Genomic DNA, 41,620 nt, shown 5'->3' with positions numbered 1-41,620 from the left:
CACCCCCCTACACCAAAAAACACCCCCCGTAAAAGCATAACCCCCCGAACCCCGCCCGCTTCCTGTGGTTCTAGCTGGGATCGAACCAGCGACCCCTCGCGTGTGAAGCGAGTGCTCTCCCGCTGAGCTATAGAACCGGGGTCTCGCCGCCGAAGCGGCTGTCCGGCTCGGGGTTTCCCGTGTCGGAGTGAGCTAACACTAGCGCGTTACCCCGCCTGTTTGCCAAATCGACGCCCGGGGTGGCGGGGAGGTCAGCGTTCGGGGAGGGGTGGGGTGGGGGCGAAGGTGACGGGGAGGGCGAGGAGGGCGCGGTGGAAGGGGCCTGGGCGCCAGGACAATTCGGCGGCGGGGACGGCGAGGTGGAGTTCGGGGAGGGCGTCGAGGAGTTGGTCGACGGCTTCCTGGGCGATGAGGTAGGCGAGGGAGCTGGCGGGGCAGGCGTGGGGGCCGACGCCCCACGCGAGATGGGAGCGGTTGCCGGAGAACCCGGCGCCGCGGATGGTGGGGTCGGTGTTGCAGGCGGCCATGGAGATGACGACCGGCTGATGGGGTGGGAGCCAGGTGTCGTCGATGAGGACCTGCTGGGGCGGGAAGCTGATGCAGAAGTTGGCCATCGGCGGGTCGTTGAAGAGGACCTCGTCGAGGGCATCGCGGGTGGACAGGCTGCCGCCGAGGGCGCTGCCGCGGAAGCGATCGTCGAGGAGCAGCAGGACCAGCGTGTTGACGATCAGGTTCTGTTGCGGCTCGATGCCCGCGCCGTAGAGGGTGGCCAGCTGGTGCACCATCTCGGTGTCGGTGAGGCCGGTGGGGTGGTGCAACATGCGGGTGGTGACGTCGTGGGCGGGGTGGGCGCGTTTGTGCTGGGCCAGCCGCAGCAGGGCGTCGATGAGCAGTTTGTTGCCGCGTTCGGCGCCGACGCCTTCGAAGATGGCGCGCATCCCCTCGGCCGCCTGGGCCGCGATCTCGACCGGGCACCCGAGCAGGGTGTTGAGCACCTGGAAAGCCAGCGGAAAAGCGTAGTCGCGCACCAGATCCGCCGATCCGGCCGCGCAGAACGAGTTGATCAGCGACACCGCGACCCGCTCGACGGTGCCCTGCAACCCGTACTGGTCGATGCCGGCGAGCCCGGCGGTATTGGTCTGCCGATAGCGCGCGTGCTCGGATCCCGCGTTGCGCAACGCATTCGGCCGCCACTGCATCATCGGCAGCACCGGGCAGTCCGCGGGCACGCCCGCCTGCCAGACCCGCGGATCGGCGGGGAACCGCTCGGGATCGTTGAGAATCCTTACCGCCGTGCGATATCCGACCACGAGGGTGGCCGGCACCCCCGGCGCGAGCTCCACCGGAACCAAAGACCCGTACTGTTCGCGCATCTCGCGATAGACCCGGTGCGGGTCGGCGGCGAACTCGGGGGTGTACATCGGTACGCGCGTACCGACTTGCTCTGACATCGAACCCACTTCACATGGTGCGCGACACTCCACCGCCGCCGAACAGCGCACATCCCGGATGCGGAAGATCAACACTACCGACGCGGCCGCGTCGGTGCGCGCCGTTTCGACGACCCCGCGCTCAGAGACCGATTTCGCGAAAGTGATTGACAGCGGCGAGCCGCAGGAGCAGGCTCTACGAGGCGCAATTGTTGCTCGACAATTGCTGCGATATCCCGGCTGTCGGCGTTCCCGCCCGGTTGGTGAACGCCGGTCGACAGCGCTCGGAGATTCGGCGGACGCGGACGCGTCCCTTTTCCTTCAGTTCGGACCCGAGACCTACCAATTCGGAGGTTGGAATGTCTAGCAAGCACGGCCGAAAACCCAGCCAGATCGCCGACAAAGCCAAGAAGGGCATGAAGGGCCAGGCGCAGCGCATGGAATCCGACATGGACCAGATGGCCGACGACGCCCGGCGCGACATGGACCGCCTGGGCGCCGGCATCAAACGGGAAGCCCAGCAGGCACGGTCGGACGCACAGGGCCTGGACAAGGAGATGAAGCGCAAGCTCCAGCATCGCTGACCCGGTGACGCGAATGGCCGGTCCACCTGGCGGACCGGCCATTTCGCCTGTCGGCGGGACCCCGATCGTGGATCATGAGTGCGACTGGCATTCGAACTGCCCGTCCAGTCTGTGGGGAGTCCGCGATGACGGCCGTCGGCGATCGGGAATTGTGGTGTCCGCTGGAGAGCTCCGTGCATCCGATGCTGACGCGGATCGAAGCCGACAGCTTGGCCTGGCTCGACGCGCACCACGTGATGCCGCCGCACCGGCGAGCCGAATTCCGTTCGGGCGCACCGGCCGCGCTGGGGTCCTACACCTATCCCCGGGGAACCCGCGAGGGCACCCAGCTGGCGACCGACTTCATCACCTGGCTGTTCGCGTTCGACGATCTGTACTGCGACGCGAACCGAATCGGCAGTGACCCGGTCGAATTCAGCGCGATCATCGGCGACCTCGTCCACGTGCTGGAATCCCCCGCGGACAACCCCGCACTGCCGGTCGCGCGAGCACTGCGCGACCTGAACGGCCGGGTCGCGGCGATGGGCTCCCCGGTCCAGCGCCGCCGCTGGGCGGACGACACCGAGAAGTACCTGCTCACCAAACTCTGGGAGGCGGGGCGGCGACAGGCCGGATCCCTGCCGCCGCTGACCTCCTACGTCCACCTGCGCAGGCTGGGCGGAGCGAATGTCGCGTGCCTCATGCTGACCGATATCAGCCTGGGCCGCGAGGTCCCCGCGGAGGTCATGTGTGGCGACCGGATGACCGAGCTGGTGAAGGCGGCCGCCGATCTCGCCGACCTCGACAACGATCTGCTGTCCTATGCCCGGGAAAGCGGTCCCGGCGAGGAGTTTCCGATCAACGGGATCACCGCGGCGGCCTTGCACGGCACGCCTGACATCGCGGCCGCGACCAGCCGCGTGCTGGAGTTCCGGAATTCCCGGATGCGGACTCTGGTGGCCGAGTCGGAAGGATTCGCGCAATTCCCGGACACGCCGGCCGCCGACTTCAGTCGTGGCGTCTGCGACTGGGTCAGCGGGCACATCGCCTGGATCATGAAGTCCGGTCGGTATTCTCGGCTTCCATTCGCCGTTCAGGAGTAGCCGGGACCGCCGAGTCGACGCGCATCCGCAGCCCGCGGGGCTGCAAGGTCGCCGACAGTGCCGGTCGAGCATCGGTCCCGGGCAGGGCACGCAGTCGCCAGCGGGCGGTGATGGTCGCCAGGGCAAGCGTCATCTCGGTCACGGCGAAGTCCTCCCCGATGCATTTGCGCGCACCGCCCGCGAAGGCCAGGAAACCGGCACGGGCCGTGGACCTTCCGGTGGTCGCCCACCGATCCGGATCGAACAGCTCGGGATCGGGGTACTGGTCGGCCCGGTGCTGAATGGTGAAGGCGCTGTACAACACCGTGGTACCCGCCGGCAGCGCGTGACCGCCGAGTTCGGTGTCCTCCCCCACCGTGCGGGTCACGAACCAGACCGGCGGACGCAACCGCAGGGTTTCGGTGATGATCCGGCCGGTCACCGGCAGCTGGGGTAGGTCGTCATAGCCGGCGGACCGTCCGGCCAGCACCGAATCGACTTCCGCCCGTTGCTGTTCCGCGATCGCGGGATGCGCGTCGAGCAGACTCAACGCCCACGCGAGCGCGGTCGCCGTGGTTTCGGTGCCCGCCACGAAGAAGGTGATGACCTGATCGCTGATCTCGAGGTCGCTGAGCCCGCCCCCGTCCTCGTCCTGCGCGGCGATCAACGCCGAGAGCAGATCCCCCTGATCGTCCCCCGCCCGCCGACCCGCGGTGATGATCCCGGCCAGCGCCGCACGCAGGTCGGTGATCGCGCGTTCGTAGGCCCGGTTGCCCGGGGTCGACAACTTCAGCAGCGGAGCCGGTATGAGCGTGCGCGCCATCAGCATCCGCACGACGTAGTCGACGTCCCGCAGCATCTGCCGCAGGACCGGTTGCGGGACCGCATGGGTGAACAGCGTCGCCGCCGTCACCGCCGAGGTCATCGCGTGGAGTTCGGCTTTCATGTCGAGCTCCTGACCGTCGTCCCAGGATTCGACGATCTCTCCGATGCACCGGCTCATCACCGCCGCGTACTCGGCGGTCCGGCTCGGATGAAAGGCGGGCTGCACCAGTCGCCGGTGTCGGCGGTGCAGAGAGTGCGGGCAGGTGACCAACCCGTCGCCGAGGACCTCACGGACCCGATCCAGCAGCGGTCCGCCCTTGTCGAAGACCCGGTCCCGCCGCAACAGCTCCTGGGTCAGCCCCGGATCACAGACGGCCACCGCGTCGACCGGGCCGAGCCCGATCCGCACGAGATCCCCGTGCGCGGGTAGCGAACTCAGAAATCCGAGCGGGTCCCGCAGCAGCGAAACCACATGGCCCAGCAGCGGCAGTCGATTCGGAACGGCGGCGATCCCCGACGGGAATGTCATGGCGACTCCCAGGATTGGCGGAGGCACTCCCGAAAGGCGATTCTACGCTGGGGATTTGCGCCCTACCCCGGAATCCGCCGAACGCCGGGGCGCTCGGGTCAGAGGCGAAGTCGCGCGATCACCGCACGATGATCGGTGTCCGGAATCGTGAGCGAGGACAGGGCGACCGCGTGTCCCTGCGCGATGAGAATGCGGTCGATGCCGATCACCGGCCCCCACCAGCGGTCGGTCGGCCAGGTCGGGAGGGCGCCGACCCCGAGGAGTTCGGCGGAGTCGGCGTAGCGGCCGCTCACCAGGTTTCGGAACGCGACGTGGTCGTAGGTGGAGTTGAAGTCGCCGCCGACCACGGCCTGGCCGGTCGTCTCGTCGAGGATGGTCCGGATGCGGCCGAGTTCGTGCGCCCACACCCCGGCGTTCAAGGTCGGCGGAATCGGATGCAGCGCGAACACCGTCACCGGTCCGCGGCCGGGGTGAATCATGGTGGCACGCAGATTGTTCAGCCAGAAGCCGTCGAATTTGACGCCGTCCTCCAAGGGGTAGCGGCTGAAGATGCCGGTGCCCTGGCCGCTGCCGGAGGGCGCGGCGAACCGGTGCGGCAGCAGGTCGGCCAGCCCGGCGGCGTCGAGCTTGCTCAGGAGTTCCGGAGTCAGTTCTTCGACGGTCAGTACCTCGACCTCGCGCTCACGCACGGCCCGCACCACCGCCTCGGCCGAGCCGCCGCCGAACAGCAGATTCGACTGCATCATCACCAGATCCGTACCGGGCGGGGCACTCCCGTCCGGCCACAGCATCGGCGCGTGCGACCACAGCGCGGTGGCCGAGACCAGCACGGCCACCGCGGCGCTCACCCACCGCCGGGCCAGTCCGAGCACCACGACCGCGACCAGCGCGCCGACCATCAGGTACGACGCGAACGACGTCGCCAGCACGGCCGGTTCCCACGCGCGTGAGTTGTAGTGCAGCCCGATTCCGGCCACGCCCACGGCGAGCAGCAGCCATCCGAGCACCGTCAGCACCCACCGGAGCAGGCCGCGGCGGCGTGCGATCGGCTCGACGGCAGCCTGCTGCTGCCCCAACGCGTTGACCATTCAGTCCTCCCCTATTCGCCGATCACGCTACGCGATGCCGGTCCGATCCACGAAAACCGCCCCTATTTACGACAATAAAGATTGTTGCCGGATACTCGCCGAGTTCGATCGAATGGCGTCTAACTCTTGATGAAATTAACTTTCCACCGTAAATATCTAATTGCAGTTAACGATCTGCCAGAACTGGCCCCTGACCGGCCATCGATACCAAACCGTTATTTCGAATACCAGCCGCCACATGATGCGAACAGGTTACATTTCAAACCCCTGAAGTTGCGGCACACCCCACCGGGAACGCGCTGTTGCTTCACTATTTCGGGAGTTAGTTATGAGAACGACCGCCTCCACACTGCTTCGCGCCGGTATTGTTTCTCCGGTGGCTCTGGCCACTGTTTTCTGTTTGGCCGCGCCCGCGAATGCGGCGCCCGTCACCGTGAACTGGAGTTGCCAGGGCACGATCTTCGGCATCGGCCAGACCTCGAGCATGACCACCACCGTCACCGGCACCGCGCCGGGCTCGGCGGCGTCGGGTTCGGCCGTGGCCATCACCCTCACCCCGGGCTCCTCCACGGTCCCCAGTTCGGCCTCGGGCTTCTCCGTGACGAACATCAGCAACCTGAAGATGACCTTCCCGACCCCGGCTAACTCGACGCTGGTCTCGGCCACCGCCTCCGGCGGCACCGTGGCCGGCACCGTGGCCACCTCGGGCGGGAATGTCGTGCTGACCGTGCCGGGTCCGATCGCGGGCGGCACCAGCTTCACCCCGCCGGCGGTGACCATCAATGTCACGGCCGGGAGCCCGGGCACCCCGATCACCAGCAAGTACGCGGGGACCAGTTTCGCCAACCCGGGCATGACCATGACGACCAAGGTGGCGTTCATCGGCAACGTGGCGACGTCGTGCTACCCGAACCCGTCCCCGACGCTGACCACCACGACCGTCAGCTGAGTCCGTGAAAATGCCTGGACCGGGCTGTTTCCGCCAGCCCGGTTCAGGTTCCGCCCATCGGATGGGGGTCTCTGTATTGTCCACCGAACCCGCTCGGATGGCAGTGGAGCTCCGAAAAGCCTTGGAGCTCTACCACGGAACGGTCGAGGATCTGGCGCGTGAACTGCTCCGGCTGCTGGGGGTGAACGAGACCGACCGGCGCGCACTGGAAATCGTCCTAGTCGGCGGACGGTCGACGACACCGGGCATGCTGGCCGAACGGCTCGGCCTGACCGCCGCGGGCGCCACCGTCCTGCTCAACCGGCTGGAGAAGCAGGGCTATGTCACGCGCTCACTGCACCCCACCGATCGCCGCCGCGTGATCGTGGTGGCCACCGATCTGACCGCGCGCCGCGTGCGCGAGCTCATCCGCCCGCTGGCCGAGGAGAGCTTCAAGATGATGCTGAACTGGTACGACCTCGACGAGCTCGAACTGATCGCGGGATTCCTGGGCCGGGTCGGCGAACTGCAGCGTGTGCACCGGGAACGGCTGCGCGATATGGATCCCTACCCGCGGTGATGGCGCATGGCCGCGACGACCTCGTCCGGTGAGGCCGGCATCGTCTGCGTGGAGAACACCGCCGGACTGAAGCCGAGACCCTGATTCAGCCGCCCGAGCACGCGGATCAGCAGTGAGGAGCGGGCCAGGAAGGCCGCCGGATCCCGCAGCGCCACATCGACGAACCGCTGCCCGCCGATGTTCGACACCTGCACCCGATCGACGTCGGCCCAGTCGACCGACCCCAGCCTGCGATGCGTGAACCCCCGATCGGTGATGACCAGCTCCGGCTTGCGCCGCGGCAATTGCAGCACCAGCAGCAGCCAGCAGGAGCCGAAGAACGCGAACGCCATCGCGCCCACCACCATCGAGCTCGCCTCGGTGGTCAGCATGAGCACGCACCCCACCAGGACGAAGAATCCCGCCCCCGCCGCCAGCAGCAGCGTGCGCAGTATCGACGACTTGTAAACCGTTGCCGTCTCCAGCTTTCCGCCCTGCCCGTCGGATTCAGTCACCGCACTCCACCTGACTACCCATCACCGTTACGGCGTCAGTATGCGTCACCGGCGTCACCAGGAGAAACCGACCGCGCACCCGCCGTGTCGAATCAGTTCCTCTGGTACCCGAGCAGTCCGCCGAGGCATCCGGAAGGCCCGGTCAGCATGCCGATGGTCATGCGGTAATCACCACCGGTGAGCTTGCAGAGCAGCATCGCCGTGCCCAGATCGAGTCCGGCGGACCCGGTGCCGAACCCGGTCTGCACGAGTGTGGCCGACCCCGAATCGGCGACCGGCGCGCCCGTCGGCTCCGCCGCGGACGCGGTCGCCGCCAGACCGGACAACAGGATTCCACCGGAGAAGCCCATCGCCACAGCCGATCTCACCAGGGTGTGCGTCATATCGACCCATCTTTCGTCGCGAAAACTCGTGAGCCGCAACGTTAGTCGTCGATCCACCAGGTGAAACGCCCATATTTCCAGGGCCATGGGCAGGTCTCCGAGACTCACGTCACACTCCCCTGACAGCACCGCGCCCGTCAGATACTTTCCCAAGGAAATAACATACGAGGCATAGCGAAATTCCGGCGAGCGACACGGCCCGCCACGTGAGGAGTGAACGATAGTGCGCGACAGCGTGATCGAGGACGCCCTTTTGGCGACGGCGGCCATCTCGACCGACCCCGGATCGACAACGCGCAGCCACACCGCCCCGCCACCGGCCGCCACCGAGGCCGTCATCGCGGACCCCGACGTCCGCGTGCTCGCGCTGACCACCGTCCCCAATGCCCGCGACGCGGGCGGCTACCGCGCGGTCGACGGCCGGACCGTGCGCACCGGCCTGGTCTTCCGCACGGGCAACCTGTCCAAGGCCACCGACGCCGACCTGGCCGAACTCGCCGCGGCCGGCGTGGTTTCGGTCCACGATCTGCGCACGAGCTACGAGCAGGACCTCATCGGCGTCGACCGGGTTCCGGCGGGAACGACCGAACACCACGACGACATCCTCGGCCAGGCCCCGCCGGAGGTGCTCACCTCCGCCCTGACCACGGGCGTGGACCTCTACCGCGCCTTCATCACCGCCCCCGGCGCCAGTCGGGCTCTCGCGAACGTGCTGCGCGACATCGCCTACAACCCGGGCGGCGTGCTGTTCCACTGCACCGCGGGCAAGGACCGCACCGGCTGGACCTCGGCCGTGCTGCTCACCCTCCTGGGCGTGGACAAGGACACGGTCTACTACGACTACCTGCTGTCGAACTACTACCGCGACGCCAAGGACGGCGACGTGGTCAACGGCGTCTCGGCCGCGGCGCTGGCCGCCGCTTTCGGTCAGACGAACGAGAGCTACGGCAGCTTCGAGGAGTACATCCGCCGGGGGCTGCGCCTCACCGACGCCGACATCGCCGCCCTGCAGGCCAAGATGCTCGCGGACCAGGCGTGAGCGCGTACCGCGGCGTGTCGATGTAGGGCCCGCGTGGTTCCGCGACGGCATCGGTACCGGCGGAACCACGCGGAAACAACTGCCGCAGGCACACGGTTTGACAGCAGTTGCTCGATTCGGGTGGCGATGTTAAGCGGTCAGAACCGCCTATGACCATGGGTTATTTTGAATACGAGGCGTAGCGTATTCTAAAACCGCCCGAAATGGAACCCGTTCCAGTAGCGTCCCCTCCCGTATTCGGCCGCATCGGGTTAGCGGTGCGCCGTCGGTTCCCCACGCGCACCTGCTTCACTCGGCAGCAGTCCGGGGATCGGCCAATGCTTGGCCGAGGTCGACGAGGAAGTTCGTCAGTACGTAGATCGCGCCGAGTGTCAGGGTGATCCCGGCGATGGTGGTGTAGTCGCCGATCTTGATGGCTTGCGCGGCGTAGAGGCCGATGCCCGGCCAGGCGAAGACCAGTTCCAGCAGGATGTCGACGCCGAACATGGCGGCGACCTGCATGCCCGCGATCGAGAGTGTCGAGTTCACCGAGTTGCGCAGCGCGTGTTTGACGACGACGCGTAGCTCGGTCAGGCCTTTGACCCGGGCTGTGCGCACGAAATCCGAGCGCAGGGTGTGCTGCAGGCTGCTGCGGAGCGCCCGGCCGATGGCGACCGCGGGCGCCAGGGACAAGCACACGACGGGCAGGATCAGATGCTCGACGGCATCGAGGAATACGCTCGGCCGCCCCGCGAACAGCGAGTCGATGAGCAAGAACCCGGTGGGCCCGTCGGGTGCGTCACTGTAGGAGCTGCGTCCGCGCGCGGGCAGAACCCCGAATTCCTTGTAGAACAACAGAATTCCGAGCAACGCGGAAAGGAATACCGGCACCGATGAGCCGCCGATCAGCACCAACCGTAGGGCTCCCGACCCGGGCCATCGCAGTGCGGTCGCCGCTCCGAGCAGCACGCCGAGCCCGACGGACAGCGCAAACCCGCAGAGGATCAGTTCCGCTGTGGCGGGCAAGAAGTCGGCGATATCCGAGCTGACCGGTCGGCGGGTCACCGCGGACTGCCCGAAGTCGCCGGTGGCCGCCTTCTCGACATAGTCGACGTACTGCACGGGCAACGGCCGATCGAGACCGAGATCGTGGTGTTCTCGCTCGACGACCTCCGCGGAGGCCCGTTCACCGACGAAGGCCCGAGCCTCGTCAACGGGCGAGATCTGCCGTAGTACGAACACCACCGCAACGAGCGTGAGCAGCACGAGGACGGTCGAACTGCCGCGCCGGACAAAGACTTTGAGCATTCGAAGTACTCCCTTGCGGTGGCAGAACCGGGTGATACCGGTCAGCGATCGGTGAGGCGGTCGCGGAGTACGTCACCCGTGAGGTTCGCGACTATCGCGAGCACGAAGACCCCGAGCGCGGGCATGATCGGCACCCACCAGGACTCGAGAAGGTAGGGCAGTCCCCGCGCACACATCGCGCCCAGCTCGGGAGCCGGCGCGGGAGCACCGAGCCCGACGAAGGACAGGCCGGACAGCGCCAGGATCAGGGCGCCGACGTCGAGACTGGCGGCGATGATGGTCGGTGGCCATGCGCCGGGTAGCAGGTGCAGCCGGCCGAGCCGACATCGGCCCGCACCGGACATTCGCGCGGCGTCGAAATGCGGCAGCGATCGGAGCCTGGTCACCTCACCGCGGACCACCCGTGCGTACAGCGGCCACCAGACGAGTGCCATCGCCGACAGGGTGTGGATATACGACGGCCCGATCGCGGCTACGACCGCGATCGCGAGCAACGACGCGGGCAGGGCGATGAAGATGTCGGTGATACGCATCAGGATTCGGTCCACGACCCCACCAACGGTTCCGGCGACGAACCCCACGGCGCCGCCGAGGACAATTCCGGACCCAATCACGCAGAGGGCACCCCACCAGCTGGCGCGCATGCCGATCAGGACGCGGCTCAGGATGTCGCGCCCGACTTCATCGGTACCGAGCCAATGCGACGCATCCGGCGGGGATGTCGGGCGCCCGACCGGGAGACCGGGGTCGTAGGGAGCAATCAACGACGCGCCGAGCATGACGACGATCAGCGTCGCCAGCACACACACAGTGATCACATCACCCGGTTTCGAGCGCCGGCGCGCCGCTACTGGCACCGGCACTGATTCACCGCTGCTGACGGAGGGTGCCGGCGGCGCAACGTCCGACTCGTCCGCCGCCGCGCTGCCCTGCTGTTCCGGAACGCTCCCGCAATCCGGCACCGCGGCCACCAACGCCTTGGTGTACGGGTGCGAGGGTGCCCGGGTCACCGTCTCGGCGGCACCGATCTCGACGATCTCCCCGCGAAACATCACGGCGACGCGGTCGGCGACGAAACGCGCCGCGGCCAGATCGTGGGTGACGAAGATGACGGTCAGCCCGAACTCGCGCCGCAGGCTCAGAATCATGTTCAACATCGACGCGGCCAGCGGCGCATCCAACGCGGAAGTCGGCTCGTCACACAGCAATACGGCCGGAACGACTATCGTCGCCCGCGCGAACGCGACGCGCTGGCGCTGCCCGGTCGACAAGCTGTCGGCGCGGAGGTCGGCGACCTCCGCCGGTAGCCCCACCCGTTCGAGCGCCGCGACCACCTGGGCCCGGCGCTCTGCCGGGCTCACCGTGCGCGGCAGCCGTTCACCGACCTGTCGACCGACCGTCAGCCACGGTGTCAGCGAAGCGCTGACATCCTGGAAGATCATCTGCGTCGCTCCCCCGGACAACTCGATGACACCACTGTCGGGCCTTTCCAACCCCGCGACCATCCGCAGTAGTGTCGATTTGCCCGTCCCGGACTCACCTACCACCGCGACTGCCTCGCCTGCTTCTACCTGCAGGTTGAGGTTGCGCAGCACCGGCAGCACCGCCCCCTTGACCAAGCCGTTGCGCAGCCGGAATTCCTTGCCGACTTCGTGGCAACGCACCGCGGGTCGCGAGCGGGGCGGGTTAACCAACGGCGGGAATGCGGGGGTCGGCCCACGTGCCCGGGTCCGGTCGATCTCGGCCTGGCGGAGGCACGCCGCGCGACCTGAGTGGGTGGCAGCCGGTGCCAGGGAGATCAGCGACTCCTCACAGTCGTCCGTGCGATGCGAGCACCGCGGAGCGAACGGACAACCCGGCGGCGGATGACGGGGATCAGGTGGCATTCCGGTCAGCACCGGTATGCGTCGGTCCAGCGGCAGGCTGAGGTCGAGACGCGAACCCAGGAGACCGATCGTGTAGGGGTGAGCGGGAGTCGCCAGGACATCCGCCATGGCGCCGACCTCGACGAGGCGCCCGCCGTACATGACCGCGACCCGGTCGGCGACCTCCGCGGCGACGCCGATGTCGTGGGTGATCAGCAACACCGAGCAACCGAGCTCTGCCCGCAAATCGGAGAGCAATGCCAGAATCTGCGCCTGCACAGTGACATCCAGAGCGGACGTCGGTTCGTCGGCGATGATCAGGTGTGGCTGCGCGGCGATCGCGATCGCGATCATGACCCGCTGCCGCAATCCCGCGGACAGCTCATGCGGGTACGACCGCAGCCTGCTGCCTGCCTGCGGGACTCCGACCAGGTCCAGCAGCCGGGTCGCGTCCGCAGTGGAGCCGGCGACTTCGCGCACCTGGTCACCGATTCGCATCGTCGGATTCAGCGACGTCATCGGGTTCTGGAACACCGCACCCAGGTGGGTACGTCGAATCCGGCGCCGCTCGGCGGGCGAGGCGGAAATCATGTCGACGCCACGCACTTCGGCCCGACCGGTGACGACCGCGGGCGGATCGCCCACCGACAGCCCGAGCAGGCTCATCCCCAATACGCTTTTGCCGGAACCGGACTCCCCCACCAGCGCAAGGATCTCTCCGGCGGCTATCTCGATGCTGACGCCCCGCACGGCATGGACCGCGACGCCGCGCCGGTGGAACGTCACCCGGAGGTCGCTCACACGGGCACGGGGCGTCACTGCGGCCCCACCCTCCGGATCAGGTTGATGGGCACCATTCCCGGGCCCAGCAATATGTGCACTATCTGGCCGATGCCGGCGTTGGTCACGATCACGTCGTTGATGTCGCAGAGGTTGAGGACCCACGCCTGCTCCATCACGATCCGAGCGCCCTCGACCCAATGCCGTTCGGCGTCCGCTTTGCTGACGGATCGTTTCCCGGCATCCATCACGGCATCGAGGGCGGTGTTCGAATAGTTGAACCAGTTGACCGGAGTTACGCCGGTGCGGAAGAAGATTCGCAGTGTGGTGTCGGCATTGAGCGCGTCGCCGCCGGACCCGTGGAGCAGCAGGTGCGGCTGCCGCTCGACCGGGGTCGAATGCAGTGCGAAAACCTGCGAGGTCGGCAGGGCCCGCACCGTGGCAGCCAGTCCCAGCGCCGCCAGCTGCGTCTGGAGGAGTTCGGCGACCCGGGCGTCGGTGGCGCCACCCGCCTCGTCGTAGGCGAGGTCGATCTGCTTGTCGCCGTCCGGCAGTTTCGCGATCAGCGCCTTCAGCTTTGATACGTCGTGGTCGGGTGCGTCGGGGGCAGCGCCGTCGGGCAGCACTCCGGCCGGGTAGAACTGGGTGGATCGTGCGGCTGTCGACCCGTAGGCCGGATCGATGAGCGCGGGAACGTTCACCGCCGAGCGCATCGCCCGACGGAACTCGACATCGGCGAACACGCCCCGCTTCCAGTTCAGGAAGATCGACGACTTGAACGCCGTCGGATGTTCCACCACAGTCAATGTCGAGTTCGTCTTCATCGCCTCGACCGCGGCGATCGGCAGGCCCTTGGTGATGATGTCCAGCTGCCCCTGCTCGAGCAACAGGCGTTGCGTCGTGATGTCCGGGATGATCTCGATACGCAGTGCCGTGAATTCCGGTTTGGTTCCCCAGTAGCCGTCGTACGCGGTCAGTGTGTAGTGGCTGCTCGGTACGAACTCCGTGACTCGGTAGGGCCCGGTTCCCGCATCGTGATTACTCAACCAGCCCTGGGCCCGATCACCGTTCACGGTGTTGGCCTGCACCGCGGCCGGGCTGACCGCCTTGAGTCCCCACGGGCAGGCGAGGTAGTCCAGGAACGGCTCCACCGGATACGCGAGCTCGATCACGAGTGTGGTGTCGTCGGGCGCGGACATCGAGGCCACGTCGGCGATCAGGTAGGCCGGCGCTTGGTTGATCGCGGTGCGCCGTTCATAACTCGCGATGATCGTCGCGGCTGTCATGGGCGTGCCGTCGTGGTAGGTGACACCGGGTCGCAGCTTGAACGTGTAGGTGCGGCCGTCGTCGGTGATCGTCCACGACTCGGCCAGGGCGGGACCAATTTCGGGCGAATCTGGTCTGTATGCGACCAGACCTTCGTAGACATTCAGGGTGACCTCGAGACCCTCGCCCTCGTAGAAGATGTCCGGGTCGGGCACTTGCATATCGGCCAGGAATCCGAACCGGAGAGTATCGCCGACCGTTCGGGCGCCACGGGATCCGCCCGCACATGCCGACAGCAGTGGCGAGGCTCCAAGGGCTCCCGTGACGACAACGAGGGCAGTGCCCTTCAGGAATGTCCGACGGTCCGCAGTCATGCTCATGTCGCCACGCGCCTTTTCACAGTCGTCGTTCACTCGCGAAGCAGGCCACCCGACACATGATCGGAATCCCCAGTGTCGCACAGTAATCCGCCCCGGCGTGCCGAAATCGCCAGTGGCGCAACCGAATTTCCGGACCGGCGGTCCATGGGTCTTGACACGACGCGAACGCCCCATTGATCAGCGACTATTGACAGCGCCGCTGTGGTGATGCGATGTTGATTACAGCGGAGGTCCGCATCATCAATATCGGCAACGGTCCGATATATTTTCGCTTGGCTATCATCGTCCGATAGGGGTGACGACGTGAGCAAAAAAGAAACCGACGATGCGGTACCTAACATCGGAGGGGGTCACGACTATTCCGACTACACGCTTATCGAGAGCCCTGACGACAATTTCGACGACAATTTCCAGCCACAGGTCTGCGATCTGGCGGATCTGAATGGCGACCCAGCGGCACGAGATCACTTCATCAACCTGCTGGGTACGGCCATGGAAGACGTCGGGATCGCGATTCTGATCAACCACGGTATCGGCGCCGAAGAGCTTCAGACCACCGATACACACGCACTGAACATTTTCACAACGATACCCGAGCAGCAGAAGATGCGGTTCGTCTCGCCGGACTGCGCCTATGGTGATCCCTATTACCTGGGGTACGTTCCACTCCAGGAGAGCATGCCTTCGCTGCCGCATGCGGTAGAAGCATGGGAATTCGACAGATCCGCCTTCAGAATTTCCGGAGAAGATACGGACAGGGCACTCGACCGTTGGCCGGACCAGAAATTCGAAGCCGAATTCAGAAAATTCTGGCAGGCATGCGAGGAATTGACCCCGCGGCTCGGCCGAGCGCTGCTCCGATATCTGGATGTCGATCCTTCGCGCTATGACGAGAAGATCTTCCCCACGTACGACGTGCTGCGGATCAATCACTACCCTCCCATCAGCCCAGCTGCCGGGAGCCTTGCCTCGCCCGCTCGCGTTCTCGCGCACGAGGACTACGGATTCATCAACCTGATGCTGGGCAGTCCGGTCGAAGGGCTGCAGGTGTATCACCCGCGCAGCAAGGCTTGGTGCAGGATCCACACCCCAGCCGATGCTCTTGTTGCACTCAGTGGTGAATGGCTGCGGTTCGTCAGTAGCGATCGCTTCCGCGCCTGCACCCACCGCGTCAGCGTGCCACGCGCCCCTGCCCAGCGGTCCGTTCCCCGAGTCACCGTGCTCTATACGCTGCATCCGTTCGAAGCGTCGACCGTCGAAGTGCTGCCGGAGCTCCAGCAAAAATATCAGCCGATCAGTGGCCGAGATTTCATGACCGGGGTAGCCGACCGACTATCCGAAAGATGCAAATTGTTGACAGATCAGCTCTGAGAGGTCGTGACTATGTTCTATCTCCCTCGGTCCGACATCGCTTCTCTGTTCGACCGGGCTCGGTACCGCGCCTTTCAATTCGAGCGAGAAGACGAACACATCGTGAGCGACGAGATCGAACCGATGCGTCGCTATCAGGCCGGCTTGGTGCCGCTGGACCCGGACGACTACCCAACCCTATGGAAGGAATGGGAGGATCTGAGCGACGCGACCACCGCCAGAGGAGTCGCTATGCAGCGTGTCCGGGTAGTCACCGAACCGTTGACCGAATACATCCGCTTTCTCCACGCGGTAACCGGGCGCAACCAGGCACACGGTGAGGATATTCGCTGGCTCCCTCGGCATTGGTTGACGCCGGAGGAATACCCCGCAGACGAGTGGTGCCTGATCGACGATGACACGCTTGCCTGGACATTGTTCGACGAGGACGATTTCGTGGGCTATGGCCTCACGGAGGATCCGGTCGAAGTCGCGCGCGCAATCGCCGTGCGGGATGCACTGTGGGCGAAGGCGGTCCCACACACCGACTACATTCCGGGTGCGTGATCCGCTGTCACCACAACCCCCGAGCCAGCTCCAGCACGCCCTCGGCTCGACGCCTGAACGATCGCGGCGGTAGCGACCGGTACACCCGCAGATACGCCTCGACCATCCGGTCCGGGTGCCCTTCTCCGGCGATCGAGGCCAGCGCGCCCGCGACGATCCGTTCCCGGATCCGCGCATCGCCGAGCTCGCGCAAACAACGGGGAATATCGGAGAATGCCTCGCCCCGACGGTATTTCAGCCCGTTCACCCCATCGGTGACCATGCCGAAGCCGGGACTGTCGGGCACGATCACCGGACAGCCCGCGGCCATCGCCTCGATCATCACCATCGGATGCCCTTCCGACCGCGAGGTCGACAGGAGCGCGCCGCCACCGGCGGCCACATTCCGATACCACTGCACCAGATCAGCTTTCGAACACAGGCCGGGCCGGTAGTCCACCCGCCCGGCCAGCCAATCGTCGAGCCCCAGTGTCTCCGCATTGTCCTCGGTGTCGATGATCACGACCTCGAAACCCGCCAGCACACCTGCCGCCACCAGATACAACAGCCCGTGGATGCCTTTGGACGGCCAGTCGGTATCCACCGCGCGACCCACCCACAACAGCTGCGGACGCGGACCCGCGCGCGCCGGCCCCGGCGTGCACACCGCCACGTCCGGGGCATTCGCGATCACCCGCGGCGAAGTCGCTGTGCGCGTGATCAACCCCGCCGCCGCCTCCGCCGACACCGCTGTGTACCCGTCGAACCGCACCTCGGTCACATCGGTCGGGGTGCTGACGTGCGCGGTCACCACCGTCCTCGCGAACAGCGCCGCCCATCGCAGCAGCGACGCGAGACCAGGCCAGCTCGGGCACGCCGAGGTCGCGTGCACCACCGTGAAATCTCCCCGCGCGAGCCGTGCCGCCACCGGCGCCGGCGACCCGATCCACACGCCCAACGCACACAGCGACCCGACGCGGCCAGGGCCGCCCTGCGGCGCATACACCCCACACCGCACGCCGCGCTGCTCCAACCCCCGGATCAGCACCTCCAGCACCGCTTCCACCCCGCCGTCGATGACCGTCACAACGAAGAGAACCCGGTCCTCGCCGGCTCGGCGCGCATCAGACCTCATGCCGGATGATCTCCGCCGGAAGGGGATTCAGCCGAGTCCCAGAGCACCGGACAAATCTTGGGATCGCTGTAGTCGACGTCCCCGTTCGGCAGCCTCCCACACATCTGATCGTTGACATGTGAGTGCAGCTCCCCGGCTTCGTCGTACACCCGTTGGTATCGGTTCGCGCTGTCCTGCATGTGCACGATCAATCCCACTCTCGCCAGGTCGCTCGAATTCGAGCCGCTGCCGTGGATTGTCATGCTGCTGTGAAAACTCACCTGCCCTTTGCGCAACAACAGCGGCACGCGACGAACCGGCATGCCGATGCTCTCGAGCATAGAGTCGACCTTTTCCGGATCGTCACCGAGAAAGAATGTGTCGTTATAGCGAACCGCACGGGTTTGCTCGGTATCCGGCCAGTTGTGGCTCCCGTCGATCATCACCACCGGGCCCATGGACTCGTCACAGTCCTGCAGCGCGATCCATGCGGTCAACATATTGGTGGACGTGCACGTGTGCCAATGCACACGGTCGGCGTGCCATTCGAGGGTGACTTCCGTGTGCGGGGGCTTGTATATCAAGCTGCTCAGCCAGAGCCTTATCTGACTGGTTCGCGCCAGCCGTGCCGCGATGGCTCCGATCAACGGCTGCAGCATGAAGCTGCCGAGCCGGTCGCTGGTCAGTGCGACATGATCGTTGAATCGGATCTGATGAGCCGAGCCCTCGATCCAGTCGTCCATGTCGTCGAGCGTGATGGGCAAGGTCCGGTCGCGTTTGCCGCTGTGGTGGATCGCCAGCGCGGCCGACGCGGCGTCCACTTCTTCGTCGGTGAACAGCCGCGGCGTGACGAACCAGCCATGCTGCTGGTAGAACTCGACATCGTCGTCGGAGGGTAGCAACTCTTGTTCAGCCGATGACAACTCGAACATAATGGCTCCTTCTCGCAAATATCAACTACGACAACGTCGATTGCGCGTCCCACAGCACGGGACAAATCGTGGGGTCGCTGTAGTCGACGTCACCGCTCGGCAGCTTGCGGCACATCCGATCATTGGCGGCCGAGTAAATTTCTCCGGATTGGTCGTAGACCCGCTGATAGCGATTCAGATGATCCTGCATATCTATGGTTGCCCCGATTCTGGCCCGGTTGCTCAGATTGGGTCCGCTGCCATGGACGGTCAGGCAGTTGTGAAAGCTGACCTGTCCCTTGCGCAACAAGAGGGGTACGCGTCGAAGTGGCATGCCGGTGCGCTCGAGCCGGTCCTGCAACATCGTCGGATCGCTGCCGAAAAATGTTCGACCGAATCTGACCGCACGGACGTCCTCGGTGTCCGGCCAGCGATGGCTACCATCGATCATCACCACCGGCCCCATGGACTCGTCGCAGTCCTGCAGCGCGATCCACGCAGTCAACATCTTGGTGGACGTACAGCTGCGCCAGTAGGCGCGGTCTGTGTGCCATCCAATGGTGGTGTCGCCGTCGGCGGTTTGAGGTTGCTTGTGCACAATACTGCTCTGCCACAACCTGATCTGGCTCGTTTGCGCCAACCGCGCGGCAACGGCCGCGACTATCGGCCGCAGCATGAAATCACGGAGCCGGCGATTCGTCAGCGCGACGTAGTCGTTGAACCGGATCTGGTGGACCGCACCCGGGGCCCAGTCGTAGAGCTCGTCGATCTCGCCCGGCAGAGCGTAGTCACGTTCACGTCGGTGATGCGCCTCCAAGGCAGTCAGCGCAGCGTCGATCGCTTCCTCACTGAACAATTTCGGGGCGACGAACCAGCCGTGTTGCTCATAGAACTCGACATCGTCATCGGACGGCAGCAAATCTTGCTCGGTCTTTGTCAACCCGGACACCGGATACCTCTCTTCCACATCGAAATCCGCCTCGCGTCATTCCCGCAGACGATGTCGACCGGCCCGGCGGTCGATAAGGCGCAGATGCAGCCCTCCCGGCACCAATGAGACCGAAAGGGGCGGGCGGATGCGCAAACCGGGGATGGTCTGCAACCGCCAGCGACTCGCGATCGTCACCAAGGCCAGCACGACCTCGGTCATCCCGAAGGCTTCCCCGATGCACTTTCTCGCCCCACCGCCGAAGGGCAGCAGGGCGCCGGGAGACGACGTGGCACGTTCGGGCAGCCAGCGGTCGGGATCGAAACGATCGGGTTCGTCGTAGAGGTCGGGCCGCCGATGGATGAGATATGGGCTCAGGGCAACGGTGCTGCCGGCCGACAGATCGTATGGGCCGAGCCGGACCCCGGCGGTCACTGTGCGCGTGAAGAACCACGCGGGAGGATAGAGCCGCAAGGTCTCGGTGACGATCCTGCTCGCTACCTCCAGCTGCTCCAGATCGCTGTGATCGGGCGCTCTTCCCGACAGCACAGTATCGATCTCGGCGTGCAACTCCGCTTCGATATCGGGGTGCTGCGCAAGCAGATACAGCACCCACGCCAGAGCCGAGGACGTGGTCTCCGTTCCCGCGACGAAGAACGTCACGACCGCGTCGCTGACGTCGTCGTCGGTCGTGCCGGGCGTGTCACTGTCGCGGTCGTGGACCGCCAGGAGCGCCGACAGGAGATCCCCGCTGTCGACGCCGGTCGCGCGGCGGTCGGCGATGATGCCGTTCATCGTGTTCCGTAACCGGAGATTGGCGTGGTTGTACCGCCGGGTGCCGGGAATCGGCAGCCGGCTGATCGCGTCGGGCAGCAGCGTCCGTTGAAAGGTGCCTTCGAAGGTGGCGGTGAGATCGCTGACCACTTCCCGCAGGCCCGTCGGCGACAGGGTGCTGGAAAACATTGTGGCGCCGAAGACCCGGGAGGTGATCGTGAACATCTCGGGACAGACGTCGAGGACCTGACCAGATTGCCAACCGTCGACGACCGAGGCTATCTGTGCGGTCATCGTGTGCGCGTAGCCCGCGAGACGTTTCGAATGAAAGGCGGGCTGGGCCAGGCGGCGCTTGTGCCGATGCTTGCTGTGCGTGCACGTGGCGACGCTTTCGCCCAGCCACTCCCGTTCTCGTTCCAGGAACAGACCACCTTTGTCGAAGGTCCGGTCATCGATCAGAACCTTGCGAGTCAACCCGGGATCACAGATCACGACAGCGGCTTTCGGACCGAGTCGGATCTTCACGAGATCACCGTGTTCGGGCAGCTGAGCCAGAAAGGTGAACGGCTGCTTCAAGAACGGCAGCAGATGGCCGATCAAGGGCCGGGAGCCGGGCGCGGTCGGAATCTCGCAGGACAGGTCTGTCATGAGACGCTACGTTTCTCTGCATCGATCCTGAATCCACCACTGCTGACGGCCCCGACCTGGCGGAGCCAACCGAACCAATCCTCGAGGCCCCAGGACCGAACGACGAGTCCGTCTGCGATCTCATGGAATTCATGGATCCGGATCCGAACCGCTCGTCCGGTCGCGGGCACACCGAGCCATTCGCCCGCGTGTACCCCGCGCATCTCCCCGCGGACCGCGACCATCCCGTTGCCGTCCGCCCCGCGTCCGTCGACGATCGTCTGCACGACGATCGTGAACTGCGAGAAGGCGTGATTGACCGCGGCAACGAGACTTTCGATGTCGTCGCGTCCGGACGCCGGCCCGGGTGAGTTGTCGCCCCAGTCGGGGGCCATGACCTCATCCAACAGACCGACATCGCCGCTCAAACCACGATAGAAAGTCTTGATCAAGTCGTCGACCGATCGCGTCACCAGCCAGCTCCTTCCGCCGCTATTGCTTCTCGTGTGTCGCGGCCAAGAGCTTGTTGACGTACTCGAGTGCGAGCCGTGGCGTCCGGAGAATCTCGACGGTCTCGTTCGGTAGCAGCGTCGGTATGCGAACTTTCCATTCCCGTTGGATTCGTTCGGCCAATTCGATCGTGCCCAGCGAGTCCAGACCGAGTTCGCAGAAGGGCTCATCGAGCGCCTTCTCGGTGAGTTCCGTTTCGACGCCTTCACACGCCCGGTACAGTCGACCCAGGTCATCGAGGGCGAACTCTCTCATCAGTGCTCCTTATCAGCAGCCCACCAGCGCCTGCACCAGGTTGGGATGACGAATCAGCCGGTAGTTTCATGGCAGGTACACGCCGGGCCACGGTCGAGGTGTGCGAGGTGTAGAAGTTGGCGCGCTGCGACCTGGATCGCGCACATCGCAACGTGGTGGTAGGTGCCGAAGAAGCCGCTCAAAAGGATACTGGCCGAGCGATTCTCGACCTCATGCCACCAGCGATCGGGAACGTAGAGTACGTCGCCGGCCTCGAGCTCGACGTCGTACAGAGTTTCTTCATGATGTGCCGTCGTGGCGGCTATCTCGCCCAACGGCAAAGCCGACAGGCGCGCCCATGGATCATACTTTTCCGACAACGCATCGGCCGCTTCGACGAAACCTGGTGGCGCAATACGGAAACGCTTGTTCCCCCGGATCAGTACGGCAATGTTCTCCAGCAGGTCGTAGTGCGCGCCGGTACGCGCCCCCGCGGGACCCACCCAGACTCCCGGAGGCGGGGAGAACGCCCGCCGCGGGAAGAGGCTCGTGCGAGGGAACAGGTCGTCCTGAAGCTGCGGGAACCTCCGCAGCAGGTTGAATTCCTTGAGATACAGGGATTCCTCGCCGGGATCATCGTCAGCCAGGAGCGCCATGTAGGCCCCCAGCGTCGACCGGGTGAAATGTGTTGCGGCACTTTCGCGATCCCCTCGAACCAGTTCGATGGACATCCCCGGCCGCAGTCTTCCGATGAAGTCGAAATCCCACCGATGCACGGCCGGCCAGTCGGCGGCCAGCCCCGGAAACACTGCTGGTTCCTTCTTTGCGATGTACTCATGCACCGGTGCGGTCGCAGGTCGTAGCTGCGGCATGTTTCCCTCCTCCCTTCGGTAGTTGCCCGCAACTCGATCAGAGCCGCCGGTGGATAACGGCCCCGTAGTCCAGGGACTGGGGGTGGGGAAAATAGTTGGGCTTGACCGAGACGATCCTCGTGAAGCCGTTCAAGTAGTAGTAGCGCAGCTGCCGGTCCAGCGGCGTTCCATCGTCGTTCGTGGCCCGTACGTACGCCGTGGGCGACCCGTCCGGATTGGCCTTGATCCATTCGCGCAATCCAGGGACGGTCGACCCGCCGTACAGGTTCCGATAACCCATTACGGCCAGCTGCGGCAAGAAGGAACGAAACAGCGCTACGGCCGCGCTCGAGCTGGTGCTGGTCAGACTCACGCCGAACAGGCAATCGGTACTACCGGGCGGGGGCAGTGGCGCGTAGGCACAGGCCCGCCAGTTCTCCGCTGCGCGAATGGTCTCCGGCGTGACGGGCCGAGCGAACATGGACGCGAGCAGTCGGGTCCCGTCCCGGTCGAACGCTCCCGCGGCCAGTTGGGGTAGCCGATCGATTCTGTCGAACAATTCCTCAGCGGTGGCGGCCTGTTCGTGGTCCCACTTGGCGCGCTCCATCTCCACTACTCGGTCCAGATCGGATAACCGGAGGTTTCGAACCTCGATATCGTTTCCGCCTCCGGTGACGGCGACGCGATGTGCGTTCTCGCCTGCTGGCATGTGTCTTCCCTTCGAAGGCATTTCCACGGCTACGGGAGGTCGACGAGCCGGGAACCGTGATCGAGCATCTTGTTGATGTGGATGGCGAGTCGAGTCGGGGTGGGGTGATCCAGGATGCCTGCGACCGTGAGCTGGACGCCCGTAGCGCTGCTGAGCCGAGTGCGGAGCTCCACATTGGACAGCGAGTCGAACCCGGCGTCTCGGAAGGTCCGATCCGCTGCGAGGGCGTCGGGATCTTGATGCCCCAGTACGAGAGCGGCGTGGGCACGAATCAAAGCTGTCAGCGCTTTGAGCCGTTCGCTGGGTGACACACCCGTCAGTTCCGGTCGCGGGAGGTCTTGCGCGAGACGGTCGCCGACAGGTGCAGGTGTGAATTCCCGTGGCAGTTCGGCCAATACCGCGGCCGGCGGCGTACCGGGTTCGACGGGTGCCAGCGCCATCGCGGCGAGCAGCGGCTCGTCCAGCTCCAGGGCCATGTCGAAAGCCGCAAGGGCACTGGCCGTGTCGAGTGGGGCAATCCCGTGCCGGGCCAGGCGTGCCCGGTCGATGTCGTCGAGATGCGCAGTGAGCGTGCTGGATTGCTGCCACAGCCCCCACGCGATCGATGTTGCGGGCAGTCCGATGCTGTGCCGGTGATAGGCCAGCGCATCGAGGAAAGCATTCGCTGCCGCGTAGTTCGCCTGTCCCGGCGTGCCGACCAGGTTGGCGATCGACGAGTACATCACGAAAGCGCGCAGGTTGATGTCCGCGGTGAGCTCATGGAGATGTCGAGCGGCGATCGCTTTGGACGACAGAACGCCGTGAAGCCGTTCGGGAGTCAGGTCGGTGAACAGGCAATCATCCAAGATTCCGGCGGCATGAACGACCGCGCCGAGTGGGTGCCGGGGCGGGATCCGTCGGATCACGGACGACAGCGCCGCGCGGTCCGACACATCGCAGACCGCCAGGACGACCTCAGCCCCCATTTCGCGAAGTTCACCTGCCAGTTTCCTGGCTTCGGGCGCCTGGTCGCCCTGGCGGCTGAGGAGGACCAGATGGCGGCAACCGTGGGCGGTAACGAGATGACGCGCGAGCAATCGTCCCAGACTGCCGGTACCGCCGGTGATCAGAACGGTCTCGCCGGGCACCAGCGCAGCGGGCTGAGTCAGGACGAGCTTGCCTGTGCTGTGCCCCTGACTGAGGTGTCGCAGCGCTTCCCGCGCATGACCGATGTTCCAGGTCTGGACGGGCAACGGGCTCAAAAACCCGTCGGCAAACAGGAATTGGAGCTGGCCGAGGATGACTTCGACCCGAGACATCGGAAGAACCGCGATATTGACGCTGCCGTAGGTGATGTCGGGGTACCCGACGGTTGCGGTGGCAGGGTCTCTGAGGTCGGTCCTTCCCATCTCCAGATAGGTTCCGCCGGGCCGCAGGAGCCGTAGCGAAACATCCACCGCGTCGCCGGCCAGGCTGCCGAGGACGATATCGAAACCGGTGGCGCCGGTGACCTCGTTGAACTGCTGTTCGAACCCGAGGGTCCGGGAGTCGGCGATGCGTTCGGGCGGGATCCCCAGCGCTTCGACGGCACGCTGCTTGGGCAGGCTTGCGGTCGCGTAGATCTCCGCGCCGAGCATGGTCGCGATCTGGACAGCTGCCATACCCACTCCCCCGGCCGCCGAGTGGATCAGAACTCGCATACCCGGTTTCAGCTCGGCGAGCTCGACGAGCGCGTGGTAGGCCGTGAGGAAGACAATGGGCACGCCGGCGGCCTGGGCGTGGCTCCAGTGCGCGGGCACGGCGAGGAGGGCACGTCGGTCGACAACGACGAACGGACCGTAAGCCCCCGGCCTCGCGCCCGCATGCAGCACGACCGCGGCGACCCGTGCGCCGAGTTCGACATCGCCGACCTGCGCGCCGACCTCCACGACCTCACCGGCCACCTCGAAACCGAGTGCGGCTTCGTCGAGGATCCCGAGCGCGACGAGGGGGTCACGGAAGTTCATGCCGGTGGCCAGTACGCGGATCCGCACCTGACCCGACTCGAGCGGCAGCGCGAGGTCGGGCGCCGGGGCGGTCACGACACCGTCCAAGGTCTGGTCCCGGCCTGGCACCAGCCGCCAGGATTGCTCGATGGCCGGCGGGCGAAGCAGATCGTCGACTGCCGGAACGAGTCGTGGGACGAACGCTCGCCCCCCGCGCAGAGCGATCTGCGGATGGTCGGTGGCGATCGCGGCGATCATCGATTGGTGATCGATGGTGCCGGTGTCGAGGTCGATCAACTGCAGCCGGCCAGGATTCTCGCTCAGGACCGAGCGCATCATGCCCGCGCAGGCTGCGCCGATCGCGTCCGGAATACCCTCCGCGAAGCTCGCGCTGCAGGCGCGCCGAGTGACGCAGACAACCAGCGATTCGTCGAGCAGACTCTCGGACAGCAGCGCCTGCGCATCGGCCATTGCCCGCGAAAGGCGTTCGCGTAGTGCACCTTCGGCTGGCAACTCGGTCACCTGACTCGCGGAACGAAGATCGAGCAGAACGACTTCCGGGACGCATTGTCCGTTGCGGAGCGCCAGGGACAACAAGGAAGCATCGGGGTGAGCATCCGCACCCGGAAGGTCGCCGTGCGAGCCGACAACCGCCCATCGTGCACTGTCAGCGGTTCGGCCGGTGCCCAGATCCACCGGCCGCCAATGGAACCGGAACGCGTGTCGGGCGCCGGTGGCGAGCATGCTGCGCAATCCACGTTTCGTCACCGGACGCAGATGCAGATCGTGGAAGTCCGCGACCGGATTTCCCTCGCGATCGGCGATCCGCACACGGTAGCGGTCCGGTCCGACCGGGCTTATCGTGGCGCGCAGATGGTCGGCGCTACGGGACAGTATGCGCGCGGATCCGATGGAGTACGGCAATAAGGTGCTCTGCTCGGATCCGCTCAGCAATAGCGCATGCAGGATCGAATCGATCAGAGCGGGATGAACAGCGAAGCCCTCGATGTGCTGTCGCGGTGGCAGCTGGACTTCGACGTACAGCGTGGCGTCTCGGCTCCAGGCGGCAGTCAGGTTCTGGAAGGCGGAACCGTAGTCGTAGCCCCGGTCTCGTAGCGCGCGATAGCATCCGTCGACGGACAGGCGACGACTGCCTCGAGGAGGCCAAACCTGTTCCTGTCTATCGTCTTCGGGCTCTGCGGTGACTGGGCCGAGGGTTGTGGTCGCCTCGGCATGGCAACGCCATTGCCCTTTGTCCCCGCGATCGCGGGAGTGCAGGGTCATCCGTCGGCTGCCGTCCTTTTCCACCGGGCCGCACATCACCTGGATGTCGACGACGGCATCGGACAGCAACAGAGGCGAGCTCAGGACCAGGCCCTGCACGCCGGTCCCACCGACCCGCGCAGCACACCAGGTGAGAACTTCGACCGTCACGGTGGCCGGCACGATGACCCGGTCGAATACCTTGTGGTCCGCCAGCCACGAGTCTTCGCTCACATCGAGGTGGCCGACACACACCGTGCTGCCGTCGAAAAGGTCGGTGCTGGTGGTGATCAGCGGATGGTCCGCACTGTCGAAGGATCCCTCTCGCATACTCCGCGCGGTCTTGGTCGCCGGTAGCCAGTAGGACCGCCGTTGCAGCGAATACGTGGGCAGGTCGACCTCGCGGGCGCCGGAATACAGTGCCGCCCAATCCACCTCGGCACCCTGTGCGTGCGCGTCGGCAACGGCGGCGAGAAAGTCCGCGCTGCCGCCGCGCCCGCGGGCGAGTGTGCCGGTGACCCCCACGTCGATGTCCACCGCGGCGGCGATTTCGGCGATGGCGCCGGCCAGCACAGGATGCGGAGATACCTCGATGAACTGCCGATATCCCGCAGTCAGCGCGCGACGTATCGCCTCGTCGAAATGCACTGTCCGGCGGAGGTTCTCGAACCAGTACGAAGCATCCAACGTGGTCGGATCGACGATCTCGCCGGTGGTGGCGGAGATGATGGACAGCCGGGCCGGACGCGGCACGATTCCCGCGAGATCGGTGTGTATCCGATCGCGCAGCACCTCCATGTGTTCGCTGTGCGACGCGTAATCCACCGGCAGCAGCCGGCCCTCGGCACCGCTGTGTTCGCAGTGCCGCAGAAACTCCGTCATCGCTTCGGCATCGCCGGCGATCACCGTGGCCGACGGCCCATTGACTACCGCCACTTCGAGCCGGTCGTTCCACTGGCACAGTAGTTCTCGCGCGCGTTCGGCGGGCAGCGTCAACGATGCCATGGCGCCTGGCCTGTCGACCGCCCGTAGCGCGGCGCTGCGCAGCGCCACCACGCGGGCGGCCTCGTCGAGTGTGAAGGCTCCGGCGATATGAGCTGCGGCGATCTCGCCTTGACTGTGTCCGATGACGGCGGTGGGAGTGATTCCGACGCTCTGCCACAATTCGGCCAGCGACACATACATCGCGAACAGGAGCGGCTGGATCACCTCGGCCCGCTCGAGCGGCGCACTCTGTTCTCCGCGCAACACTTCCAGGACGTCGAAGGTCACGTAGGGCCGCAGCGCCTCGGCGCAGCGCGCCATCGAGCGAGCGAAAACGGGCGATTCGGTCAGCAGCCGGTTACCCATCCCGACCCATTGCGACCCTTGTCCGGGAAAGACGAAAACGGGGCCCGGCCCGTGCCTCACCTTCCCCACGGCGACGCCGAGCGGGGCCGGTGCCGAGGCGAAGGCGTCCAGCTTCGCCACCAGTTCCGCTGTGCCGCCGCCGGTGACAACAGCCCGGTACGCCAGGGCGCTGCGCGTAGTGCCCAGCGACCAGCTGAGATCCACCTCCGAGAGATCCTCATGGCTGCGCAGGTGCGCGGCCAGCGCCGCGGCCTGCGCGACGAGAGCGGACGGCGACGCCGCGTACAGCGGCAACATCGGAATCTGCTGCCGCAGCGGCGAAATCTCGCGCCGGCGCGTGGGCCGGCTCCCGACAGCGGCGGGCTCGGGAGCGTCTTCGAGGATCACGTGGGCGTTGGTGCCGGTGATCCCGTAGGACAGGACCCCGGCGCGGCGCGGTTCGCCCGTTCGCGGCCAGGGACGAGGCTGATCCAGCAGCCGCATTCCCCCCGAAGTCCAGTCCACACCCGCAATGGGGTTCTCCACATGCAGTGTGGCGGGCAACCTTTCGTGCTGGAGCGCCAGCACCATCTTGATGACACCCGCGAGGCCGGCCGCGGCGAGTGTGTGGCCGATATTCGATTTGACCGAACCTACCCACAGCGGATCGTCCGCGAAGTGGTGCTGCGCGTAACTGGTTTGCAGAGTCGCGGCCTCGGTGGCGTCACCGAGTGGAGTTCCGGGGCCGTGTGCTTCGATCGCGTCGATGTGCTGGGGAAGCAGACCGGCGTCGCGGAGGGCCGCATCGATCACGGCTTGCTGGGCCCGCCCGTTCGGCGCCTGCAGCGTGGAACTGGCTCCGTCCTCGTTGACGGCGCTGCCGCGGATCACCGCCAGCACAGGCTTTCCCAGCAGCTGGGCCCGCTCCAGCGGCATCATGATCAATGATGCGACCCCCTCGGCCGGAGCGAATCCGTTCCCGTCCGCGGAGAATCCGCGGGAGTAGCCATCCACCGACAGGACTCGGTGTCGCGAATATCGCGCCAGCATCGACGGATCGCAGATCGCGGTCGCACTGCCGACGATCGTCACATCACACTCACCGGATCGCAGGGCTCGAACCGCCAGGTGCAAGGCGACCAGACCTGACGAGCACGCCGTATCCACTGTGATGGCAGGGCCGTTGAGGCCCAGGGCATAGGCGATTCGGCCCGAGGTCGCACTCAGCATCGTCCCCATCAACAGATGCCGCTCCAGGCCCGGGATGCTCGAGCCCGCCAAGCCGTAATAGCTGTCGGTCGCACCGACATAGACTCCCGAGCGCCCAGCGCTCAGCGACCGTGGGCTCATCCGCGCACGTTCCAGCGCAAGCCAAGAACTCTCCAGCAGCATCCGTTGCTGCGGATCCATCGTCGTGGCTTCCCGCGGCCCGATCCCGAACAGACTGGCATCGAAGTCGCCGATGTTCCGCAGGAAGCCACCGCGCTGGATATAGGTGGACCCCTCGATGGACGGGTCCTCGTTGTACACCCGACCGAGGTCCCAGCCACGTTCGGTGGGAAGACCGTAGGAGACATGTCGGCCTTCGGAAAGAACCGTCCAATACCCCTCCGGATCGTCGGCGCCGGGAAAACGGCAGTCCATGCCTACGATCGCGATCAATTCACCCGGCCTGAGATCTCCGCGGCTCATCATGGCACCATTCATTCATCGCGTCTGCACACGAATTCGAATCAGAATGTCAGGAAATTTCGTACGCGGAACGCAGCTAGTCGTCGTAGTCCACGTATTTTCCGGCCAGCTTCGCCATGAAGTCCTTGGCGCCGATGGGGCTGTACTTCGGCGTGCGTCCGGGCCAGACCTCGAGCACCGAAGATTCCCGGGGTAGCACGAGGTAGGGAACAGAGATCCGGGATATCGCCCGGTGTCCCGGATCTCGCGGCGCGCACACCCGATGCGAACACGAACGGAAGCGATCGTTGCTGACCATTTGGAGCCAGTCGCCGCTGTTCAAGATCATGGACCCGGGCGGCGCCGTGACCCGGCTCCAGGTCTTGCGCTGCGGGTGAAAGACTTGCAACCCTTCGATCGGATTGGTCGGCAGCAAGGTGATCAGCCCGTAGTCTTCGTGGGTCATGAAGCGACCCGTGATCTCGGTGTCGTTCGCGGGATAGTGGTTGATCCGCAGTACACCGTACGGTGGCGAGAGTTCCTCATCGTAGATCGAAGGATCGATGTCCAGATACCTGAGCAGAGCCTGCACGAGCGGCAGCGTCATCTCCTCGCACGCCTGCCAATACGGCCGCAGCGCGGTTTCGAACTTCTCATCCGGCCAGAAGGTCAGGGCCTTGGCGTCATCCTCGCCGGGCAGGCGGAAGGAATCGCGAAAGAACTCCCATGCTTCCACGGCATTCGGCCGTGTCGGCGTCCACGCCTGGACGGCGAAATACCCACGACGGAACGCTCCGCCGTACACGTAATCTGTTGCGGCGAATTTCAGCTTCCGTTCCTCGGGCACCGAATTGAACAGTTCCAGCGCGGACGCATCGGTGAACTTCAGCGAATCGTTATCGATTCCATGGTTGATCAATATCGCGAGCCCGGTATCCTCCATGGCCCGGCCGAGGATGTCGATGAAGCGTTTCTGCGCGGCCGCGTCACCCGCCAGGTCGGACATATCGCAGATCGGCGGTTCGAAAGCGTCGTCGAACACGTCGTCGAGGCTTTCCTCGAGTGAGTAATCGAGATCTTTGTTCACCACTCCGAACTTGGCGAGCGCCTGTTTGGAATCGCTGTTACTCATATTGTCACCTCTATGAATGAGAAGAATCCCCCGAAGCAAAGACCGGCGACCTCAGCGATCCAGATACCTGGCCGCCAGCCTCATCATGAAATCTCGGCCGCTGATCGGCTGGTACTTCGGATCGAAACCCGGCAGCACCTCCACGATCGACGTTTCGCGTGGGTGCACGACATAGGGGATGGTGAGGCGGGGCACGGCCCGCTGAGCGCGGTCGCGGGGAACGCTGACGCGATGGGTGCAGGAATGGAAGTGGTCGTTACTGATCATTTTCAGCCAGTCGCCACTGTTCATGACGAAGGACCCGGCCGGCGCGTCAACCCTGCTCCACGCCTTGTGCCGCGGGTGGTAGAGCTGCAGCCCCTCTACCGGAGTAGCCGGCAGCAGAGTGATCAGACCATAGTCTTCGTGCGCGAGGACCCGGCTCGTCTTTCCGGAATCTGCCGCGGCATCGTCGATCGGCGGGTAGTGATTGAACCTCAGCACGCTGTTCGGCGGCGAAAGCTCTTCGTCGTACAGCGCAGGGTCGACACCCAGGTAGCGGAACATCGCGTGCACGAGCGGAAGCACCAGCCGCTCACAGGCCTGCCAATAGGGTCGCAGCGCGACTTCGAATCGCTCATCCGGCCAGAAGGTGACCGCCTTTTCCGCATCTTCTCCCGGAATACGGAAGGCCGCTTTGTCGAGTTCCCACGCCTCCACCGAATTCGGCAGCGAATCCGTACTCTGCTGGAGCGGGATATACCCCATCTGCAGCGGCTCGCCGAACGTGAGGTCCGTCGCGACGAACTTCAGCTTTTCTTCGGGGGGCGTCAACGTGAACATCTCCAGCGCCGCATCGGCAGCCGTCGGCAGAACCGTTTCCGCTCCGTGGTTTATCAGAATGGCGAGTCCGACGTCCGCCATGGCCGCACCGAGCTGATCGATGAAACGACCTTGTGCCGCCGCGTCGCCGTCGAGGTCCGACATGTCGCAGACCTGTGGCTCGAAATCATCGTCGAATACATCATCGGGACCTTCGACAATCGAATACTCAAGATTATCTAGATCATTTTCCACAACTGCGAATTCCGCATGCGCCGTATCGGCACTATTTGCACCCACGCTAGGCCCCCTACAGGGATTTGGATCAGATGCTCAGCAGTTATCCGCTCGATGACCCGAAAAGCTCGAGCAACATCGTAGGATGAAATACCGCGTAGTCCAAGGTTGACCTAACCCAGGTTCGGTGTCAACAGTCACAGTGAAAGTTCCAAGAAGCCGGTAATTTGCCATGCGAATGGTTATATTGCAGCAATCCGACCGGACTGTAGGCGCGGGACATTTCACCGGCGCCAGGAATTGCACGGCATGCACCGTCCCCTTCCCATAGGCGATCACGACGGTGCACCACCGCCCATCCTACGGCCAAATGCGCTGCGATAGTTCACATTCGGCATTATCGATGCGTTGGCCAGAGTCGATGTGCGCCACCACACCCGGCCGCGCAGAATGAGCAACTCGGCTCGGCCGGCATCCCATTCTCGATCACATCAGTCACAGTGCTATCCTTCTGCCTCAGAAGTCACACTGCTGAACGTGCAGTCCTGTCTCTGTATTGACCACAGTCAGGGGAAACGTTGTGACCGCCGGCAAAGTTGGAGGCGCATCGGTGTCGATGCGCGTCGGTGCGCTGGTGCTGGCAGCCGGTGTCGCCGGGCTCGTCTTACATGCTGTTCTCATCCCCTTCACCGCGCCCTCCCGCCTCGGGCTGATCAACAACGGGATGGACCTGGTGGTCTACCGTGAGGGCGCGCAGGCCCTGGTCGACGCTCACCCCCTGTATTCGGGATTGCCGGACAATTTCACCTATCCGCCGTTCGCCGCCCTGATGTTTCTACCGCTGACGTTCGTCGGGGAGGCGATCGCTCGACACGCGTGGCTCGTCCTGTCGTGTGTCGCACTGATCCTCACGGTGTGGCGCTGCCTGCGGGTGTTGGGGTATCAACGCGACCGGCCGACGAAGTTGCTCTGTATCGGCCTGTCGCTGTTGGCGATTCAGGTCGACGCCGTCCGCGGAGCCTTGACATGGGGACAGATCAGCATCGACCTCATGGCCATCCTCATTTGGGACCTCACCCGCCCACCCGGCGCCCGCTGGCGCGGCTGGTCGGTCGGGGTAGCGACGGGAATGAAGCTGATGGCCTTGGTCTTCCTGCCCTATCTGCTGCTCACGCGGCAATGGCGCGCTGCAGCTGTGGCGGCGGGCGTCGCGGCCGCGACCGTCGTTATCGGGTTCGTACTGCTACCGGAGGACAGCCGCGAATATTGGACCCACACCGCCTATCAGGTCCTCCGGGTGGGGCATCCCGACGACGTCACCAACAAATCCGTCAACGGCGTCCTGGCCAACCTGTATTCGCCCGGATCGGTCCCGACCTGGGCGTGGCTGATCTGTGCCGGGCTCGCCGGAATCGTCGGCCTCCTGGCCGCGGTCCTGGCGCATCGGCGGGGCTGGGCGCTGTTGGCGGTGACCATCCTCGGGATGGCCGGCTGCGTCGTCTCACCCCTGGCATGGGGGCACCAATGGGTGTGGTTCGTGCCGCTCCTCGTCCTCCTGCTCCACCGCGCGATCGACGAACCACGAAGTGCCGCCATGATTTCCGCGACAGTCGTGGTGGCCTGCGTGGTATCGATGTGGGAGGGGGTCTGGACCTACGTCCGGACACGGCGCTTGCACATCACCCCCCTCGTTGAGTACTCGCGCACCGACATAGCCGTGGAACACGACGAGCTCACGCGGATTTTGGTCTGCGGCTACACGTCACTGCTCTACCTCATCCTCGCTGTCGCAACCGCTTGCGCCGCGTTCACCGCGCCCGGCCGATCCGCGTCGCCGGCCTCCGCCGGTGCGCGGCCGACGAAGGTGTCCGCCCGGCGGTAACCGTCGAGCTCGGCACACTGTCACGCGTGCTCCAGCCGTAGTGATCGTGTCAGCTTCGTTATCCGAGTCTTCTCCATGCTCGCGGCCATTGGACATACTCGACCATGTGGATTTGGCAAATATTCAGCTACCGCACGGGACTCTTCGCTCGACCCGCCCTGCCGGGTGTGCCGTGCAGCGCACACGACACACCGCGGCGGCACAGTCGCCGCGCGGCCCCAGACCGCACCTGCATGGGTAATGAACAGCATCTATACCTGTGGGACGGATTCGCCACGCCGGACATGGCCGAGCTTGGCGGTGCTGATCCTGCCGGTCCTGCCGGTGTCGATGGACGTCACGGTGCTATACCTGGCGATGCCGAAGGTGACCGAACAACTGGCCCCATCGGCTACTCAGCAGCTATGGATCCTCGATATCTACGCGTTCCTGATGGCGGGACTGCTGATCACCATGGGGAACCTGGGCGACCGAATCGGGCGGCGCATCCTCCTGCTGGGCGGCGCGACGGTCTTCGGGACGGCCTCGGTGCTCGCGGCGTTCGCGCCGAATGCGGGCGCGCTCATCGCGGCCCGGGCGCTGATGGGTCTGGGCGGTGCGGCGCTGCTGCCGTCGAGCCTCGCGCTGATCTCGAGCCTGTTCACCGAACCCCGCGCGCGGGCGACCGCCATCTCCGTCTGGGCGGCGTTCGCGGCGGGCGGGTCGGCGATCGGCCCGATCATCGGCGGGGCGCTGCTGTCCAGATTCTGGTGGGGATCGGTCTTCCTGATCAACACCCCGGTCGTGCTCGTCTTGCTGGCGCTGGGTCCGTTCCTGCTGCCGGAGCATCGGGCGGCGGGGCGGGGACCGCTGGATCTGCCGAGCGTGGTGCTGTCGTTCGCAGGGATCTTGCCGCTGGTGTACGCGGTGAAGGAGGCCGCCGCGACGGGCATGACCGTGCCGACGGCCGCGGCGGGTGTCTTCGGCGCGATTGTGCTGATGGTGTTCGTGTGGCGGCAGCGGCGGCTTGCCGAACCGCTGCTCGACCTGCGGTTGTTTCGGCACGGGCGGTTCCGGCTCGCCGTCTCGACCAGCCTGGTGGCCACGCTGTCCGGCGGCGGGATGGGGTCTCTGACCAGCGCGTACCTGCAATCGGTTGCCGGGCGTAACGCGCTCCACGCGGCACTGCTCGGCATTCCCGGGGCGACGGCAGTTTGCGTGTTCTCGTTGGGCGGCGCCGGCGTGGCGCGACGGCTCGGGGTGCGCAACGCTTTCGGAGTCGGGCTCGGCGCCGCCGCGGTCGGCAACCTGCTGCTGCGCGGCATCAGCGTCGACGGCGGAATCGCCTGGTATGTGGCCGGTTCCACGGTCGCCGGCGCCGGTTATGGGATCGTACTGATGCTGGTACCCGACCTGGCGGTGGCCGCAGTGCCGCCGGAACGGGCGGGCTCGGCAGTCGGAGTCACCGAGACCAGCATCGAACTGGGCAACGCCCTGGGGCTTTCCCTGCTCGGCTCGCTCGCGGCGCTGGTATTCCGTTCCGGCGGCGACTTCGCCCCGACGCTCGGCGAGACACTGACGGGGGCATGCGACGATCCCGCCCTGGTCGATGCGGCGCGGAGCTCGTTCGTCACGGGCATGCACGTCGCCACCACCGCCGGTGCGGGCCTACTGGCCTTGGCCGCGGCCGCAGCGCTGCTGGGATCGCGAGCTCAGCGACCTGACGATGCCGGTGCGACCCCAGGATGGTGGGCAGCCGCGGCAGCGGCGGATCCACCGCGCCGTCCAGCACGCCGCCCACCGGATCGTCGACTCCGTCGCGGCGCACCGGGTCCTCTGCGGGCCGGTAGATCTGCCGGACGATCAGCGCGCACAGCCCGATTACCGCGAGGTCGCGCAGCGCGACCGCGCCGGTGAACCACTGCTCCGGCACGCCCTTGCGGTCGGCGCCCAGGAAGTAGTACATGCGCGGGAACCACACCAGCGCGTCGATCGTCATCCACGCCAACAGAATCCGCCGATGCGGCAGCGCCAGCACCGCCAGCGGCACCAGCCACAGGGAGTACTGCGGGCTCCACACCTTGTTGGTCAACAGGAACGCCGCCACCACCAGGAACGCCAGCTGCGCCAGCCGTGGCCGCCGCGCGGCGGTCAGGCCGAGGTAGCCGATGGCGGCGCACGCGACCACGAACAGCAGCAACGACACCGCGTTCAGCACGGGTGGGGTGGCCGAGGGCACGAGTGGGCCGTCGAAACCCTTCCAGCCGGTGAACGAGGTGATCACATTGTAGATCGAGTCGACGTCTGCTTGGCGTTCGGTGTTGAGCCGGAAGAACTCTCGCCAGCCGTCGGGGAACAGCACCGCGATCGGCAGATTCACCACCAGCCAGGTCATCGCGGCCGCGGCCACCGCGACCCCGGCAGCGCGTAGCGGCCGCACGTGGGTGCCCTCCAGATACTCGCGGATCGCCCGCCGATATCCGGTCTCCCTGTGCCGCAGCAGTTTCCGCGGTGAGGGCAGCCGGTGGCGGCTGTCGGCGCGCAGGCACAGCACCACGATCGGGCCGAGCAGCAGCAGCGGATACAGCTTCGCCGCGCCGCCGAGCCCGAGCAGCACACCGGCCAGCATCGGACGCCGCCGCGCCCAGGCCAGCAGGCCGGTAGTCGCGAAAGCCGTTGCGAGAGCGTCGAAATTGGTGAATGCGTGCACCAGCACCAGCGGCGACAGCGCCACCAGCGCGGCATCCCAGACCCGCCGCCCGGCGAGCAGCGCCGACGCCCACACCGTCACCAGCCAGGCCATGGCCAGGCCCACCGCGACGACATCGAAATAGACCACCACCGGCAGCGCTCTGGGTAGCGGCAACTGGGTCCAGGCGTCGGCGATCTCCATCGACACGTACTGGTACAGGCCCGACAACACCGGATACTCCATGTAGCGGGTCTGCGGCGCGCCGTCGGGACCGATGTCGGTCCACGACTTCTTGTACGGAAACACGCCCTCGTTCAGCCGTTCGGTCTCGTAGAGCGGCACGGTGTCCGAGACGCACATGGCGACGTACTGACGGTCGTTGCGCCAGTCCAGAGACAGACGGCCATCGGCGCCAGTCTGCTGGATGCAGGGCGCCTTGCCGAACCAGCCCAGCGCCAGGAACACAACCGCGAACGCGAGCAGCACCCGCATCGGGGTCCAGAAGCGGGCCCGGCCGATGAGGGCATGATCGCCCACCGGCCCACCGATGACAGTGCACGCCTGGGCGACCAGCGGATCGGTGCGACCGGGTTTGTCGCGCCGATCCGCCGACCGCAGGTCTGGTGCGAGCTGCGCCGGCGAGGTGGTCGGTGCTGGCTGGTCCTTGATCACGGCGCCCGGCTACCGCTCTCGGCCTCCGGTGTACGGGCTTCCGCCGCTCGAGGACGCACCACTCCGCGAATCATGAAGACTCATGCCTTCCCAAGTGCTGCTGCCTCTGGCCGCCAGACTCGTTGTGGTGCTTCGTGCGCTCCGCTGTTACCGGAAACCGATGTATGGTTCGGCCGCTCTCTGAGCATCCGAGTTGCGTGAATCACCCGGCGGAACGGTACCGCATACGAGCCCGTGGTTTTCGACATCGCTACTCACGGATTCCACTGGGCCGACATCAGGGCCGCACGATTGACGTCGGCGCATCCATGGCAGCATCTGGCACGTATTCGGCACAAAAAAGGCAGGCCAACACGCTTACGGTGTTGGCCTGCCTGTTCTGCGTGGTTCTAGCTGGGATCGAACCAGCGACCCCTCGCGTGTGAAGCGAGTGCTCTCCCGCTGAGCTATAGAACCGGGGTCTCGTCGCCGAGGCGACTGTCCGGAGCGGCGTTTGCGGTGCCGCTCGAACGAGAATGAAGATTACACACCCGGCTGGCATCACACCAAATCGCGTGCACAACGGCGTAAAACTGAGGTTATCGGGGGCGGTGGGGCGGGTGAGGTTTCACCGGGGTGTTGCCGGGGCGACATGGGGGCGTCGCCGGGGTGGGGTGGGATGTGGGTGATCCGTGTCCGTCCGGTCGCCGAGTTCGTGGGCCGACCGGCGAAACCACATGCCTGTAGTTCATATTTACCCCCATCTACCAGGCGATTTGTTACCTGCGCAGATAGTCGGCTAATGTTCTCTCTCGTCAGCGGGACAGCCGAAAGGCGCCCGGGACGAAATGCGGATGTAGCGCAGCTGGTAGCGCATCACCTTGCCAAGGTGAGGGTCGCGGGTTCGAATCCCGTCATCCGCTCGAGGGGCCAACACGGCCTGCTTGGCGGTGTGGCCGAGTGGTGAGGCAACGGCCTGCAAAGCCGTGCACACGGGTTCGATTCCCGTCGCCGCCTCTTCTTTTGAAGAGCAAATAAGACCCGCGCGATTAGCTCAGCGGGAGAGCGCTTCCCTGACACGGAAGAGGTCACTGGTTCAATCCCAGTATCGCGCACCACGTTTCATCAGATCAGGCCCGGCTCACGCCGGGCCTTTCTGCATTTCCGGGTCGATCCGGCCGTTCAGCCGAGAGAGATCCGCGCGGCGGTACCCGACACCCACCCCGGGCATGGCTATCGTCCAGCTATGACAGCAAATTCTGGCGTTACCCGCCGATCCGCGCTGCTCGGTATCGGCATAATGGCGGCGTCAGCGCTCGCCGCGTCAGCATGTAGCAACTCATCGGACAAGTCGTCGTCCACCACGTCGACCACCGCCGCCATGGACACGAAGTCGGTGGCCTCCGACGCCTACGTGTACGGCTACCCCTTGGTCCTGATGGAGGCCACGCGGGTGACCGGGGCGCCGGCCAACCAGTTCTCCCACGCCCGCTCGCTGCCGATGGCGGCCAACCGCACCATCGTCCGCCAGAACCAGGACACGTTGTACTCGCAGGCGTGGCTGGATCTTTCGGGTGAGCCGATCGTGATGACCGTCCCGGTGATGGACGGCAAGCGGTTCTGGATGATGCCCACCCTGGACGCATGGACCAATGTCACCCAGAATCCTTCGAGCATCAACCCGCAGGTGAAATCCGGCACCGGCAAGGGACCGTTCACCTACGCGTTCACCGGCCCGAACTGGAAGGGCACGCTGCCCGACGGGCTCACGCCGCTGCCGATGCCCACCGACATGGCGTGGATCCTGGGCCGCATCGAGATCAACGGCGAGGCCGACCTGCCCGCCGTGCACGCCATCCAGGATCAGCTGAAGCTGGCCCCGCTCTCGGCCTGGCAGCAGAACCACGACGCCGCCAATCCGGCCGTGGACGCCAGCTCCTCCGGCGACCCGGAGAAGGAGGTCGCCGCCATGGACGGGCGCACCTTCTTCAACAAGCTCAACGCCCTCATGGTGGCCAATCCGCCCGCCGCCGATGACGCCGAGGCACTGAAGCGCTTCGCCACCATCGGAATCAAGCCCGGCGGCACCGTCGACTCCCAGCCGGCCGACCAGCTCGACGCGGGCGCCGCCGACGCCAAGCAGCGCATCCAGACCTGGCCCAACCCCGACCTCGCCGACGAGAACGGCTGGCAGTTCGGTACCACGGCCGGACGCTACGGAGCCAACTACATGCTGCGCGCGAATGTGGCCCTCATCGGTTTGGGCGCGAACCTGCCCGAGGACGCGGTCTATCCGTCGATGTTCGACATCCCCGCCGACGACAACGGCACCCCGCGCGCGCTCCGGATCCATTTCCCCGCAGGACAACTCCCTCCTGTGGACGCGTTCTGGTCTATCACCGCGTACACCGCCGACGGCTTCTTCGTCGACAACCCGGCCAATATCTACGCCGTAGGTCACCAGGTCCCGCCGGTGGCGAATCCCGACGGCAGCATCGACATCTACGTCCAGAGCGCCGAGCCCGAGGAGGGGATGCGGGCCGCGAACTGGCTGCCCATCCCCACCAGCGGCAAGTTCAGCCTCACCATGCGCTTGTACGCCGCCCACAAGTCCGTGATCGATGGCAGCTGGAAGCCGCCGGCCCTCACCCCGGCGTCCTGACCGCCGCTGTCCACGGCGCATCTGCGGCTCACCTCCGCCGGCGCGATGGCAGCGACGTTCGCGGCCACGGGCGAGGCCGGGATGGTGCTCCCGGCGTTGCACGCGCTCGCCTTCCCGGCGCTGTTGTTCGCGGTGGCCGCGGCCCGGCCGCGCCGGCTTCGCTCGCTTCGACCCGTCCGGCGGCGGGAGCGGCGACGATCGCGACCGGTGCTCTGAGAATCGACTACCGTAACAGCGACGCGGGCAACGTGTTTCGAACTCTCAGCGGTCGCGCTGGGAGCGGACCAGGGCGCCCGGGCGGGCGCCGGTGTCCTCGCCGTCGCGCAGCACGACCTCGCCGGAGACGATGGTGGCGCGGTAGCCCTCGGCGCGCTGGAGCAGGCGACGCGCTCCGGCCGGGAGGTCGTAGGCCATGGCGGGCGGCAGCAGGCGCAGGGCCTCGAAGTCGATCACATTGAAGTCGGCCTTCTTGCCGACCGCCACGACGCCGCGGTCGTCGAGGCCGTACATCCGGGCGGTGTCGTAGGTCATCTTGCGGATGGCGAGCGGCAGCGGAATGCGTTCGCCCCGAGCGCGATCGCGCACCCAGTGGGTCAGCAGGTAGGTGGTGTTGGAGGCGTCGCAGATCGCGCCGACGTGCGCGCCGCCGTCGCCGAGGCCGACCGCGCTGGCCGGGTGCAGCAGCATCTCGCGAATCGGGTCCTGGGTGAAGCCCGAATAGTTGAGCAGCGGACGGTAGAACAGGGCGGTGCCATCGCGGGTCAGGAGCTGGTCGTAGATGTACTCGAACTGCTCGACTCCCGCGCGGGCCGCGTCGGTGGCGAGGCTCGCCCGCGGGTCCGGCTCGTAGTCCGGCGGATCGCCCAGGGTGAAGGTGCGGTCCAGGCCCATGCTGATGAAGGCCATCGGATTGTCGGGGAGGTCGGCCTCGGCGAGAATCGTCTGCCGCAGTGCGGGATCGCGGAGTTCGGCGACCAGGGCGTCGAGGCTTTGGCCCGCGCGTTCGACGGCGGCCTGGTAGCTGGGCCGGAAGGAGAACGGGTTGAAGGTCTGCAGGCCGATGAGCAGGCCGAGCGGGCGGGCGGAAACCTGTGGGCGGATCGGGATTCCGGACTCGAAGGCCGCGCCGGCGGTGTCCAGCAGCCGTTTCCAGTCGTCGGGCGCGCCATCATGTTGCAGCAGGCCGAAACTCACGGTGCGGCCGGTCTGTTCGGCCAGGCGCAGCATCCAGGCGAGTTCGCGGTCGGGGGCGGCGAGGTCCTCGCCCATGATGCCGGCGGGGGCCAGTTCGAAGACGCCCGCGCCCGCGTCGGCGAGGGCCTGGCCGATGGCGAAGAGTTCCTCCTCGGCGGCGAAGGTGCCGGGGACCGGTTCGCCGTCGATGGCGCGGTGCACGATGGTGCGGGAGGTCGAGAAGCCCAGTGCGCCCGCCTCGATGCCCTCGCGCACCAGCTTGGCCATCATGGCGATGTCCTCGGGCGAGGCGGCGTCGTTCTTCGCGCCCCGCTCCCCCATCACGTAGGCGCGGACCGCGCCGTGCGGGACCTGGGTGCCGACGTCGACGGCCAGCGGCAGCCGGTCCAGGGCGTCGAGGTATTGCGGGAAGGACTGCCAGTCCCAGCGGATCCCGGCCGAGAGCGCGGCCCCGGGAATGTCCTCGACGCCTTCCATCAGCCCGATGAGCCAGTCCCGCTTCTCCGGCGTGACCGGCGCGAATCCGACACCGCAGTTGCCCATGACGACCGTGGTGACACCGTGCCAGCAGCTGGGTGTCAGCTGCGGGTCCCAGGTGATCTGCCCGTCGTAGTGGGTGTGGATGTCGACGAAGCCGGGGGTGACCAGCAGCCCGGTCGCGTCGATCCGGTTCTGCGCCACGGCATTCACGAGTTCGCCGGGCGGGGTGATGGCGGCGATGCGCCCGTTCTCGACGGCGATGTCGCCGGGATACGGCTCGGCTCCGGTCCCGTCGACGATGGTGCCGTTCTCGATGATGAGTGAGTAGCTCACGAGTGGTCCTAGAGGTCCCAGTGTCACTGACACTCCACAGACTAACTAGACAGCGCGTCAGCGAATCCGGAATCGCAGAATTCGCTCTGATCAGCGCGTTCGCGACGCGGAAATTAGGCTGATGCCCATGAGGATTCGGCGGTGGCGGCGGGTTTATCTGGCTGCCGAGTACGCGGCATTGTTCTTCGGCGGGACGACTCTGTACAACGCGGTGCTGCGCGGGAAGCCGCCGATCCCGGCCCTACTGGTGCTGGGGACCGGGGTGACGGTGTATCTA

32 protein-coding genes, 5 tRNA genes and 1 pseudogene (1 of these 38 only partly in view) are annotated in these 41,620 nt (G+C 65.9%); 15 read left to right on the top strand and 23 right to left on the bottom strand.

Annotated features, from left to right (window positions below):
* Positions 1–65 precede the first annotated feature (65 nt).
* A tRNA-Val gene (locus ABZ382_RS26710) sits at positions 66–137 on the bottom strand.
* A gap of 114 nt (positions 138–251) precedes the next feature.
* Positions 252–1,451, bottom strand: a complete 1,200-nt coding sequence (locus tag ABZ382_RS26705) for a cytochrome P450 (RefSeq protein WP_357094066.1) — start codon at positions 1,449–1,451, stop codon at positions 252–254.
* A 338-nt stretch (positions 1,452–1,789) separates the two neighbouring features.
* On the opposite strand from ABZ382_RS26705, the gene ABZ382_RS26700 reads away from it, so the two are divergent.
* Both ABZ382_RS26700 and ABZ382_RS26695 read left to right on the top strand, forming a co-directional pair.
* The gene (locus tag ABZ382_RS26700) at positions 1,790–2,014 is read left to right on the top strand and encodes a hypothetical protein (protein WP_357094063.1); all 225 of its coding nucleotides are present in this window, start codon (positions 1,790–1,792) and stop codon (positions 2,012–2,014) included.
* Between the two features lie 125 nt (positions 2,015–2,139).
* A complete protein-coding gene (locus ABZ382_RS26695) occupies positions 2,140–3,096 on the top strand; it encodes a hypothetical protein (RefSeq protein WP_357094061.1) in 957 nt (318 codons plus the stop codon).
* Here the strand turns inward: ABZ382_RS26695 and ABZ382_RS26690 are convergent.
* Positions 3,047–4,429, bottom strand: coding sequence for a cytochrome P450 (locus tag ABZ382_RS26690; protein WP_357094058.1), 1,383 nt, complete (start codon positions 4,427–4,429; stop codon positions 3,047–3,049). The genes ABZ382_RS26695 and ABZ382_RS26690 overlap by 50 nt on opposite strands.
* 98 nt (positions 4,430–4,527) lie before the next feature.
* The gene (locus tag ABZ382_RS26685) at positions 4,528–5,517 is read right to left on the bottom strand and encodes an endonuclease/exonuclease/phosphatase family protein (RefSeq protein ID WP_357094056.1); all 990 of its coding nucleotides are present in this window, start codon (positions 5,515–5,517) and stop codon (positions 4,528–4,530) included.
* Positions 5,518–5,893: 376 nt separating this feature from the next.
* Here ABZ382_RS26685 and ABZ382_RS26680 point away from each other — a divergent pair, with 376 nt between their 5' ends.
* Positions 5,894–6,466 carry a hypothetical protein gene (locus ABZ382_RS26680; protein WP_357094053.1) on the top strand — a complete coding sequence of 191 codons (573 nt, stop codon included), beginning with the start codon at positions 5,894–5,896 and terminating at the stop codon, positions 6,464–6,466.
* A gap of 97 nt (positions 6,467–6,563) precedes the next feature.
* Positions 6,564–7,025: a MarR family transcriptional regulator gene (locus tag ABZ382_RS26675; protein ID WP_357094050.1), complete on the top strand. Its 462-nt coding sequence runs from the start codon at positions 6,564–6,566 to the stop codon at positions 7,023–7,025.
* Here the strand turns inward: ABZ382_RS26675 and ABZ382_RS26670 are convergent.
* A complete protein-coding gene (locus ABZ382_RS26670) occupies positions 7,013–7,519 on the bottom strand; it encodes an STM3941 family protein (protein ID WP_357094047.1) in 507 nt (168 codons plus the stop codon). The genes ABZ382_RS26675 and ABZ382_RS26670 overlap by 13 nt on opposite strands.
* A gap of 92 nt (positions 7,520–7,611) precedes the next feature.
* Entirely contained in the window at positions 7,612–8,010 is a 399-nt protein-coding gene (locus tag ABZ382_RS26665; protein ID WP_357094044.1) for a hypothetical protein, read from the bottom strand.
* A gap of 115 nt (positions 8,011–8,125) precedes the next feature.
* Between ABZ382_RS26665 and ABZ382_RS26660 the strand changes: the two genes are divergently transcribed.
* Positions 8,126–8,941 carry a tyrosine-protein phosphatase gene (locus ABZ382_RS26660; protein ID WP_357094042.1) on the top strand — a complete coding sequence of 272 codons (816 nt, stop codon included), beginning with the start codon at positions 8,126–8,128 and terminating at the stop codon, positions 8,939–8,941.
* A 288-nt stretch (positions 8,942–9,229) separates the two neighbouring features.
* Here the strand turns inward: ABZ382_RS26660 and ABZ382_RS26655 are convergent, their stop codons facing one another.
* The 3 genes from ABZ382_RS26655 to ABZ382_RS26645 are packed head-to-tail and all read right to left on the bottom strand — an operon-like array spanning position 9,230 to position 14,360.
* Positions 9,230–10,228 carry an ABC transporter permease gene (locus ABZ382_RS26655; protein WP_357094040.1) on the bottom strand — a complete coding sequence of 333 codons (999 nt, stop codon included), beginning with the start codon at positions 10,226–10,228 and terminating at the stop codon, positions 9,230–9,232.
* A gap of 41 nt (positions 10,229–10,269) precedes the next feature.
* Entirely contained in the window at positions 10,270–12,894 is a 2,625-nt protein-coding gene (locus tag ABZ382_RS26650; protein ID WP_357094037.1) for a dipeptide ABC transporter ATP-binding protein, read from the bottom strand.
* 14 nt (positions 12,895–12,908) lie between these two features.
* Entirely contained in the window at positions 12,909–14,360 is a 1,452-nt protein-coding gene (locus ABZ382_RS26645; protein ID WP_357094035.1) for an ABC transporter substrate-binding protein, read from the bottom strand.
* Positions 14,361–14,822: 462 nt separating this feature from the next.
* Here ABZ382_RS26645 and ABZ382_RS26640 point away from each other — a divergent pair, with 462 nt between their 5' ends.
* Positions 14,823–15,890: a 2OG-Fe(II) oxygenase family protein gene (locus ABZ382_RS26640; protein ID WP_357094032.1), complete on the top strand. Its 1,068-nt coding sequence runs from the start codon at positions 14,823–14,825 to the stop codon at positions 15,888–15,890.
* A gap of 12 nt (positions 15,891–15,902) precedes the next feature.
* A complete protein-coding gene (locus tag ABZ382_RS26635; RefSeq protein WP_357094030.1) occupies positions 15,903–16,436 on the top strand; it encodes a DUF6879 family protein in 534 nt (177 codons plus the stop codon).
* Positions 16,437–16,443: 7 nt separating this feature from the next.
* Here the strand turns inward: ABZ382_RS26635 and ABZ382_RS26630 are convergent, their stop codons facing one another.
* The 11 genes from ABZ382_RS26630 to ABZ382_RS26580 form a co-directional block, all read right to left on the bottom strand.
* Entirely contained in the window at positions 16,444–17,550 is a 1,107-nt protein-coding gene (locus tag ABZ382_RS26630; RefSeq protein WP_357094027.1) for a glycosyltransferase family 4 protein, read from the bottom strand.
* The gene (locus ABZ382_RS26625) at positions 17,547–18,461 is read right to left on the bottom strand and encodes a phytanoyl-CoA dioxygenase family protein (protein ID WP_357094025.1); all 915 of its coding nucleotides are present in this window, start codon (positions 18,459–18,461) and stop codon (positions 17,547–17,549) included. Before ABZ382_RS26625 ends, ABZ382_RS26630 begins: the two co-directional genes overlap by 4 nt.
* A 25-nt stretch (positions 18,462–18,486) precedes the next feature.
* Positions 18,487–19,389, bottom strand: a complete 903-nt coding sequence (locus ABZ382_RS26620) for a phytanoyl-CoA dioxygenase family protein (RefSeq protein ID WP_357094112.1) — start codon at positions 19,387–19,389, stop codon at positions 18,487–18,489.
* 36 nt (positions 19,390–19,425) lie between these two features.
* Positions 19,426–20,790, bottom strand: a complete 1,365-nt coding sequence (locus tag ABZ382_RS26615) for a cytochrome P450 (protein WP_357094022.1) — start codon at positions 20,788–20,790, stop codon at positions 19,426–19,428.
* Positions 20,787–21,242, bottom strand: a complete 456-nt coding sequence (locus ABZ382_RS26610; protein ID WP_357094020.1) for an ester cyclase — start codon at positions 21,240–21,242, stop codon at positions 20,787–20,789. Before ABZ382_RS26610 ends, ABZ382_RS26615 begins: the two co-directional genes overlap by 4 nt.
* 19 nt (positions 21,243–21,261) lie before the next feature.
* On the bottom strand, positions 21,262–21,534 hold the full coding sequence (locus ABZ382_RS26605) for an acyl carrier protein (protein ID WP_357094017.1): 273 nt from the start codon (positions 21,532–21,534) through the stop codon (positions 21,262–21,264).
* A 53-nt stretch (positions 21,535–21,587) separates the two neighbouring features.
* A complete protein-coding gene (locus ABZ382_RS26600; protein ID WP_357094016.1) occupies positions 21,588–22,385 on the bottom strand; it encodes a cupin-like domain-containing protein in 798 nt (265 codons plus the stop codon).
* Between the two features lie 37 nt (positions 22,386–22,422).
* On the bottom strand, positions 22,423–22,971 hold the full coding sequence (locus tag ABZ382_RS26595) for a hypothetical protein (protein ID WP_357094014.1): 549 nt from the start codon (positions 22,969–22,971) through the stop codon (positions 22,423–22,425).
* Positions 22,972–23,102: 131 nt separating this feature from the next.
* Positions 23,103–29,321 carry a type I polyketide synthase gene (locus ABZ382_RS26590; protein ID WP_357094012.1) on the bottom strand — a complete coding sequence of 2,073 codons (6,219 nt, stop codon included), beginning with the start codon at positions 29,319–29,321 and terminating at the stop codon, positions 23,103–23,105.
* A gap of 76 nt (positions 29,322–29,397) precedes the next feature.
* Positions 29,398–30,432: a 2OG-Fe(II) oxygenase family protein gene (locus ABZ382_RS26585; RefSeq protein WP_357094009.1), complete on the bottom strand. Its 1,035-nt coding sequence runs from the start codon at positions 30,430–30,432 to the stop codon at positions 29,398–29,400.
* A 51-nt stretch (positions 30,433–30,483) separates the two neighbouring features.
* Positions 30,484–31,533, bottom strand: coding sequence for a 2OG-Fe(II) oxygenase family protein (locus ABZ382_RS26580; RefSeq protein ID WP_357094007.1), 1,050 nt, complete (start codon positions 31,531–31,533; stop codon positions 30,484–30,486).
* A 517-nt stretch (positions 31,534–32,050) separates the two neighbouring features.
* Here ABZ382_RS26580 and ABZ382_RS26575 point away from each other — a divergent pair.
* The gene (locus ABZ382_RS26575; protein WP_357094004.1) at positions 32,051–33,352 is read left to right on the top strand and encodes a glycosyltransferase 87 family protein; all 1,302 of its coding nucleotides are present in this window, start codon (positions 32,051–32,053) and stop codon (positions 33,350–33,352) included.
* A gap of 75 nt (positions 33,353–33,427) precedes the next feature.
* Positions 33,428–34,819 (top strand): annotated as a pseudogene (locus ABZ382_RS26570) (MFS transporter); the annotation flags it as partial.
* Between the two features lie 142 nt (positions 34,820–34,961).
* Here the strand turns inward: ABZ382_RS26570 and ABZ382_RS26565 are convergent.
* Together ABZ382_RS26565 and ABZ382_RS26560 are read right to left on the bottom strand one after the other, a co-directional pair.
* On the bottom strand, positions 34,962–36,692 hold the full coding sequence (locus ABZ382_RS26565) for a glycosyltransferase 87 family protein (protein WP_357094110.1): 1,731 nt from the start codon (positions 36,690–36,692) through the stop codon (positions 34,962–34,964).
* A 387-nt stretch (positions 36,693–37,079) separates the two neighbouring features.
* Positions 37,080–37,151 (bottom strand) — tRNA-Val (locus tag ABZ382_RS26560).
* Positions 37,152–37,524: 373 nt separating this feature from the next.
* On the opposite strand from ABZ382_RS26560, the gene ABZ382_RS26555 reads away from it, so the two are divergent.
* The 5 genes from ABZ382_RS26555 (at position 37,525) to ABZ382_RS26535 (ending at position 39,552) form a co-directional block, all read left to right on the top strand.
* Positions 37,525–37,597: transfer RNA gene (locus ABZ382_RS26555), tRNA-Gly, on the top strand.
* Positions 37,598–37,620: 23 nt separating this feature from the next.
* Positions 37,621–37,691: transfer RNA gene (locus ABZ382_RS26550), tRNA-Cys, on the top strand.
* 26 nt (positions 37,692–37,717) lie between these two features.
* Positions 37,718–37,792: transfer RNA gene (locus ABZ382_RS26545), tRNA-Val, on the top strand.
* A gap of 263 nt (positions 37,793–38,055) precedes the next feature.
* Entirely contained in the window at positions 38,056–39,336 is a 1,281-nt protein-coding gene (locus tag ABZ382_RS26540; RefSeq protein ID WP_357094002.1) for a DUF1254 domain-containing protein, read from the top strand.
* Between the two features lie 45 nt (positions 39,337–39,381).
* Positions 39,382–39,552, top strand: a complete 171-nt coding sequence (locus ABZ382_RS26535; RefSeq protein ID WP_357093999.1) for a hypothetical protein — start codon at positions 39,382–39,384, stop codon at positions 39,550–39,552.
* 45 nt (positions 39,553–39,597) lie between these two features.
* On the opposite strand, the gene ABZ382_RS26530 is transcribed toward ABZ382_RS26535, so the two are convergent.
* Positions 39,598–41,343: an amidohydrolase family protein gene (locus tag ABZ382_RS26530; RefSeq protein ID WP_357093997.1), complete on the bottom strand. Its 1,746-nt coding sequence runs from the start codon at positions 41,341–41,343 to the stop codon at positions 39,598–39,600.
* A gap of 127 nt (positions 41,344–41,470) precedes the next feature.
* Between ABZ382_RS26530 and ABZ382_RS26525 the strand changes: the two genes are divergently transcribed.
* A protein-coding gene (locus tag ABZ382_RS26525; protein ID WP_357093995.1) for a CPBP family intramembrane glutamic endopeptidase crosses the window boundary here: on the top strand, positions 41,471–41,620 show its 5' end (the start). 534 nt of this gene lie beyond the right edge of the window; 150 of the gene's 684 nt are visible here — the first part of the coding sequence; its start codon is at positions 41,471–41,473; its stop codon lies beyond the right edge, outside the window.

This window comes from Nocardia sp. NPDC005825, assembly GCF_040630175.1.
GTDB lineage: Bacteria > Actinomycetota > Actinomycetes > Mycobacteriales > Mycobacteriaceae > Nocardia.
This window is presented reverse-complemented; position numbering and strand designations above follow the sequence as displayed.

Excerpts from the sequence above, each read along its gene's own strand:
- ABZ382_RS26630 (WP_357094027.1), bottom strand. The coding sequence starts at position 17,550 with ATGAGGTCTGATGCGCGCCGAGCCGGCGAGGACCGGGTTCTCTTCGTT.
- ABZ382_RS26690 (WP_357094058.1), bottom strand. The coding sequence starts at position 4,429 with ATGACATTCCCGTCGGGGATCGCCGCCGTTCCGAATCGACTGCCGCTG.
- ABZ382_RS26540 (WP_357094002.1), top strand. The coding sequence starts at position 38,056 with ATGGACACGAAGTCGGTGGCCTCCGACGCCTACGTGTACGGCTACCCC.
- ABZ382_RS26705 (WP_357094066.1), bottom strand. The coding sequence starts at position 1,451 with ATGTCAGAGCAAGTCGGTACGCGCGTACCGATGTACACCCCCGAGTTC.
- ABZ382_RS26625 (WP_357094025.1), bottom strand. The coding sequence starts at position 18,461 with ATGTTCGAGTTGTCATCGGCTGAACAAGAGTTGCTACCCTCCGACGAC.
- ABZ382_RS26590 (WP_357094012.1), bottom strand. The coding sequence starts at position 29,321 with ATGAGCCGCGGAGATCTCAGGCCGGGTGAATTGATCGCGATCGTAGGC.
- ABZ382_RS26615 (WP_357094022.1), bottom strand. The coding sequence starts at position 20,790 with ATGACAGACCTGTCCTGCGAGATTCCGACCGCGCCCGGCTCCCGGCCC.
- ABZ382_RS26700 (WP_357094063.1), top strand. The coding sequence starts at position 1,790 with ATGTCTAGCAAGCACGGCCGAAAACCCAGCCAGATCGCCGACAAAGCC.
- ABZ382_RS26685 (WP_357094056.1), bottom strand. The coding sequence starts at position 5,517 with ATGGTCAACGCGTTGGGGCAGCAGCAGGCTGCCGTCGAGCCGATCGCA.
- ABZ382_RS26605 (WP_357094017.1), bottom strand. The coding sequence starts at position 21,534 with ATGAGAGAGTTCGCCCTCGATGACCTGGGTCGACTGTACCGGGCGTGT.
- ABZ382_RS26585 (WP_357094009.1), bottom strand. The coding sequence starts at position 30,432 with ATGAGTAACAGCGATTCCAAACAGGCGCTCGCCAAGTTCGGAGTGGTG.
- ABZ382_RS26600 (WP_357094016.1), bottom strand. The coding sequence starts at position 22,385 with ATGCCGCAGCTACGACCTGCGACCGCACCGGTGCATGAGTACATCGCA.
- ABZ382_RS26635 (WP_357094030.1), top strand. The coding sequence starts at position 15,903 with ATGTTCTATCTCCCTCGGTCCGACATCGCTTCTCTGTTCGACCGGGCT.
- ABZ382_RS26675 (WP_357094050.1), top strand. The coding sequence starts at position 6,564 with ATGGCAGTGGAGCTCCGAAAAGCCTTGGAGCTCTACCACGGAACGGTC.
- ABZ382_RS26655 (WP_357094040.1), bottom strand. The coding sequence starts at position 10,228 with ATGCTCAAAGTCTTTGTCCGGCGCGGCAGTTCGACCGTCCTCGTGCTG.
- ABZ382_RS26645 (WP_357094035.1), bottom strand. The coding sequence starts at position 14,360 with ATGCAAGTGCCCGACCCGGACATCTTCTACGAGGGCGAGGGTCTCGAG.
- ABZ382_RS26535 (WP_357093999.1), top strand. The coding sequence starts at position 39,382 with ATGGCAGCGACGTTCGCGGCCACGGGCGAGGCCGGGATGGTGCTCCCG.
- ABZ382_RS26695 (WP_357094061.1), top strand. The coding sequence starts at position 2,140 with ATGACGGCCGTCGGCGATCGGGAATTGTGGTGTCCGCTGGAGAGCTCC.
- ABZ382_RS26595 (WP_357094014.1), bottom strand. The coding sequence starts at position 22,971 with ATGGAGCGCGCCAAGTGGGACCACGAACAGGCCGCCACCGCTGAGGAA.